Annotated in this window: 51 protein-coding genes, 1 tRNA gene and 3 pseudogenes (2 of these 55 running past the window's edge); 28 read left to right on the plus strand and 27 right to left on the minus strand. The window is 53.8% G+C overall.

The window, feature by feature from the left end; genetic code table 11:
* The 4 genes in view from ACR0DU_RS09960 to ACR0DU_RS09975 are tightly spaced (at most 59 nt apart) and all read right to left on the minus strand, a layout consistent with a single transcriptional unit that may run on beyond the window.
* Nucleotides 1-571, minus strand: the beginning of a protein-coding gene (locus ACR0DU_RS09960) for a bifunctional folylpolyglutamate synthase/dihydrofolate synthase (RefSeq protein WP_480874144.1). 704 nt of this gene lie to the left of the window's left edge; the window shows 571 of its 1,275 coding nt (coding positions 1-571); its start codon is at nt 569-571; its stop codon lies beyond the left edge, outside the window.
* The gene (gene accD / locus ACR0DU_RS09965; RefSeq protein WP_480874146.1) at nt 568-1,500 is read right to left on the minus strand and encodes an acetyl-CoA carboxylase, carboxyltransferase subunit beta; all 933 of its coding nucleotides are present in this window, start codon (nt 1,498-1,500) and stop codon (nt 568-570) included. The genes ACR0DU_RS09960 and accD overlap by 4 nt, the downstream gene beginning before the upstream one ends.
* 59 nt (nt 1,501-1,559) lie before the next feature.
* Nucleotides 1,560-2,459 (minus strand): CPBP family intramembrane glutamic endopeptidase, encoded by a 900-nt coding sequence (locus ACR0DU_RS09970; protein WP_480874149.1) that lies wholly within the window; start codon nt 2,457-2,459, stop codon nt 1,560-1,562.
* Complete coding sequence (locus ACR0DU_RS09975; RefSeq protein ID WP_480874150.1) at nt 2,449-5,544, minus strand: ABC transporter transmembrane domain-containing protein; 3,096 nt, start codon at nt 5,542-5,544, stop codon at nt 2,449-2,451. The genes ACR0DU_RS09970 and ACR0DU_RS09975 overlap by 11 nt, the downstream gene beginning before the upstream one ends.
* Nucleotides 5,545-5,772: 228 nt before the next feature.
* Here ACR0DU_RS09975 and ACR0DU_RS09980 point away from each other — a divergent pair, with 228 nt between their 5' ends.
* The 3 genes from ACR0DU_RS09980 to ACR0DU_RS09990 all read left to right on the plus strand — a co-directional run bounded on the left by ACR0DU_RS09980 (nt 5,773) and on the right by ACR0DU_RS09990 (nt 8,527).
* Entirely contained in the window at nt 5,773-6,534 is a 762-nt protein-coding gene (locus ACR0DU_RS09980; RefSeq protein WP_480455343.1) for a DUF6478 family protein, read from the plus strand.
* A gap of 6 nt (nt 6,535-6,540) precedes the next feature.
* Nucleotides 6,541-6,897: a hypothetical protein gene (locus tag ACR0DU_RS09985; RefSeq protein WP_480614487.1), complete on the plus strand. Its 357-nt coding sequence runs from the start codon at nt 6,541-6,543 to the stop codon at nt 6,895-6,897.
* Between the two features lie 103 nt (nt 6,898-7,000).
* Entirely contained in the window at nt 7,001-8,527 is a 1,527-nt protein-coding gene (locus ACR0DU_RS09990) for an MFS transporter (RefSeq protein WP_480874153.1), read from the plus strand.
* Nucleotides 8,528-8,574: 47 nt separating this feature from the next.
* Here ACR0DU_RS09990 and ACR0DU_RS09995 read toward each other — a convergent pair whose 3' ends face one another.
* The 7 genes from ACR0DU_RS09995 to ACR0DU_RS10025 all read right to left on the minus strand — a co-directional run bounded on the left by ACR0DU_RS09995 (nt 8,575) and on the right by ACR0DU_RS10025 (nt 15,867).
* The gene (locus ACR0DU_RS09995; protein WP_170545931.1) at nt 8,575-9,918 is read right to left on the minus strand and encodes a S41 family peptidase; all 1,344 of its coding nucleotides are present in this window, start codon (nt 9,916-9,918) and stop codon (nt 8,575-8,577) included.
* Nucleotides 9,919-9,924: 6 nt separating this feature from the next.
* Entirely contained in the window at nt 9,925-11,058 is a 1,134-nt protein-coding gene (locus ACR0DU_RS10000) for a murein hydrolase activator EnvC family protein (RefSeq protein WP_480653580.1), read from the minus strand.
* Nucleotides 11,055-12,572: a 2,3-bisphosphoglycerate-independent phosphoglycerate mutase gene (gpmI, locus tag ACR0DU_RS10005; protein WP_480874157.1), complete on the minus strand. Its 1,518-nt coding sequence runs from the start codon at nt 12,570-12,572 to the stop codon at nt 11,055-11,057. Before gpmI ends, ACR0DU_RS10000 begins: the two co-directional genes overlap by 4 nt.
* Nucleotides 12,573-12,656: 84 nt before the next feature.
* Nucleotides 12,657-14,327 (minus strand): sulfatase-like hydrolase/transferase, encoded by a 1,671-nt coding sequence (locus ACR0DU_RS10010; protein WP_480874160.1) that lies wholly within the window; start codon nt 14,325-14,327, stop codon nt 12,657-12,659.
* A gap of 15 nt (nt 14,328-14,342) precedes the next feature.
* Nucleotides 14,343-14,573 (minus strand): (Na+)-NQR maturation NqrM, encoded by a 231-nt coding sequence (gene nqrM, locus ACR0DU_RS10015; protein ID WP_480874161.1) that lies wholly within the window; start codon nt 14,571-14,573, stop codon nt 14,343-14,345.
* Nucleotides 14,574-14,588: 15 nt separating this feature from the next.
* A complete protein-coding gene (locus tag ACR0DU_RS10020; RefSeq protein ID WP_480874163.1) occupies nt 14,589-15,614 on the minus strand; it encodes an FAD:protein FMN transferase in 1,026 nt (341 codons plus the stop codon).
* Nucleotides 15,615-15,681: 67 nt separating this feature from the next.
* Nucleotides 15,682-15,867, minus strand: coding sequence for a hypothetical protein (locus ACR0DU_RS10025; protein ID WP_170545946.1), 186 nt, complete (start codon nt 15,865-15,867; stop codon nt 15,682-15,684).
* Between the two features lie 122 nt (nt 15,868-15,989).
* Between ACR0DU_RS10025 and ACR0DU_RS10030 the strand changes: the two genes are divergently transcribed.
* Nucleotides 15,990-16,514 (plus strand): CBS domain-containing protein, encoded by a 525-nt coding sequence (locus ACR0DU_RS10030; protein ID WP_010441346.1) that lies wholly within the window; start codon nt 15,990-15,992, stop codon nt 16,512-16,514.
* 3 nt (nt 16,515-16,517) lie between these two features.
* Here the strand turns inward: ACR0DU_RS10030 and ACR0DU_RS10035 are convergent, their stop codons facing one another.
* The 7 genes from ACR0DU_RS10035 to ACR0DU_RS10065 all read right to left on the minus strand — a co-directional run bounded on the left by ACR0DU_RS10035 (nt 16,518) and on the right by ACR0DU_RS10065 (nt 23,287).
* Nucleotides 16,518-17,354: a metallophosphoesterase gene (locus ACR0DU_RS10035; protein ID WP_480874168.1), complete on the minus strand. Its 837-nt coding sequence runs from the start codon at nt 17,352-17,354 to the stop codon at nt 16,518-16,520.
* A gap of 72 nt (nt 17,355-17,426) precedes the next feature.
* The gene (gene nqrF / locus ACR0DU_RS10040) at nt 17,427-18,650 is read right to left on the minus strand and encodes an NADH:ubiquinone reductase (Na(+)-transporting) subunit F (RefSeq protein WP_480874171.1); all 1,224 of its coding nucleotides are present in this window, start codon (nt 18,648-18,650) and stop codon (nt 17,427-17,429) included.
* A 10-nt stretch (nt 18,651-18,660) separates the two neighbouring features.
* Nucleotides 18,661-19,269 (minus strand): NADH:ubiquinone reductase (Na(+)-transporting) subunit E, encoded by a 609-nt coding sequence (nqrE, locus tag ACR0DU_RS10045; protein WP_010441340.1) that lies wholly within the window; start codon nt 19,267-19,269, stop codon nt 18,661-18,663.
* Nucleotides 19,269-19,922, minus strand: coding sequence for an NADH:ubiquinone reductase (Na(+)-transporting) subunit D (locus ACR0DU_RS10050; protein ID WP_480874174.1), 654 nt, complete (start codon nt 19,920-19,922; stop codon nt 19,269-19,271). The genes nqrE and ACR0DU_RS10050 overlap by 1 nt, the downstream gene beginning before the upstream one ends.
* Nucleotides 19,922-20,737: a Na(+)-translocating NADH-quinone reductase subunit C gene (locus ACR0DU_RS10055; protein ID WP_170772350.1), complete on the minus strand. Its 816-nt coding sequence runs from the start codon at nt 20,735-20,737 to the stop codon at nt 19,922-19,924. Before ACR0DU_RS10055 ends, ACR0DU_RS10050 begins: the two co-directional genes overlap by 1 nt.
* On the minus strand, nt 20,730-21,938 hold the full coding sequence (locus ACR0DU_RS10060) for an NADH:ubiquinone reductase (Na(+)-transporting) subunit B (protein WP_480874176.1): 1,209 nt from the start codon (nt 21,936-21,938) through the stop codon (nt 20,730-20,732). Before ACR0DU_RS10060 ends, ACR0DU_RS10055 begins: the two co-directional genes overlap by 8 nt.
* A gap of 5 nt (nt 21,939-21,943) precedes the next feature.
* Entirely contained in the window at nt 21,944-23,287 is a 1,344-nt protein-coding gene (locus ACR0DU_RS10065) for a Na(+)-translocating NADH-quinone reductase subunit A (protein ID WP_480874179.1), read from the minus strand.
* A gap of 299 nt (nt 23,288-23,586) precedes the next feature.
* On the opposite strand from ACR0DU_RS10065, the gene ACR0DU_RS10070 reads away from it, so the two are divergent.
* Both ACR0DU_RS10070 and ACR0DU_RS10075 read left to right on the plus strand, forming a co-directional pair.
* Nucleotides 23,587-24,702 carry a THUMP domain-containing class I SAM-dependent RNA methyltransferase gene (locus ACR0DU_RS10070; RefSeq protein ID WP_480874181.1) on the plus strand — a complete coding sequence of 372 codons (1,116 nt, stop codon included), beginning with the start codon at nt 23,587-23,589 and terminating at the stop codon, nt 24,700-24,702.
* Between the two features lie 127 nt (nt 24,703-24,829).
* Nucleotides 24,830-24,906, plus strand: a tRNA-Pro gene (locus ACR0DU_RS10075).
* A 279-nt stretch (nt 24,907-25,185) separates the two neighbouring features.
* Here ACR0DU_RS10075 and ACR0DU_RS10080 read toward each other — a convergent pair.
* Together ACR0DU_RS10080 and ACR0DU_RS10085 are read right to left on the minus strand one after the other, a co-directional pair.
* Complete coding sequence (locus ACR0DU_RS10080; RefSeq protein ID WP_480874184.1) at nt 25,186-25,455, minus strand: helix-turn-helix domain-containing protein; 270 nt, start codon at nt 25,453-25,455, stop codon at nt 25,186-25,188.
* A gap of 138 nt (nt 25,456-25,593) precedes the next feature.
* Nucleotides 25,594-26,049, minus strand: a complete 456-nt coding sequence (locus ACR0DU_RS10085) for an Lrp/AsnC family transcriptional regulator (protein WP_480874185.1) — start codon at nt 26,047-26,049, stop codon at nt 25,594-25,596.
* 115 nt (nt 26,050-26,164) lie between these two features.
* On the opposite strand from ACR0DU_RS10085, the gene ACR0DU_RS10090 reads away from it, so the two are divergent.
* From ACR0DU_RS10090 to ACR0DU_RS10100, 3 genes are all read left to right on the plus strand, one after another.
* The gene (locus tag ACR0DU_RS10090) at nt 26,165-27,364 is read left to right on the plus strand and encodes a methionine gamma-lyase (RefSeq protein ID WP_170446561.1); all 1,200 of its coding nucleotides are present in this window, start codon (nt 26,165-26,167) and stop codon (nt 27,362-27,364) included.
* Between the two features lie 14 nt (nt 27,365-27,378).
* A complete protein-coding gene (locus tag ACR0DU_RS10095; protein WP_480874188.1) occupies nt 27,379-29,751 on the plus strand; it encodes a 1-deoxy-D-xylulose-5-phosphate synthase N-terminal domain-containing protein in 2,373 nt (790 codons plus the stop codon).
* 730 nt (nt 29,752-30,481) lie between these two features.
* Entirely contained in the window at nt 30,482-31,609 is a 1,128-nt protein-coding gene (locus ACR0DU_RS10100; protein ID WP_480874191.1) for an amidohydrolase, read from the plus strand.
* A gap of 133 nt (nt 31,610-31,742) precedes the next feature.
* Here the strand turns inward: ACR0DU_RS10100 and ACR0DU_RS10105 are convergent, their stop codons facing one another.
* Entirely contained in the window at nt 31,743-32,822 is a 1,080-nt protein-coding gene (locus ACR0DU_RS10105; RefSeq protein WP_480874192.1) for a zinc ABC transporter substrate-binding protein, read from the minus strand.
* A gap of 56 nt (nt 32,823-32,878) precedes the next feature.
* Between ACR0DU_RS10105 and ACR0DU_RS10110 the strand changes: the two genes are divergently transcribed.
* From ACR0DU_RS10110 to ACR0DU_RS10140, 7 genes are all read left to right on the plus strand, one after another.
* Complete coding sequence (locus ACR0DU_RS10110) at nt 32,879-33,391, plus strand: Fur family transcriptional regulator (protein WP_319544235.1); 513 nt, start codon at nt 32,879-32,881, stop codon at nt 33,389-33,391.
* A 2-nt stretch (nt 33,392-33,393) separates the two neighbouring features.
* Nucleotides 33,394-34,134 carry a metal ABC transporter ATP-binding protein gene (locus ACR0DU_RS10115; RefSeq protein ID WP_480874194.1) on the plus strand — a complete coding sequence of 247 codons (741 nt, stop codon included), beginning with the start codon at nt 33,394-33,396 and terminating at the stop codon, nt 34,132-34,134.
* Nucleotides 34,134-34,940 (plus strand): iron chelate uptake ABC transporter family permease subunit, encoded by an 807-nt coding sequence (locus ACR0DU_RS10120; RefSeq protein ID WP_170474805.1) that lies wholly within the window; start codon nt 34,134-34,136, stop codon nt 34,938-34,940. Before ACR0DU_RS10115 ends, ACR0DU_RS10120 begins: the two co-directional genes overlap by 1 nt.
* A gap of 207 nt (nt 34,941-35,147) precedes the next feature.
* On the plus strand, nt 35,148-36,398 hold the full coding sequence (locus ACR0DU_RS10125) for a sarcosine oxidase subunit beta family protein (protein ID WP_480874196.1): 1,251 nt from the start codon (nt 35,148-35,150) through the stop codon (nt 36,396-36,398).
* Between the two features lie 11 nt (nt 36,399-36,409).
* Nucleotides 36,410-36,697: a sarcosine oxidase subunit delta gene (locus ACR0DU_RS10130; RefSeq protein ID WP_480874198.1), complete on the plus strand. Its 288-nt coding sequence runs from the start codon at nt 36,410-36,412 to the stop codon at nt 36,695-36,697.
* Nucleotides 36,694-39,639 carry a sarcosine oxidase subunit alpha family protein gene (locus ACR0DU_RS10135; protein ID WP_480874201.1) on the plus strand — a complete coding sequence of 982 codons (2,946 nt, stop codon included), beginning with the start codon at nt 36,694-36,696 and terminating at the stop codon, nt 39,637-39,639. The genes ACR0DU_RS10130 and ACR0DU_RS10135 overlap by 4 nt, the downstream gene beginning before the upstream one ends.
* A complete protein-coding gene (locus ACR0DU_RS10140) occupies nt 39,632-40,192 on the plus strand; it encodes a sarcosine oxidase subunit gamma (RefSeq protein WP_480874204.1) in 561 nt (186 codons plus the stop codon). Before ACR0DU_RS10135 ends, ACR0DU_RS10140 begins: the two co-directional genes overlap by 8 nt.
* Before the next feature lie 8 nt (nt 40,193-40,200).
* Here the strand turns inward: ACR0DU_RS10140 and ACR0DU_RS10145 are convergent, their stop codons facing one another.
* Nucleotides 40,201-41,205, minus strand: a complete 1,005-nt coding sequence (locus ACR0DU_RS10145) for a GlxA family transcriptional regulator (protein WP_480874206.1) — start codon at nt 41,203-41,205, stop codon at nt 40,201-40,203.
* 138 nt (nt 41,206-41,343) lie between these two features.
* Between ACR0DU_RS10145 and ACR0DU_RS10150 the strand changes: the two are divergent.
* A pseudogene (locus tag ACR0DU_RS10150) lies at nt 41,344-41,973 on the plus strand (helix-turn-helix domain-containing protein).
* Nucleotides 41,974-42,143: 170 nt separating this feature from the next.
* On the opposite strand, the gene ACR0DU_RS10155 reads toward ACR0DU_RS10150, so the two are convergent.
* Genes ACR0DU_RS10155 through ACR0DU_RS10165 form a run of 3 tightly spaced genes read right to left on the minus strand, consistent with a single transcriptional unit; the run spans nt 42,144 to nt 44,824 of the window.
* Entirely contained in the window at nt 42,144-42,977 is an 834-nt protein-coding gene (locus ACR0DU_RS10155; protein WP_480874209.1) for an amidohydrolase family protein, read from the minus strand.
* Nucleotides 42,978-42,980: 3 nt separating this feature from the next.
* Nucleotides 42,981-44,006 carry an aldo/keto reductase gene (locus tag ACR0DU_RS10160; protein ID WP_480874212.1) on the minus strand — a complete coding sequence of 342 codons (1,026 nt, stop codon included), beginning with the start codon at nt 44,004-44,006 and terminating at the stop codon, nt 42,981-42,983.
* Nucleotides 44,003-44,824, minus strand: coding sequence for an IclR family transcriptional regulator (locus ACR0DU_RS10165; RefSeq protein ID WP_480874214.1), 822 nt, complete (start codon nt 44,822-44,824; stop codon nt 44,003-44,005). Before ACR0DU_RS10165 ends, ACR0DU_RS10160 begins: the two co-directional genes overlap by 4 nt.
* 11 nt (nt 44,825-44,835) lie before the next feature.
* Between ACR0DU_RS10165 and ACR0DU_RS10170 the strand changes: the two genes are divergently transcribed.
* From ACR0DU_RS10170 to ACR0DU_RS10210, 9 genes are all read left to right on the plus strand, one after another.
* Nucleotides 44,836-46,272: an extracellular solute-binding protein gene (locus ACR0DU_RS10170; protein WP_480874216.1), complete on the plus strand. Its 1,437-nt coding sequence runs from the start codon at nt 44,836-44,838 to the stop codon at nt 46,270-46,272.
* A 69-nt stretch (nt 46,273-46,341) separates the two neighbouring features.
* Nucleotides 46,342-47,232, plus strand: coding sequence for a carbohydrate ABC transporter permease (locus tag ACR0DU_RS10175; RefSeq protein WP_480874218.1), 891 nt, complete (start codon nt 46,342-46,344; stop codon nt 47,230-47,232).
* A 39-nt stretch (nt 47,233-47,271) separates the two neighbouring features.
* The gene (locus tag ACR0DU_RS10180) at nt 47,272-48,099 is read left to right on the plus strand and encodes a carbohydrate ABC transporter permease (protein ID WP_480874221.1); all 828 of its coding nucleotides are present in this window, start codon (nt 47,272-47,274) and stop codon (nt 48,097-48,099) included.
* A 4-nt stretch (nt 48,100-48,103) separates the two neighbouring features.
* Nucleotides 48,104-49,201, plus strand: coding sequence for an ABC transporter ATP-binding protein (locus tag ACR0DU_RS10185; RefSeq protein WP_480874222.1), 1,098 nt, complete (start codon nt 48,104-48,106; stop codon nt 49,199-49,201).
* A 1-nt stretch (nt 49,202) separates the two neighbouring features.
* Nucleotides 49,203-50,315, plus strand: a complete 1,113-nt coding sequence (locus tag ACR0DU_RS10190; RefSeq protein WP_480874224.1) for a mandelate racemase/muconate lactonizing enzyme family protein — start codon at nt 49,203-49,205, stop codon at nt 50,313-50,315.
* A 23-nt stretch (nt 50,316-50,338) separates the two neighbouring features.
* Complete coding sequence (locus tag ACR0DU_RS10195; protein ID WP_010441250.1) at nt 50,339-50,659, plus strand: L-rhamnose mutarotase; 321 nt, start codon at nt 50,339-50,341, stop codon at nt 50,657-50,659.
* The gene (locus tag ACR0DU_RS10200; protein ID WP_480874227.1) at nt 50,660-51,418 is read left to right on the plus strand and encodes an SDR family oxidoreductase; all 759 of its coding nucleotides are present in this window, start codon (nt 50,660-50,662) and stop codon (nt 51,416-51,418) included.
* A 17-nt stretch (nt 51,419-51,435) separates the two neighbouring features.
* Nucleotides 51,436-52,278 carry a fumarylacetoacetate hydrolase family protein gene (locus ACR0DU_RS10205; RefSeq protein WP_010441246.1) on the plus strand — a complete coding sequence of 281 codons (843 nt, stop codon included), beginning with the start codon at nt 51,436-51,438 and terminating at the stop codon, nt 52,276-52,278.
* Between the two features lie 383 nt (nt 52,279-52,661).
* Nucleotides 52,662-54,215: a UxaA family hydrolase gene (locus ACR0DU_RS10210; RefSeq protein ID WP_480874229.1), complete on the plus strand. Its 1,554-nt coding sequence runs from the start codon at nt 52,662-52,664 to the stop codon at nt 54,213-54,215.
* Nucleotides 54,216-54,479: 264 nt separating this feature from the next.
* On the opposite strand, the pseudogene ACR0DU_RS10215 reads toward ACR0DU_RS10210, so the two are convergent.
* Together ACR0DU_RS10215 and ACR0DU_RS10220 are read right to left on the minus strand one after the other, a co-directional pair.
* A pseudogene (locus ACR0DU_RS10215) lies at nt 54,480-54,656 on the minus strand (transposase); the annotation flags it as partial.
* Between the two features lie 89 nt (nt 54,657-54,745).
* Nucleotides 54,746-55,783 carry a glycosyltransferase family 4 protein gene (locus tag ACR0DU_RS10220; protein ID WP_480874231.1) on the minus strand — a complete coding sequence of 346 codons (1,038 nt, stop codon included), beginning with the start codon at nt 55,781-55,783 and terminating at the stop codon, nt 54,746-54,748.
* A 267-nt stretch (nt 55,784-56,050) separates the two neighbouring features.
* Here ACR0DU_RS10220 and ACR0DU_RS10225 point away from each other — a divergent pair.
* Together ACR0DU_RS10225 and ACR0DU_RS10230 are read left to right on the plus strand one after the other, a co-directional pair.
* Nucleotides 56,051-56,500: pseudogene (locus ACR0DU_RS10225) on the plus strand (IS6 family transposase); the annotation flags it as partial.
* Nucleotides 56,501-57,030: 530 nt separating this feature from the next.
* Nucleotides 57,031-57,671, plus strand: the 5' portion of a protein-coding gene (locus ACR0DU_RS10230) for a hypothetical protein (RefSeq protein WP_139056602.1). 493 nt of this gene lie beyond the right edge of the window; the window shows 641 of its 1,134 coding nt (coding positions 1-641); the start codon lies at nt 57,031-57,033; the stop codon falls past the right edge of the window.

Consider the following 57,671-nt stretch of genomic DNA (forward strand, 5'->3'; position numbering starts at 1 on the left):
CCCCTGGCTTGATGATCCCCGCCTTTTCAGCGGCGATCTTGCCAAGTGTATCGCCAAGAAACTGCTCATGGTCGATTGAGACGGGTGTGATTACCGTCAACGCAGGTTGATCAATCACATTCGTGGCGTCCAGTCGCCCGCCCAATCCGACCTCAAGCAAAGTATAGTTGGCCTTTGCACGAGAAAACGCGAGCAGTGCAGCGCAGGTTGTGATTTCAAAATAGGTGATATTTTCACCACCATTGGCGGCATAACACTCATCCAGAACGGCAGTGAGGTCGGCTTCGGAAATCAACTCACCACCCAACCGGATTCGTTCGTGAAACCGGGCCAGATGTGGAGACGTATAGGCATGGACCGCGCGCCCTGCCCCCTCAAGACCTGCCCGGATCATGGCTTGGGTCGAGCCTTTGCCGTTGGTTCCAGCGATATGGATGACAGGCGGCAGTTTTGTTTGCGGATTGTCGAGCGCAGCCAGTAAACGCCAAACCCGGTCCAAGGTCAGATCAATAATCTTGGGGTGCAGCGCCATCATCCGGTCGAGGATTACATCCGAGGATTGGGCGGTCATTTTTTGACCACTTCCTCGGCAGGCGCCTCTGAAGTGGCCTCTTCGGGTTCAGGCGCGGGTAAGTCGCCTTTGATCGCCGGGGGCTGATTCATAAGCATGCGGGTGATCGTGATCAATTCTTCCCGCATCTCGGTACGTTTCGTCACGCGATCAAGCATGCCGTGATCCAACAGATATTCGGCGCGCTGGAATCCTTCAGGCAGTTTTTCGCGGATCGTCTGTTCGATAACGCGTGGTCCGGCGAAACAGATCAATGCATTGGGCTCCGAAATGTGAACGTCACCCAGCATGGCATAAGATGCGGTGACACCGCCTGTGGTTGGGTGGGTCAGGACAACGATATAGGGCAGGTTTGCCTCTTTGAGCATTTCGACTGCCACCGTTGTGCGGGGCATTTGCATAAGGCTCAGAATACCTTCCTGCATCCGCGCACCGCCCGCAGCCGAGAACAGGATCAGCGGGCGTTTCAGTTTAACCGCCTCTTGAGCGGCGGCGATGATGGCGTTGCCGACATACATGCCCATCGATCCGCCCATGAACGAGAAATCCTGCGCGGCAGCTACAATCGGCGTGCGACCTATCTCGCCAAGGGCAACCAACATCGCCTCTTTCTCGCCGGTCTTTTTCTGAGCAGCCTTCATCCGGTCGGGATATTTTTTCTGATCGCGGAACTGCAGCGGATCATCTTTTGGGGCCGGAACCTCAACTTCCGAGAAAATTCCGCCGTCAAACAGATGCGTGAATCGGTCCCGTGGTGTGATCGCCATATGATGGCCGCACTGGGTGCAGACATTCTGGTTCTCCGCCAGCTCGCGATGAAACAGCATAGTTCCACATTCGCCGCACTTGTGCCAAAGGTTTTCAGGCACTTCGCGGCGCGAAAAGATCGAGTTGATCCGGGGGCGTACGTAGTTTGTGATCCAGTTCATGTGGGAACCTTGATATTGCGACGTTGACGTCAAATAAGACGCAATGCCCGGAAATGCAATCAGCGCCTGAGGACCAATCGCGCGGTGAGCCACCCAACGACCATCAGCACAAAGTCTACAAACAACCAGGGTCTGAGCGCATCCGCATCGGACGCCTCGTAAGGCAGGTGAAACAAGGCCAAGCCCCCAAGGTTGTCGGGCAGAGAAATTACCAGAAGTGCGGCAAAGTTGTTAAAAAAATGCAGCGCAATGGCAGGTCCAAGTGTCCCTGCCCGCGCAGTCAGATCAGCGGTCAGCAATCCGAACGTAAGGGCCCAGATGGAAATCAGGATCGCACTATCACCAACGGTGGCAGGACTATAATGACCTGCAGCGAACAAGATCGACGGCAGCCCCATCCAGATAACTGGAGACCGAAACCGCGCAGCGAGACTTTGTTGAAGGTAGCCGCGAAACAGAATTTCTTCGGCGCTCGTCTGAATGAAAACCGCACCCAAGGACAAAGGTAACAGTAGAAGCCATTTGGACCAGCCAAGGTTGACTAACAATGGTTCTCCCAGATCGTAGGGCGGTAACGCCAATATAACGAAACTAAGTATGAGCAACGCGCGTAGGACGCGCCAGAACTGCCGCAGGGCAATCGACTGATTTCCGACGATGGAGGACAGCGAACGGTGCTGAAACAATCTTGCACCCAGCGCGACCCCCAGCGTGGCGAAAATAAAACTGGCTAGCACGATAAGCAGTGCAAATGGGGAAGACCCCGTGAGAAAGGCAGCCGCTGATCCGGGCGGGCCCAGGCTGACGACAGTAGCAAATAAGATTGCGTTGAGCGTCACCACAACCACTGCTACCAGCGCTAAGCCTGCAAAAAGACGCCAGATCTCTGGATGCCTGCTGGCGTCCTCAATCAGGTGTTGATGGCTCTTATAAGCGCCGGGCTGTTCTCTAGTGTTCATCGTTTCGCTCAACATCTGTCACAGGCGGTTCTTCACCAATCAACGTGCTACCGTCACGCAGCCGTTCTGAAACGGTGGTCAGATAGCCGGCCACCGTTTCAAGGAGCCTCACCGCCACACCTGCATCACTTTCGATTACTGCCCGTAATTCTTCGGCACCAATTCGTAGGAAGGAACAATCCGTGAGAGCCACCAGATCCAATTGGCGAGGCTCATTGGTAATGATCGCCAAATCACCGATCAGACGCCCTGGCTCTACCGTCGAGATCGAGCGGTTTTCACCGTGCTCATTGATCCAGTTTACGCTGGCCTTACCAGAGATACACAAATAGGCTGCATCCGGTGCCTGACCACGCGCAAATATGGTTTGACCAGCCGCCGCCTCGTACCATTGGGCCGAAAAGGCCAGAAGGCGTTGGTTGCGCCCGTCCAAGCGTGCAAACAATTCGGTAGAAGAAATGATCTTTAGCTTTCGGCTCAGATCATCCGACGTGTCATCCTCACCAGTTGTGGCAACACGCGACACACCGTCAATTCGACCATCTTTGATTTCCACAAACAAATCATAGGCTTCAGGATGGGCGAAGTGATCCTCCATGAAAATCATAACTGAATCGGGCAACAATTCGCGTAATTTCAGGCGGGTTCTCAAGCGGCTCTCTGAATCATGGCTGGCCAGCGCTTTGTCTAGGATCAATATATCCGGTCGCTTTATTCCCGCTCGTGAAAACGCAGCGCGTTCCTGAAAAACAGTTGGCAGGTTGTTCCCGCCCAGTCCGGACGGCAGGTCATATATGATTGCGGCAGCCCTGCGGCGTAGCCCAGCCTCGTTCAGCACTTCGGCCACAAGATCTTCGATCTCTTCGGCCTGAGCCCCGGCCATGATCGAGACGCGACCATACAGAGCATTCTCCATGGCTGTCAGGCGCGGAACATAGGTGTCCGGCGACACCGGGATAAACATTGACCCCATGGCAGCCCGCAACCGTTCGGCCTGAGTGCGACGGATGGAAAGGATCTTTTCCTTGTATTCCTCTGGGAAGCTGGGGCCGATTTGCTCGGCTGTCAGCATGAACGGCACGGTCAGCAGAAGTGCGCGTTCCTGATCACCGATAGAGTCATCTCCTTTGGTCTTGCGGCGCTCTTCGATATCCAGCAGACGGTGATACATGTCCTTCGTCATGCCGAGCCTTAGAAACAGCGGGTGATCAGCGCCGTCACGCCCGAAAGTCTGGTTCAAAGTTTCCAGTACAGCCTCGGCAATCCCGAGCGCATCACTATCAAGATCATTGGCCCTGAGCAGCGATAGGAACCGGTCATCACCTGCAAGGATGTCAGGCGCTATGTCCTGCGTTGGCGAGGCAAAAAGCAGGTTACCACCCAAAGGAACAGCTGGATTGAACTGGTCCGGATCGAACCGGTAAACATATTTGTCCAACCCTCGCTCCTGCAGTCGGGTCGCAACAGTATCACGCAGATTGACGATTTCCTCTGCCAGCGCCGGGTGCACATTCGGATCGAATTGAGAACGCAACGTTCGGCGAAACATAAATTCATCGATGCCCATAGCTTCGACAAGCTGGAACCACCAGTCGCGAATGTCTTCGATGTCGTCGAGACCCGCTAGACCTGGGTCGATCCATTCATCAGACAAGGAATCCGGGGGGTTCCCTGCCCGAACCGCCTCGATTTGACGGCGCGAGGGCACTCTGAGCGCATCTTGTTCGTGCTGAGGATGCGTGCGCAATGGCATCAAGAGGTTGTCCCCCAGCGTTCCGTCAAACAAATACGGTCGCGAGTAGGCATAGCCGATCCTTGCGGCAATTACCGCTTGATGAAGGTCGCTCAGGTTATGACCGGCCATCAAGACCTCTCCCTGAACCGGAAGCAGCTCGCGCGTCAGTAGCTGCGCAAGCGCACTACGCTCAGAGGCGTGTTTGGACTGAATGGCGATCCGAGCCCCTTTCGGAATTGTCAGATCGATATCTTCGAGGATCGTTTTGCCGTCATCGTCACGAACCGTCACGTTTCGCAACTCGATATCCCCGGTGAGATGCGGGATGGTATCTGGAACGCCATCAAACAACCGCTCAGGTATCATGTTTGAAGGCGCAAAACGCTCGATCACGATCTCCCAGCGCAGCGACATATCCTGCACCTGATTGTAGTAGGTCAACAGGTCTTTCCACGGGCCGCTGAGGTCCTTGTAGGCACCAAGCGCGGCAACCAGCGCGCCCACTGTCACCTCGCCGGTGATCGCCAGATACCCGCCCACCGAGTAAAACAAAAAGGGCGTAATCTGAGTGATCAGGTTGTTGAGGAATTTCATAAAGAACTTCTTGTTGTAGATCTTGAAACGGATCTCGAACAAGGTTCCCAAACGATGGCTGAACTGCGCCAGTCTATAGCGCCAGCCACCGTTGGTGCGCAGGTCGCCAATACCGGCAGCGCTTTCCCCGATTTCAGAGCTTAACCGCCTAACCTCCTGAATGCGGTCTTTGTTCAGCAGGTTGATCTGGCGTTGCAGCTTGGGGATCAGCCAGGCCTGCAGTGGGATCAGTGCTATACTGGCAAGCCCGAACCAGACGCTTTGCATGAACAAAAAGGTGACGATGGTCATCATTTGACCAAACTGAAACACCGGCTGCGCAATTGCATCGCCCATCAGCCCGCCCATTGGCTCGGCCTCGGAAGTAATCATCGACACCAGCTCACCCTGACTGGTGGTCGCAAAATAGGATTTGGGAAAACGCATGGAGCGACTGATCAGAGTAAAGCGAAGACGCCGCAACATCCGTTCGGCCAAAATGCCTTTCATAGTGTTGATGCGCATTTTCATGACACCGCTGGCGATCACCGTCGCCAGGAAGGCAAAACACAGAATCATCAGATACTGCACCTGGCTCACAGTGATACCAAGCACAGTCACAGTGTCCGTTGGTGCACCAATAGCATCGTTGATAATCTGCTTTGGAAGCTCCAAAGAGGCATAGAGAAACGGAAATGACAAAACCGTCAAACACAGCAACACCAGTTGCTGTTTCTTCGAATACTTCCAGATGAATGAAAATAGGGTGGGTTCCATGCCCCTGCCTCGTCGTGACTTTAATTGATCTGGGGCCATTTCGCCAGAACGCCGACGGTAAGCTGCAGCCCAGTCCATTGCAAGAATTGTGAAGTACCGCCGCCGTAAATTCCAGCTGATCTGCGTGTCTTGTTCAGATCTCAGAAAATATCACTCGTTATTAATCAGGACTGGTTTGTCCATTGCACGGCTTTTGACTAAAGAGAGACAGGTTTGGAAGAGAGGACGATGAGGGAATTTCTGGATCGCTATATTCTGCGCAAGACAATCCGGCGGTTTCAGCGGACAGAGCAGTTGGCCGACCAGTTGGCTTTGCCCAAGCTTAGGCGTCAACGCGATGAGGCGCGGCAATTGCGGGGGCAGCTGGAACGGGTCATCCAAATTGCTGATAATCGATTGATCCAGCCGCGGCTTGGCTCTGATCAATTGCCGAAACCACTGGGAACCGACTGGTCATGGCGCCCAGATTTTTGGCGTTTACCTGCATCGCGCAAGGGACTGGCATCCGCACCGCGTAAGGCGAAGATAGATGGGCAAGTAACCTTGTTTCACGACTGCTCTTTGAGCGAGATTGGATTGCAGCAAACCCGCAATCGGCGGGAAAAGGACTTAGCACCATTTAGCCTGGCGATAGAGATCTTTGATTTTCAAGGGTCATTTCTGTCGTTGTCCATCGAGCTTCCACCAGATGCCGCCGTTGGATTGACTCGTCAGCACATGATGCGGGTGGACACTGTGATTGAATCCGAACGCCCGACAACCGTCTTTTCCCGACTCAACATCCAACATGGCCCCAACTCCGAGCAGGTTCTGCGCGAGCTCGATCTTTCGACGCCAGAATGCTCGGTCGATTTCGATCTGGCACATCTAGAATTGCACGAACGTCGGATTGAAAAACTCTGGCTGGACCTGATTATTGATCAACCTGCAATGAATCGTGTGGTTTTACGCGATTTGACATTTTGCCGCCATCACAGGGCAGATCTTTAGAGGCACATGATGACGCAAACAAGCTTAACCCCAATTCGTTTTGAGAACGCTGTATGGGAAGGTCACCTGAGCAGTGAAAGTACTCCTCAGGTTGAAGTGCAGTATCTGGGTGAGCAATTGCCAGATGTCGAACTGATACCCGATGATGAGGGGTGGGTTTTGCGCGTTCCAGTACCGTCTTCCGCCGTTTCCGAAGGTGTGCAGTGTTTCTTAATCCGTGACACGATAACCGGTGAGAAGTTAGGTGAATTTACCGTCATTGCCGGATCTCCCGCTGCTGATGATCTGCGGGCCGAGGTTGCGTTACTTCGCGCTGAACTTGACATGTTAAAGAGCGCGTTTCGCAGATCTCAGGCATCTTAGACCTGGTTTTGTCGCGATCACTAACAGCCATGCGCGGTAAACTTCTTTCATTTCAGCGTTGTCCATGCATCATTGAAGCTTTCCGTCATCAAGTGATGAGGCCATGGATCGCAAGAGCATCATAAAAATCATCGCCCTGATGGTGACGGCATTCGGTATCGGGATCGATTTCACCGGGGCCTTGATGCTGGTGCCCGCAATTGAAAGCAGTTTTGACGCAGACATAACCAGTACCCAATGGGTTCTGAATATCTACGCCCTGTTTTTTGCCATGACGATGGTGGCCGGTGGTCGCTTGGGTGACATGTATGGCCATCGCAGGATGATGATCATTGGCCTTTCGATTTTCTTATTTGCATCGATTTTGTGCTTTGTCTCGCCCGGATTGGACTATTTGATCGGAGCGCGCGCGTTGCAGGGGATAGGGGCAGGATGCGTCTGGCCATGCACTCTAGCATTTGGTGCGACCAAAGTTGCGAAAGAGGAACACCGCGCGCTTGTTATGGGATTAATTCTAGCCGGTGTTACCACAGGCAACGTCTTCGGCCCAATGATCAGCGGCGCAGTGGTCAACCTGGGTGACTGGCGGCTATTTTTCCTGGCAAACGTAGTGTTCTCCTGCGTTTCAATGGCCACAGCCATCCTACTGATGGAGCGTGAAACCGAGCATAAGAAAGGGGAGCATATCGATTTTGCAGGTATGGGCATCCTGTCATTGGCGGTATTGTTACTGCTTTACGGCTTAGACGTAGGGGCCGACTGGGGCTGGACGTCGCTACCTCTCATACTGCTGTTTTTTGTCAGCGCTGTATTGTTTTTCTTGTTTCCGAGGGTCGAAAAGAGGGTCAAGGAGCCATTGCTGCTGCCTCAGTTAATGCAGAATCGAGAGTTTCTGATCACCCTGGGTTTGAACATGTTCAACGTCTCCGCCGCTTTCGTGGGGTTGTTATATTTTCCACAGTATATGCAGAAAGTTCTTGGGTGGTCTGTCTTTCAATCCGCGTTGGGTCTGGCCCCGCTGACGGTCCTGTTGGCCGTTGGCTCGATTGTCTCGGGCACGCTTTACAATGACTTCGGACCCAAACGATTGCTCTTTTGGGGATATGTTTGTTCGACACTCGGCGCAGCAAGCGTGGTCGTAATGCCTGCCAGCGCCGGATATCTTCAGATATTACCGGGAATGGCCCTGATTGGATTGGGTGCAACGCTGACAGTTGGTCCGTCAGGCACAGCAGCTGTATGCGCAGTCAGGCCCGAACGCGCCGGTCTGGTCGGCGGGCTGAGTTTCATGACCCATCTTGTCTACGGCGCAATATCTGTCGCCTGCGCGACTGCGGTCATGTATGTATCCAGTCTGCAAAGCCTGAAAACTGGGCTTGCGGCTGCAGACATTGATATGTCTGACGCCGATCAAAAGGCAATTAATGGTGGGACGCTGACCACAGAATCTGCAAAAATTGTAATGCAGAAACTAGGATCGGGTGAAATCGAAAAAGTTAAGTCTGCAATTACCGCAGCCTTTGACACCGGAATGAACATGGCCTTTGTCTTCGCCACTTTCTCGGTCGCGGTAGGAATTATCCTTGCCCTGATGCTGGACGAGAAAAAACTGCACAAGATCGAAGAATAAAGCTGAATAAATTGGAGGTGGGGCCGCCTATTGCGGCCCCACGACTATTATTGCGAAGGTCCGGTTGGGTTGAATGCCGAAAGACCTTTGAGGATGTCGATTGCATAGGCCAACTGGTAGTCTTCTTCCCGAAGTTCTGCTGTCGCTTCAGCTTTGGCCCGGTCCTCTTCAATCTGGCGAATCTCGTCTTCGCTCAGGCTGTCATTGTTCAGGCTACCACGAAGATCGGCCTCAGACCGGGTGCGGGCGTTTGCATCGTCCTCATCCTCTTCATCGGGTCGGTTACGGGGTTGCTCTACAATGATGTCCGGGCTGACGCCAAGCGCTTGAATCGAACGACCCGAGGGCGTGTAGTAGCGAGATGTAGTTAGACGCATCGCGCCATCGCCGCGAATTGGCATTACCGTTTGGACTGATCCTTTTCCAAAGCTTTTAGTGCCAACCACAATCGCACGGTGGTGATCCTGCAGTGCGCCAGCCACGATTTCCGAAGCCGACGCTGAGCCGCCGTTTATCAGCACAACAATAGGCTTACCACCGGTCAGGTCACCGGGTGTGGCGTTAAACCGTTCACCGTCTTCCGGATTGCGACCACGGGTCGAAACGATCTCACCTTCATTCAAAAACGCATCTGAAACCTTGATAGCCTGCGTCAGCAAACCACCCGGATTATTCCTCAGATCCAAAACGACACCGTTTACATTTTCGATACCACCCGCCTCTTCAATTTGTTCTTCCAACCCTTCCTTGAGGTTTGGGAAGGTCTGATCATTAAAGGTTGTGACGCGCAGCACCACACTGGTGCCTTCAGTGCGCGCGCGGACGGCTGTCAGTTTGATTGTGTCGCGCACGATCGTAACATCAAAGGGTTCCTGCTCACCTTCGCGCACGACTGTGATAACGATCTCCGACCCTACCGGGCCACGCATCAAATCAACCGCTTTATCCAGAGTCAGGCCAAGAATACTTTCGCCATCGACATGGGTAATGAAATCACCTGCTTCGATCCCGGCCGCGTCTGCCGGGGTATCATCCATGGGCGAGACAACTTTGACAAAGCCTTCTTCCTGCGTGACTTCGATCCCAAGACCACCGAATTCGCCTCGCGTTTGCACTCGCATTTGTTCGGCGTCATCAGGCGACAGATAGCTGGAATGCGGATCAAGCGAGGTTAGCATCCCGTCAATCGCCGCTTCGATCAATTCATCGGTTTCGACTTCTTCGACATATTGGGCGCGGATACGTTCGAAAATATCGCCAAACAGATCAAGCTGCTCATATACTCCAGCCTTGTTTTCGGCCTCTTGCGCCAACAAGGGCCCCGCAATCTGTGTGGTTGCGATTAACCCCGCCACGGTGCCGGCCAGACCGGCAATCACAAATTTCTTCATACTCGTTTATCCATCCTTGTCCGTCCGGAACCATAATTCCGGGTCCACTGGGCTGTTATCTTCTCTTACCTCTATATAGAGCGTTTCTGACCGATCAGTTCCAGTGCCATCACCGCTTGTTGACATAATAGCGCCGATTCCCGGGGTTTCACCCGGCATTAAACCCACTGGAGTGCCTTCCGGGATCACCTCTCCCGTATTGCCATACACCTCTTGTAAACCCGAGAACACAAAGAGCAGCCCAGATTGAGGCTCAAGGATCACTAGGTTCCCCAGATCCAGCAATGGTCCTCGGTAGCGGATCGTTGCGGCTGTGGGTGACGTTACCAATGCGCGAGGCCGCGTTCCCAACACAAGACCGGCGCGCGTAACGCCAGCCGCATCTGTTTCCCCCGATCGGTGAAGAATGACCCCTTTGGTGGGTAGGGCGATATGGCCTTTCTGATCCGCGATATCGGCGTTTGTATCTGCGATTTCGCCATCGGAAATCTCAGACAATCCACTGGCAAACCCGTCCAGCGTTTCGGTCGAAGATATCAAAATAGCGGTGCGCACGGGATCTTCGACAAAGCGGCGCGGTAGGTCAGTACGGTCCGCAATAGCCTCGCTCAGTTTCGTACGAGCATCTTGCACCCCCGTCAGACCTTTTGTCAGGGTATTGGCGGCATTCTGCTGGAGCTGGCGCAGCGTTTGGACTTCTTGCAAATCGGCTGCAAGATTCTGGGCTTGAGTGTTCAGGCCAGGCGTAACCTCTGACAGCATCATACCCGTTCTGGCCGCTCCCAATGGGCCGGAGGGGTGCAGCATCAGTACCGGTGGCGCGGTGGTCTCGATAGTCTGCAGAACACCAAGCAGCTGCGCCACCTCCTGTTCCCTCACCTGAAGTTCCGCCGTCAATTGCGCTTCTCGTAGGGCCGCACGACGCAGGCCGTCACGCATCGCGGTCAGACCAGCCTCGTACGCCTGAAGCGTTTCGGTCAGCGCTTTGACCCGATCACGTGCACTGTCAGCCTCGGTCAGAGCTATCGAGGCTTGCTCAAGCATCTCTGCCGCCTCTAGCGCCGCCATAGACGGGTTAGTTTGCGCGATGACAGGCGTCGACCAAATCAACGCTGCTATGAGGACCGGTCTAATCCTCATGTCAGCAGACTTGCTCCAGTCATTTCTGTAGGTTTTGGTAGTTCCATAAGTTCCAGCAGCGTTGGAGCCAGATCGGCCAGTCGCCCATCGCGCAGGCTTGCATTTTCGGGGCCGCCAACCAATACAACTGGAACAGGGTTCAAAGTATGGGCGGTGTGCGGACCGCCGGTTGCCGGATCAACCATCATTTCACAATTGCCATGATCAGCGGTCACGATCATCGCGCCACCCACCTGCTTTAAGGCAGCTACGACTTGGGCCAATCCCTTGTCGACCGCCTCGCAGGCATCAATCGCAGCCTGTAGATCACCGGTATGACCGACCATGTCGGGGTTGGCATAATTTGTGACGATCAGATCATATCCGTCATGTATCGCCTCGACGAATTTACTGGTCACCTCGGCCGAGGACATTTCGGGTTGCAGGTCATATGTCGCCACTTTGGGCGATTTGGGCATGAAACGATCTTCGCCCTCTTCGGGTTGTTCTATGCCACCGTTTAGAAAAAAGGTCACATGGGGGTATTTTTCAGTTTCGGCCAGCCGAAACTGGCGCAAACCCTGTTTCGCAACCCATTCGCCCAGAGTATTCACGATGTCCCGCTTAGGAAATACGGTCGTCATATAGGCATTGTGGCCGTCGGAGTATTCGACCATGCCAAGCAGAGCCGATAACTGCGGGCGCGGGCCAGTGTCAAAATCTGCAAAACCTGGTTCGCCAATTGCGCGCAGTATCTCGCGGGCGCGGTCGGCACGGAAGTTCAGACAGAAAAATCCGTCATCGTCTTGGATGCCCGAGTACCCGGCGAGCACCGTGGGCGCGATGAATTCGTCTGTCTCGGATTGGGTATAAGCGTGATCAACAGCCTCATGTGCCGAAACCACGGTACGCCCCTGCCCTTTGACAATCGCGTCATAAGCCTCAGAAACGCGTTCCCAGCGATTATCACGATCCATGGCATAGTATCGCCCGCAGACCGTGACGATCTTTGCCCCTTCGGGCAAACGATCTTCGAGCTCCGCAATGTAGATAAAGGCTGATTTCGGCGCCACATCGCGCCCGTCTGTGATGGCATGCAACGCAACTGGAACGCCGGCATCGGTAATGGCTTTCGCAGCGGCTACGATGTGATCAAGGTGTCCATGTACACCACCATCCGAGACCAATCCCATAAAATGGGCTGTACCACCTGTCGCTTTCACCTTAGCGATAAAATCTTGCAGTGCTTCATTGTTGGAAAAAGAACCGTCTTCGATCGCCAGATCGATCTGGCCCAGATCCATCGCAACCACACGCCCTGCCCCAATATTGGTATGCCCGACTTCGGAATTTCCCATCTGGCCGCTTGGCAGGCCCACATCCGGCCCGTGCGTAATCAGTTGCGCATGTGGCCCTTCCGCCGTGAGTGCATCAAAGGTCGGCGTGTTTGCCAGATATGGCGCATTGGCTTTGGTGTCATCGGACAGCCCCCAACCATCAAGGATACACAGAACAACGGGTTTGGGGGCGGTCATGAGTGCTCTCCGATTTCGGCGTCGCCATCTTCTACCCCCTGCCCGTGCAAGGTTGAACCGTCTTTTGAAGCTACAACAGCAGAATTAATCTGACGTGTAGTCGCCAAATGGCCGTGCCTTACGGTTGCGATACTTCACAGTCAACTCAAGCGGCATATCATTTTCGTCATAAATACCGATCACGATGCCAGTTCCGCCGCTCGATCCGCGCATGTTTAGTAGTTGCTCTTCGGACCGGGTGGTACGCTGCGAAGGACGGCGGGTCCAAGCAAACAAGTGGTCATACATTTCTGCAATGATGTCCGCGTGCTCGGCGCAATCACCCAGATCGGTCAGCTCATTTGGATCATTCTCAAGGTCGAACAAGAGCGGGCGATAACCACCCTCGCAATGGATCAACTTCCACTTCTCGTTCGCGACCATAAACATGACCGCATCCCGAACCGAGACATTCAGCTTCTGAGCTATTGGTGATGCAGAGTAGTCATATTCGCAGATTGCCACATTGCGTGGCGTGCTATCGGCCTGACCATGCAAAATAGGCAGCAGCGAATGCCCTTCGAGGATGTGGCCTGCGGGCTCCCCGCCAGCAATCTCAAGAAACGTGGGGGCCAGATCGATGGACTCGACCAGTGCGTTACAAGTGGTCCCGCGCGTGGAATCAGCCTCAGATGATGGATCGTAAATGATCAGGGGCATTTTTGTTGAAGCATCGTGGAAAAATGTCTTCTCGCCCATCCAGTGATCGCCCAGAAAATCCCCGTGGTCCGAGGTTAGCACGATCATGGTATCCTGCATCCGCCCGGTTTTCTCCATCCAGTCGAACAGCCGCCCCATCTGGTCATCGGCTTGCTTGATTAGGCCCATATAAGCAGGGACAACGGCCTCGCGTACGTCCTGACGCGAGAAAGTTTGGCCAATTTTCGTGTCCATGAATGCCTTCAGCACCGGATGCGCATTCTGGCGTTCTGACTCAGACCGAACCACCGGCAGAACGTGCTCGGGACCATACATCGATGAGTAGGGTTCCGGCACAATATAAGGCCAATGCGGCTTGATATAGCTGAGATGACAACACCAAGGGCCGTCATGAGAATCCATGAACTCCATCCCGCGGGTGGTCAGATATGGGGTTTCACTGTCTTCCTCGGCAATATTGGCCGCCTCGGACGAGTTTTTCAGAAACCACCCGGACAGAACATTACCATCCGCATCCAATCCCGAATTGGCAAAGTCGTGCCAGGGGTTGTCGCTCTCATACCCTTTGTCCTTCAGGTATTCGTTATACTTCTTGGCCCCATCCGGATCGTAAAAACCATCTGGTCCCTCGGCCCGCAAACCATCGTCACGCTCGAACACGTCAAACCCGCATTCAGCCACGCGCGCACCAATCACACTGTCGGGCTCCAATCCCAGCCGGGCCATGCCTTCGGCATCCGCAGCCATATGGGTCTTGCCGACCAGCCAGCAATCCATCCCCGCCTTTCGTAAGTGATCACCCAAGGTGATCTCTCCGACTTTCAGCGGGATATTATTCCAGGACGCGCCGTGCGAATGCACATAGCGACCGGTATAGGTCGACATGCGCGAACTGCCACAAATGGGGGACTGAATGTAAGCGCGGGTAAACCGCACGCCCCTCGAAGCGAGCCTATCAATGTTTGGCGTATGGAGATGTGGGTGTCCGTAGCAGCTGAGGTAATCCCAGCGCAATTGGTCGAACATGATGAAGAGGACGTTCTTGGCTTTGCTCATGCCAAGAGGACTATCCTAGCCTTCCATCTGTTGCAGCATCTTTTTTGCACGCTTGCACTGCAACTGATCACGCAGGGGGCTATCGGGGTCGATATCCTTTTGACAAACCACACATTTGTCAGCACCGGAAATTGCATTCAAGCCACCGCAACTGCCTTTGATGGTCTTACCCATCAGCATTACGCCCAACGACATCCCGGCCATGATGATCAGTAACAATACGAATGCCAGAATAAAGGTGCTCATAATGGTGCCTACCGATCAGTTGGTTCCCAGCGCATCCTTGAAAGCGCTGCTTTGTACGGTGATATAGGCTTCTTCCCCGCTTGTCACATCGCGCGAAATAAAAAACACGGCAAGTTTATTCTTTTCCGCGATTTCCATTCCTTTTTCCTGACCAAGTGCCAGCATCGCTGTCGCCCAGGCATCTGCCATCATCGCATCATCCGCCAGAACCGTGACGGAAGTGGTGCGATGAGTGATTGGCCGTCCCGTGACCGGGTCGATAATGTGCGAGTAACGCACACCGTCTTGTTCAAAGAAGTTCTTATAATCACCCGAAGTTGCCATCCCCAGATTATCCAGCGGAACGATTAGCTGGATGGCCTGTGTGCCAGCTTCGGGCTTTTCGATACCGATCCGCCAGCTTTCGCCCTTGTCGTTCTCACCCATGGCCACCAGATCACCACCAATCTCGACCATATAGTTCTCGATACCAGCGTCGCGCAGTTGTGCAGCAACCGCATCGATACCATAGCCTTTGGCAATTGCAGACAAATTGATCCCCACGCCTGCGTCTGATTTCGCAAGGGTGCCGGCCGCGCTATCCAATGTCAGTAGGCGGGCCTGACCCACCTGAGCTAACGCTGTGGCAATTTCAGCATCGGCAGGAACCGGGTCTTCGGGCTTACGTGGGCCGAATCCCCACAACTCGATCAGCGGACCAAGGGTGACATCGAACGTACCACCAGACTTCTCATGCACCTCGTTCGCGGCTTCGATCACGAACGCAAACTCATCTGAAACCGGCATTGGTTCTGTGCTGTCTGTGGCGGAGAAGGTCGAAACCTCGGAATTTGGGTCCCAGTTTGACATCTTTGCGTTGACTTGTGCCAGTGTCTTCTGAACTGCCTGACCCAGTGCAGCTTCGTCCAGATCATCGCCGATAGCGGTAATGTTGAACGTGGTACCCATAGTCTCGCCGGACAGGCGCACCACATCAGGTTCCTTGTCAAACAGGCAAGCCGAAACAAACAACAACGAAGCCAAGGCAATCAACGGGCGCATGGGGCGATCTCCTGCGAGTAGTCTTGCCCGGCATATGCCAGCGGCCCTGTTCAGAGTCAAACCGGCGTCAGATCTTGAGCGGCAAAAACGCGAGGGCAAGAAGCCCAATCGTGGCTGGCACACCAAAGATCCATGCGCGTTTTTGCCAGCCTGAGGGTTGTTGTTTCCACACCATGCGGAAATTGTGACCACAGACAACGACAACAAAGAAGATCAACGCAGCAACCGGCGGGGTCAGGTAAAGCTCGCTCAAGAACTTGGAACTCCTTGTAAAGTAGTCCGGTTACATCGGTTTTCGAATTTGCACCTATACAGCGCCTATCCCTGCGGTAAGGTAGAGAATAAGGACACTACCTGTGAAAGAGGAGACCGCCCATGGCCCCAAGCTCTTACCAGCCCCCGACCCGTGGCGACAAGGCCGCGAAGGCTACTCGCAGTCAGTCAGTTGAAACAAACCTGTCGCACACACAGACAACGGTTTCAAAATTGCTGGAAGGCAAAGGGGATGCTGTTTTTTCTGTACGACCCAACGATACGATCCATTCAGTTGTAGATATCTTACGGGAAAAGCGCATTGGTGCGGTTGTGGTCACGGATCAGAATGGTTCGTTGCAAGGGATCCTATCTGAACGTGATATTGTTCGCCGAATGGCGGAAACACCCGGTCAGACATTGCCTCAATCTGTGGCCGACCTGATGACGACTGAGGTCAAAACCTGTAGCCCAGACGACTATCTGAACGATGTGCTGAAAACTATGACCGAGGGTCGCTTTCGGCACATGCCTGTTTTGAGTGACGGCAATTTGCGCGGCGTTATTACTATTGGGGACGTAGTCCATTTCCGATTGAAGGAACTGGAATATGAAGCGCTTAGAATGAAACAGATGATTGTGGGCTAACTCTTAAGCCGATTCCCACTCGATTCCGGTGTGACTGGCCGAGATAAATCGGACAGAACCGGGTGAGATTTCCGCGGCAGTCAGTCGGTCGGTGACAAATGCACCGGTGTCGATAGAAATGACGTCATTCTCAATCATGGGCTCGTCGACGATCGTATGCCCGTGCACTACCCATTGCCCGTCTTTTCGACGTTTCTTACGAAATTGCGGGTGTCCCCAGAGGCAGGTGCTGTCTTGCTGTCCGTCGACCAGCTGCTTCGGGTCAAGCGCAGCGTGAACAACGGTCACATTGCCACTTGTCCAGGTCAGCGGACGATCAAACAGCCAATCCACAAGGGATTGCCCCATCGCGCCCCGAAGCGCTTCAGCGACGGCATCTGGATCGGAGAGTTCAATATCTGTCAGGTCAAATGAGGCCAAGGTCTGGGCACCACCATTGTGCAGCCAAACACGCTCCCATTTTCTTGGAGCATCTAGAAACCCAAGCAACATGTCCTCATGATTGCCCTTAAGGCAGATCGCTTTCTTTTCCGAACGTGTGTCCAGGTGGTGTAATTGACGCAAAACCTGTGCGCTGTGCTCACCTCGATCAACGTAGTCGCCAACAAACACTGTGGGACAATCACCGTCCAATGCAGGCAAAAGCATCTGCAGGAGGTCCAGCCTGCCATGAAGGTCGCCGATGGCATAGAACTTCTCTGTTGGTGCCAGTGAGGATGTGCCTATTACCTGATCAGGTAGCGCTTGGGACGCAAAAAACCTTTTGATCCATCCGGTTAGCATATCGCCTGTTACCTTCTGAGACAAAAACGGCGCAGCATCAGTCGAAAAATAGGGCACCGGGGTGCCTTTTGACTGATCAACTCTGAGAAAAAAAAATCGGCTCCAAAGGATGGAACCGATCAATACTGTTTATCCGCCGAAATCGTCGAGCATGATGTCTTCGCGATCCACGCCCAGATCCAGCAGCATGTTGATGACCGACTGGTTCATGATTGGCGGGCCACACATGTAGTATTCGCAATCCTCAGGCGCCGGGTGGTTCTTGAGGTATTCTTCGAACAGAACGTTATGGATAAAGCCGGTGTAGCCTTTCCAATCATCCTCGGGTTGGGCATCCGACAGAGCGACGTGCCATTCGAAATTGTCGAACTCTTTGGCCAGAGTGTCGAAATCCTCGACAAAGAACATCTCTTTTTTCGAGCGCGCGCCATACCAGAAACTGATCTTGCGGTTGCGGTTCTCAAGACGTTTGAGCTGGTCAAAGATATGACTGCGCATCGGGGCCATACCAGCACCACCACCGATGAAGACCATCTCTTTCTCGGTCTCGCGAGCAAAGAACTCACCAAACGGACCCGAGATTGTGACTTTGTCGCCCGGTTTCAGGTTGAAGATATACGACGACATCTGACCCGGCGGGATACCTTCGGACCCCGGAGGGGGCGACGCCACGCGGACGTTCAGCATGATCATGCCTTTTTCATCCGGGTAGTTGGCCATGGAATAGGCACGTTCAATCGGCTCGGCCACGACGGATTTGTACTGCCACAAATTGAAGCGATCCCAATCTTCCCGATACTCTTCTTCGACGTCGAAATCGGTATAGACCAGCTGGTGCGCAGGCGCTTCGATCTGGATGTAACCACCGGCGCGGAAGTTCACATCCTCGCCTTCAGGCAGGTCCAGTGTCAGGGCCTTGATGAAGGTAGCTACGTTCTCGTTCGAACGAACGGTGCATTCCCATTTCTTGACGCCAAACACCTCTTCCGGGACTTCGATATCCATGTCCTGCTTGACCGCAACCTGACAAGAAAGGCGATCACCGCAAGCCGCCTCACGCTTGGTGATATGGCTTTCCTCGGTGGGCAGGATAGATCCTCCGCCCGAGTGCACTTTGACACGACATTGCGCGCACGTCCCACCACCGCCGCAGGCCGATGGGACAAACAGCTTCTCCGCCGCAAGCGTTTGCAGCAGTTTGCCTCCTGCGGGAACCGAGATTGTTTTCTCGCCATTAATGGTGATGTTGACATCACCGGTCGACACCAGCTTGGACCGGGCCGCCATAATGATGGCCACAAGCGCCAGAACGATCAGGGTAAAAAGGATTACGCCAAGGCTAAAAGTTCCCATTGCGCCCTCCTTACAGTTTCACGCCCGAGAAGGACATGAAGGCCATTGCCATCAGACCTGCGGTGATGAAGGTGATGCCCAGCCCTTGCAGGCCATCTGGAATGTCCGAATATTTCAGCTTTTCCCGAACACCTGCCATTGCGGTAATTGCCAGCGCCCAGCCAAAGCCCGAAGACAGGCCATATGTCGCGGCCTCGGCAAAGTTATAGTCGCGTTCAACCATGAACAGCGAGCCGCCAAGGATGGCACAGTTCACGGTAATCAGGGGCAAGAAGATACCCAACGCGTTGTAGAGTGGCGGGAAGTACTTATCGAGAACCATCTCAAGGATTTGCACCATCGCGGCAATCACACCGATATACGAGATCAGACCAAGGAAAGTCAGGTCCACATCCGGGAAACCCGCCCAGGCCAGCGCACCCGGTTTCAGCAGATAACTGAGCAACAGGTTATTGGTCGGCACAGTGATCGCTTGTACGACCATGACCGAGATACCCAAACCCAGTGCAGTCGAAATCTTCTTGGATACGGCGATGAAGGTACACATCCCCAAAAAGAAGCTGAGCGCGAGGTTTTCGACAAAGATGGCCTTTACGGCCAGAGAAATAAGCCCTTCCATCAGTGCGCCTCTACCTGCTGGATTTTATATTCACGTTCTTCGACCTGGTTCGGCTTCCAGGTGCGGAAAGCCCAGATCAGCAGGCCGATCACGAAGAAGGCCGAAGGCGGCAGCAACAGCAGACCATTCGGTACATACCAGCCGCCATTATTCACCGTTTGCAGGATCGTCACGCCGAACAGGCTGCCCGAGCCAAACAGTTCGCGGATGAAACCAACCAACATCAGGATCAGACCATAGCCGAGGCCGTTACCTACACCGTCGATGAACGAAGCAATCGGAGGGTTCTTCATGGCAAACGCTTCGGCCCGCCCCATAACGATACAGTTTGTGATGATCAGGCCAACAAAAACCGACAGGGTTTTCGATATCTGAAAGGCATAGGCCTTAAGGATCTGATCCACCAAGATCACCAGTGAAGCGATGATCACCATTTGCACGATGATCCGGATCGACCCCGGAATCTGGTTGCGCAACATGGAGATGAACATTGACGCGAACCCGGTCACGAAGGTCACTGCCAGCGCCATAACGAAAGCAACCTGTAGCGATGAGGTCACCGCAAGTGCGGAGCAGATGCCCAACACCTGCAGTGTGATCGGGTTGTTGTCGACGAGCGGATCGACCAACAGCTCTTTCTTGGTCTGGGACATCATAGATCTCCTGCTTGCAGTTTGGCCAGGAACGGGCCGTAGCCCGCATCGCCCATCCAGAATTTTACCAGGTTATCAACACCGACAGAGGTCAGCGTGGCACCAGCCAACGCATCGACATAAAAATCGGCACCAGCTGCGGGCTGAGATTTGGCGACTGTGATTTGCAGATCACCGGCATCGTCCCGCAGTTTCTTACCGTTCCACAGCGCTTTCCAGCGTGGGTTATCCACCTCGGCACCTAGACCCGGGGTTTCACCATGCTGATAGAACTGTAGGCCGTAGATATCGTTGCCGTTATTCTCAAGTGCGATAAAACCGTAGAGCGTCGACCAGAGGCCATAGCCATGCAGCGGCAGGATCACCTTATCCAAAGCGCCTGCATCGTCGCGCAGCAGGTAGATGACGCGATACTTGGCCTTGCGACCGATCCCGGCCGGGTCATCGTCCAATGCAACGCTTAGTTCCGGATCACTGGCAGCAGCGATATCGTCAAACGTGGCAGGATCGAACTGGTCGTCCACAAAGTCACCTGTCGCAAGGTCCAGTACATGCGGTTCAAACGCGGCGAAGGCTTCGGTTACATTTATGCCGGGTTCGTAAACACCCGCGACTTGCAAAACATTGACCTGTTTGTCCTTCAGCTTGTTCGCTTCCTGCACAGGGCGCAAGCTGACCGCAGCGGCTGATACGACCATCGACGCAACCAGGCATACAGCCACAGCGACGAAAATCGTCTTGCCAACAGAATCCGGCGAGGCCGCAAGAAACTTGGCAATCGCGCCTTTTGGTTCTTGGGATTGCGGATCAGACATGGCGACGCGCCCTCCGTTTGATATTTGACTGGACGACGAAATAGTCGATCAGCGGTGCAAAGACGTTTCCGAACAGGATCGCCAGCATCATGCCTTCGGGGAAAGCCGGGTTCACCACACGGATCAACACAACCATGACACCGATCAGCGCCCCGTAGATGTAACGCCCAACATTGGTGTGGCTGGCAGAGACGGGCTCGGTGACCATAAAGGCCAGCCCGAAGGCATACCCGCCAAGTACGATGTGCCAATACCAGGGCATGGCGAACATTGGATTGGTGTCCGACCCAATCACGTTCAGTAGCAGGGTAAAGCCGATGGTTCCGGCCAGACATCCTAAGATCAATCGGTAGTTCGCGATCTTGGTCAGAAGCAGGAAGCCCAAGCCGATCATACAGGCCAGTGTCGATGTCTCACCGAAACTTCCTTGGATGGTGCCGTAGAATGCGCTGGACCAAGTGATGCCTTCGGCGGCCAGAGCCTGAACCCCCTCGGCTGCGGAAACAGCCAGGGCAGTGGCGCCGGAAAACCCGTCAACAGGTGTCCAAACCGAGTCGCCAGACATCTGAGCCGGATACGCGAAGTATAGGAACGCGCGGCCCACAAGCGCGGGGTTGAGGAAGTTCTTGCCGGTCCCGCCAAAAACCTCTTTGCCGATCACAACACCGAATATGATGCCCAGAGCCACCTGCCACAGCGGTGTCGTTGCCGGCATGATAAGCGTGTAAAGCATAGAAGTAACAAGAAAACCCTCGTTAACCTCATGGCCCCGCACTGTCGCGAAGATCACCTCGAAGATACCGCCAGCAACCAACGTCACAATATAGATTGGCAGGAAGTAGAGCAGCCCGTGCGCTACATTGGCAAAGATACTGGATGGGTCCAGCGAGATGCCGAACATCTGCAAAAGGGCGATCCGCCAGCCTGTGGCCGCATCAGGTCCAAGCGCGGCAATTGCCGAGTTCGCCTGATAACCGGTGTTCCACATCCCCCATAGAATGCAGGGGATCGTGGCGATCACGACATAGGTCATGATCCGCTTCATATCCACATAGGACCGCACGTGAGGGGCGACAGAGGTTACGGTTTTCGGAGTGTAGATGAAGCTTTCTACCATCTCGTAGATGGGAAAATACTTCTCGTACTTACCGCCTTTGGTAAAGTTCGGCTCGATCCGATCAAAGAAGCTGCGCAAACCCATTCGGCTCAGCCCTCCTTTTCAATCTTGCTAAGGCAGTCGCGCAGCGCCAGCCCGTATTCATATTTCGCCGGGCAGGCAAAGCCCACAAGGCCCAGATCTTCTTCGTCCAGCTCTAACGCACCAAGCGCTTGGGCGGTATCGGTATCCATCACCAACAGAGCGCGCAGCAGCTGTGTCGGCAGGTAATCCTGTGGCATCAGCTCTTCAAACGTGCCGGTCGGAACCATTGCGCGTCGTCCACCATTCAGATTGCTGGTAAACGCATAAAGCTTTTTGGCAAAAGCAGACCCCAGGACCGGCTGAACGGCAAATTTCGACGGCATGGGGAGAATCCAACCCATAGTGATCTGGTCGGGATCTTCGCGGATGATGGTGATCTGACGTGCAAAACGACCGAGATACGCAGTCGGGCCTTCAGCATGGCGTCCAGACAGGATCGAACCCGATATGATCCGAGCGGCTCCATCGACATTGACCTCATCACGGATCAGATCGTCAGTTGAGGCGCCCATGACCGTACGGATCAAACGTGGTTGCCGCGCACCCGGTCCGGCCAGTGCGATCACAACATTCGGATCAAGGTGACCGGATTGCATTAGGCGTCCGATGGCAATCACATCTTGATAGCCAATTGTCCATACCTGCTTGTCAGCGGCCAAAGGCTCTAGAAAGTGAATATGTGTCCCGGCGAGCCCGGACGGATGCGGGCCCGAGAAAGCTGCTGCCTCAACCTCGGGAAGATCAGCACCTGGGATGGCTTCTCCATCTTTGTAGCAAAGATAGGTTTTTCCTTCAGTCAGATGTGAGATTGCGGTCAAACCTGCCGTAAATGCCTCTGATGCATCGGCGATTACCACGGCAGCATCTGCAGCCAGTGGATCGCTGTCCATCGCGGTGACAAAAATCGCTGCTGGTGTCGTCCCCGGTTCGGGCATCTTTGAATAGGGTCGCGTGCGGAAAGCAGTCCACAACCCGGCCGCACACAGCTTGGCGGTGACACCAGCGCCTGAGACCGCATCACCAACGCCCGAGAAATCAACCCCGGTATCATTGACGTCGGATACTTCGATCACGACGCTTTGAAGAACACGGCGCGCGCCACGGTTAACGGCAACTACTTTCCCGCTCAGCGGTGCGACCATCATCGCCTCTGGCGCGTCCTTGTGACAAAACAGCGGCGTACCGCGCTGAACATCATCACCTTCCTGAACCAACATGCGGGGTTTTAGACCTAGATAATCCCCCCCCAAAATGCCAACGCTGGAAAACTCAGGCCCTGGTTGGATGTTTTGCTCGGGCGCGCCTTCAATCGGCAAATCCAACCCTTTTTTTAGTTTGAAAGTTTGCATGTCGCTACGTTCTTCCAAGCCTCTGTCCTGCGCCTGCTGCTTGCCACCTTACAATGATGGCAACAAATATCACGATTTTTCCGATCAGTCCGGTCGCAAAAGCACCACAAACCGACCAGAATCCGCAAGCGTAATTCCGATCAAAGCTCCTTTACGCGGGGATGAACGCAAACGCAAACCTGTTACCGCTCAATTTCGAACCGGAAATTCACATTCTTATGATTCAGTTTCACATTGAGTGGATTTTTGCCCTCAATTTGTATGTCGCACCTAATGTTCATCCGGTGTAAGCAGCCTGAATGAAAGACGAAGATGATCTCGAGATTTTTTTGATCGCCACGCCCGGCCTCGAAGCGCCTCTGTATGCGGAAGCGATCGAGCGGGGATTTGGTGGTCCGCAAAAGCTTGCAGGTGGTGTTGTTTGCCGTGGGGGCTGGCGTGAAGTCTGGCGTGCGAATCTTGAGCTAAGGGGTGCCAACAAAGTTCTGGTGCGACTGGGCAGTTTTCCCGCGGTCCATTTGGCGCAGTTGGACAAGCGGGCACGCAAGTTCCCTTGGGCCAAGTTCCTGAGATCCGATATTCCGGTAAGGGTCGAGGCAACCTGCCGTAAATCACGCATCTATCATGACAGGGCGGCCCGCCAACGTATTGAACGCGCCATTTCTGAGACACTTGGCGCGCCGGTCTCATCTGATGCCACTGTTCGTGTGCTCCTTCGGATCGAAAAAGATATTTGCACTCTGTCGCTAGACAGCTCCGGTGAGCCATTACACAAACGCGGCCACAAACCCGCCATTGCCAAGGCTCCGATGCGTGAGACCATGGCGGCCATGTTCCTGCGCGAATGTGGTTATGATGGATCTGAGCCGGTCTTGGACCCGATGTGCGGCTCGGGCACGTTTGTTATTGAGGCTGCTGAGATAGCGCTTGGTCTGATGCCGGGAAGATCACGTACGTTCGCTTTCGAGAACTTTGCCAGCTTTGACCACGATGCTTGGCACGAGTTGCGCAAGCGGACTCAAACCCACGAAACCGAGTTGAAATTCTTTGGTTCCGATCGGAATGAGGGCGCGATTGAAGCGTCGCGTTCGAATGCAATGCAGGCCAATGTGGATCAGATAACTCAGTTTCAGCACCGTTCGGTCAGTGACATCAAACCTCCCACCGGGCCGACGGGGCTGATCATCGTGAACCCCCCTTACGGGGCCCGCATCGGTGACGAAAAGCGCTTGCGATCACTATATGGCAGCCTTGGCAAGGTACTCGCCAACCGTTTTCACGGCTGGCGTGTGGGCATCGTCACCACGACACCTGGACTTGCTCGCGCTACGCGCCTGCCTTTGCTCCCGCCCGGTCCGGTCGTCGATCATGGCGGAACCAAAATTCGGCTGTTTCGCACTGAGCCATTGAAGTGAGATGCGGTCCAATTCCCACTTGGACTTGTTGCGACGGTCGCCATTCTGCCCCCGTGGTTTACCCTATACCGAACTCAGAAATCCTCTTGCACATCCAAATCGCGAGGTATAGATCACCCGCCACGGTCGGAGTGTAGCTCAGCCTGGTAGAGCACTGTCTTCGGGAGGCAGGGGTCGTGAGTTCGAATCTCGCCACTCCGACCAAGTTTTAAAGGGAAATTGCAGCTATCTTTGCCTGTCAGATTTCCCCGTATCTGTGAGGCATCACAGTTTCATCGGATATGAGCGGAATTTGGATCAGGCTTTTGCCGTGTGGCTTGACCCTAGACAGAGAGTCTCAGCGGCAAAGGTAGGCGCGCCTGATCGGCCAAAGGCACCTAGTCTTTCAAACGCTCGGAACGACGAAATCGTCGATTTACGGACACCCCCCTATAGTAAGGCTCGCGCGTTTCATTGTTCGTATGATCTGTGTTTGGCTTTCGATCAAAAAAGTAGAAATCCAAAAAACAAGACAGCTAACGATGAATCCATTGGAGTAAAGTAGGCGGCGTCGCATTCCAGAGCTTTCGCCAAAGCCGGGACTCGATCCAGTGCTACCTTGGAACTACCTTGCTTGATCATCGTGATCATGTTCGGGCTGACATATCCCACCTGTGCTGCGATCTCAGCCTGGCTCTTGATGGGTTTCAGTTCGAGCACCCTACGGTCGACATATTTCGCCATCCGGGTGTCTGCATACGGTTTTTTGGTCATCGCTACTTCTCAAAAGTGACGCAGCACGTGCTGCATGTCTTCTCTATAGCGATGCTGACAATGGGAAATTGCGGCGGGAAAAGCTTAAACAGAAAAATGTTTAGCCAGTTGGGAACAACTCATTCTGACGAGACCATTCTATCCGGGCGGAAAAACAGCGGTCTTTTTTACCGTTCCATAGACAAAGCTGGTATCGATCGAGGCTATACCACCGATCGGATGAATTCGGTGACGAATAAATTCCTCGTAGGCTTCGAGATCCGACACCAAAACCCGCAATTGATAGTCCATTGCCCCGGTCAGCACGTGGCATTCAAGAACTTCATCGATCATCCGAACGCGTTTTTCGAAGTTCTGAACGTCGGTTTCATTGTGTCGCTCCAACCTGATACGCACGAAGACGGTAATGGCAATCCCATACGCGGCTGCGTCAACATCGGCGCTGTATCCCTTTATCACTCCGTTGGCTTCTAGGTTTTTGACCCGGCGCAAACACGGTGAGGGAGACAAGTTCACCTTGTCGGCAAGATCCTGGTTCGTCATGCGCCCGTCACGCTGCAGCGCTCGAATAATTTGCCTGTCCTTAGCGTCCACCTTACCCCCATTCCTAGCAGAATCTGCCAACATTTACTCTCATGTTGGCATACTTCGCAATCATTAGCTCAAAGCTAAGGCGTAAACTAGCTTCAACATGATTCAGGAGCTTGTAATGACTCGTTCAACCGGATTTGCCACCCGCGCCATTCATCACGCTTATAACCCTCTGGAAAATGACGGTGCGCTGACACCACCGCTGCATTTGACGTCCACGTTTACCTTTGAAACCGCTGAAGCTGGTGGAGAGATGTTCGCTGGAGAGCGTGAAGGTCATATCTACAGCCGTATTTCAAACCCCACATGCGACCTTCTTGAACAACGTATTGCAGTGCTTGAAGGAGCCGAGGCCGGTCTAGCTCTCTCAAGCGGAATGGGCGCGATTACGGCAGTGCTTTGGACCCTGCTGTCGCCAGGTGACGAAGTCATCGTGGACAAAACGCTCTATGGCTGCACGTTCGCCTTCATGCGTCACGGTTTGGCAAAATGGGGAGTCACGATCACGCACGTCGACATGACAGACCCTGAGAACCTGAAAGCAGCCGTATCCGACAAAACCCGCGTTGTCTATTTCGAAACTCCGGCTAATCCGAACATGCGCTTGGTGGACATCGCCGCCAGCGCCGAAATTGCGCACTCGGTCGGTGCAACGGTCGTCGTCGACAATACGTATGCCAGCCCGTATCTGACCCGCCCGATCGAACACGGAGCAGATATCGTTCTGCACTCCGCCACCAAATACCTGGGTGGGCATGGCGATGTGGTAGCCGGTCTGGTTGTCGGGTCCGCCGAACAGATTGCTGAGATCCGCCTTGTTGGAATGAAGGACATGACCGGCGCGGTAATGGCCCCTTTCAACGCGATGCTGATCCTGCGTGGCCTGAAGACACTGAACCTGCGTCTGGATCGCCACTGTGCGTCCGCCAAGGTCGTCGCGGACTTCCTCGAAGCACATCCGGCTGTCGGCGAAGTTTATTTCCCCGGACTTGAGAGTTTTGCCCAGCATGATGTCGCGCAGCGCCAGATGTCCCAACCCGGCGCCATGATAGCGTTTGAAATCAAGTCCGGCCTGTCCGGTGGGATTGAATTCATGAACCGTCTGAACATGATCCAGCGTGCGGTGTCCTTGGGTGATGCAGAAACCCTGATCCAGCACCCCGCATCCATGACTCATTCGACGTATACTCCAGAAGAGCGAGCCGAGCATGGGATCAGCGATGGCCTGATCCGTCTGTCTGTCGGGCTGGAAGATGTCGAAGATATCCTTGCAGACCTGGAGCAGGCTTTGCCCTACCCTGCTCGCAGCGCGGCCTGAACCCGGAGACCACCATGCACATTGATCCCACCCAACTGAAGATCGTGGAACAGCGTCTGCTGTGGTTGTCGCATTGGATGATCCATCATGCCAACCATGTCCGACCAAAGGTGGATGGGATCAAGATCGGTGGCCATCAGGCTTCGTCTGCTTCGATGGTATCGATCATGACCGCGCTCTATTTCTCGGCTTTACGCCCCGAGGACCGGGTCGCAGTCAAACCCCATGCGTCTCCGGTGTTTCATGCGATGCAGTATCTGATGGGTAATCAAACGCGCGAGAAGATGGAAGGTTTTCGCGGATTTGGGGGGGTGCAAAGTTATCCCAGTCGCACCAAGGATGTTGACGATGTTGATTTCTCGACTGGGTCGGTGGGTTTAGGTGTCGCGATCACTTCGTTTGCCTCGATCATTCAAGATTACATCAAGGCCAAAAGCTGGGGCTCAGACGCCCCAATGGGGCGGATGGTGGCTCTTGTAGGCGACGCAGAACTGGACGAAGGCAATGTTTACGAGGCGTTGCAGGAAGGTTGGAAGAACGACCTGCGAAACACGTGGTGGATCATCGATTACAACCGCCAGTCGCTGGACGGTATCGTCCGGGAAGGACTGTTTGAACGGATCGAGAAAGTCTTCGATGCGTTCAGTTGGGATGTCGTGCGTGTTAAATATGGGGTTCTTCAACGCGCGGCCTTTCAAGAGCCTGGTGGTGACCGCCTGCGTGATTGGATCGACGCTTGCCCCAACCAGGACTACTCCGCTTTGACTTTCATGGGTGGTGCGAACTGGCGACAGCGCCTCATGGACGATCTGGGGGATCAGGGGGATGTGACTGCCTTGATTGAAAGGCGGACGGATGCAGACCTCGCAGCCCTTATGGAAAACTTGGGCGGCAACTGCGTCGAGACCATGGCCCAAACATTCGCCGAAATCGATCATGATCGCCCAACATGTTTCCTGGCCTACACAGTCAAAGGTTGGGGCACCCCCATTGCAGGCCACAAGGACAATCACGGTGGGCTGATGAACAATAGCCAGTTTGCCGCGTGGCAGTCGCATATGGGTGTGCCGAAGGGCGAAGAATGGGAGCCGCTTGCGACAGAGCAGAACCCAGAAAAGCTGAAGGATTTCCTCGCGAATACGCCTTTCTTTGCCAAAGGTCCGCGCCGCTATTTTGATGACAAGCTGGATGTGCCGACAATCGGGATCGACACCAGTCGCGAAATCTCGACCCAGATGGCGTTTGGCAAAATCCTTGACGATCTGTCAAAAGGCGACAGCCCATTGGCCGAACGCATAGTGACAACCTCTCCGGATGTGACAGGCACGACAAGCCTTGGTCCTTGGGTTAACCGGCGCAAACTGTTCGCCCGATCCGAGCAAGCCGACGCCTTCATAGAACACCGGATCCCTTCGACGGCGAAATGGGAATTCACGCCGGAAGGGCAGCATATCGAGCTTGGTATCGCCGAAATGAACCTCATGTTGCTTCTAGGAGCGGCGGGTCTGTCGCATTCCCTGTTCGGTAAGCGGCTGATCCCAATTGGCACCGTCTATGATCCATTTGTCAGCCGCGGCCTCGATGCCCTGAATTACGCCTGTTATCAGGACGCGCGTTTCATGTTGGTTGGCACACCTTCGGGCGTCACACTCGCCCCCGAAGGTGGAGCACACCAATCCGTTGGAACACCGCTCATCGGGATGAGCCAGGACGGGTTGGCCGCTTTTGAACCCGCCTTTGCCGACGAGCTGGCGGTGATTATGGAATGGGCCTTCGACTACCTGCAGCGCGATGGTGAAGGGCAGCCCGACGAGCGCACATGGCTGCGCGATGAAACCGGAGGGTCTGTCTACCTGCGCCTGACCACCAACCCGATTGAACAACCTGGAAAGCGTGTCGACGACGAGTTCCGCCAAGGTGCCATCGACGGGGCCTATTGGCTACGAAAACCGGGGCCCAATTGCGAAGTTGTAATCGCCTATCAAGGAGCAGTCGCACCGGAGGCAATCAAGGCCGCCGGTATGATTGGTGAAGGCCGTCGCGACATAGGTGTATTGGCCGTGACATCCGCAGATCGCCTGAATGCCGGATGGACCGCCGCTCAACGAGCGCGTTCCCGCGGTAACCAAGCGGCACGCTCCCACATTGAAACTCTGATGTCCGACCTCCCGCCACACTGCAAGCTGGTCACCGTCATCGATGGTCATCCCGCGACTCTCTCTTGGCTTGGAGCAGTGCTTGGACATCAGACGATCCCCATGGGCGTCGAGCATTTTGGTCAGACCGGAACAATCGGCGATCTATATCGCCACCACTGTATTGACGCAGACGCTATTCTGGAGAAAGTGAATGGGCTGACCCATGGCAGGGCTCTTCACCGTGCATAAGTGGGCTGGACCTGGGCAATAATGTAGAGAACAAACTAGCACTGAGCATAGACCAAGAAAACTATCGGGCCATGTAGACAGTGCTCTTAGGTTCAATGAACCTGCCGGACCTGAACTTGGCTGGTTTGATTGGCGCTGCCGCCTCAAAAACAGGGCTCCTTTGACTAAAAAACAATAACTTGGCCCTCTGCACCGGTCTTCGGGAGGCAGGGGTCGGAGGTTAGAATCCTCTCACTCCAACCAATATATTAAGGGCATTCTGCCGTTTCAGCTTATGGTCAATTTGCTGGATTCTGTGAGCCCTCACACACTTTCAGCGATGAACTGGTATAAATCCACTGCCCTTTTGGTGATTGGATGCATCCCCGCCGCAAGATTCAAAACGGCAAATCGAAGTGTCAGAAACCCTCCAGACAACCACTGGTTTCTCCGGTTGGAAATTCCGAAATCACCGATTTATGGACGGGCTGTGTATATGTCACCCGCGATGCAGTCGACGTATTCGGTTCAACGGACTTCGCATTCAAAAAATTTTGGAGTGCCAAAAGGTGCTGCACCAGAGAACAGCCCGGGCGATTGGATTGCGATCAGCGATGCGCCGTCTACAGCGGAGGTTGTGTCGGTGCGATACATGGGATAAGCAATCCCGCCATCTGCAATTGCGGGACCTACAGCGTGATTGGCCAAAACAATGTTCAACCGCTGTGAAATCTATCCAAGAAAGGCCTTCATGATGCTTGACCTCACCCGCTTTCGTCGTGACTTGCACACGCACCCAGAGATCGGCTTTGACCTTGTCAGAACGCCCCGCCTGATAGGCGAGCAATTGGAGCAAGCTGGCCTGGAGGTCACGCGTGGTATAGGTAAGTCCGGCCTTGTTGCAACGCTGCGCCGAGGCCCAGAGGGAACCGCGTTTGGATTTCGCGCCGACATGGACGCGCTGCCAATAGACGAGGCCAATACATTTGCCCATCGTTCAGACACCCCAGGCAAGTTCCATGGATGTGGTCATGATGGGCACAGCACAATGCTATTGGGTGCGGCCCTAAAGCTTGCGGATGACCCGACGCTAAAGCGAACCATACATTTCATATTCCAGCCCGACGAAGAGAACGGAAATGGAGCCGCCGCGATGATTGCGGATGGACTTTTCGACAGATTTCCCATGTCCGCGATTTTTGGACTGCATAATATGCCTGGTATGCCGCTTGGTCATTTTGCAACGCAGTCGGGAGCGTTTTGTGCGTTCGAGGACAATTTTGAGATTCAGATTGCTGGCCAAGGCGGTCATGCTTCGATGCCGGACAAAGGAATTGATCCTATCGTGACGGGCTCGGCGATTGTGCTGCAGCTACAATCGATCGTATCTCGGTCGTTACCGGCAAGCGAACATGCGGTCGTTTCTGTCACTGAATTCCTCACAGATGGAGCACGTAATATTCTGCCAAGCAACGTGGTGTTGCGGGGGGATTGCCGTGGCTTTTCCAGCGAGGTGTCTGCCACTATCGAGACCAGAATGCGTGCTATTGTGGAGGGCGTGTGTGCCGCGCAAGGTGCCGCGGCGACGCTAAAATACTCAACATCTTTCAGACCGCTCAAGAACAACCCTGAAGCCACTGCAACCATCGTCAGTGCTGCGCGCGAGATAGGTTCGGTAGATGCGGAATTTGGTCAAGTAGGTTTCTCTGAAGATTTTGCCGAGTTTCTGACACACCGCCCCGGCGCGTTCATCCTGATGGGTAACGGACTGGACGGTCCGGCTGCGATGCCCCTGCACAACGCGTCTTATGACTTTAATGACGATGCACTGGATCACGGTGTCGCGTTCTGGGTCAACCTCGCCCATCAGAGCACGTAATTTGATGGTGTCTTTTTAACAAGCCACCGCCCAGGGCTTGTGTTGTTCGACTTCCTGACAATTAACGTATTTGGTTACGCTTGCGGGTGCACAGCCTGACCGCCTATTGGAAACGGTCGGGCTGTTCATTGGATCACAGGCATTCAGCCAGTGAGTTTGCCAAGTTGCGAATGACTTGCGAATAAAGTTCAACTCCGGGATCAAGGTCAGAGCCCAGCGGGTCAATTACAGCAGTCTTTGCTTCGGTACCGTCCAGAACAGTTGCAACAATTCCTGGGTTGAATTGCGGCTCAGTCAAAACGCACTCAATACCTTCTTCCCGGATACGCCCCTGAATGTCCGAGATACGCGCCGGGCTGGGATCGTTTGCATCACCAAGAGAAATTGCGCCAGAAGCACGGAAATCAAAGGCGTCCTCGAAATACTGATAGGCGTCATGGAATACGATAAAACGACCGCCTTGAACTGGCTTCAGTGTTTCAGCTACCTCATCTGACAATGCTGCCATTTCTTCGCGCGCTGCAGCCGCATTTGCAAAATATGCACCAGCGTTGTCAGGATCAGCGGCAGAAAGCTGGGCCGCAACGACATTCAGCCAGATTTCTGCATTCGCCGGTGAAAGCCAGGCATGAGGATCATGCTCGTCGTGCCCGTGATCGTCATGATCAGCATGATCGTCGTGGTCATGATCATCGTGATCCGCATGATCATTGTGATCTTCGCTATCGTGATCATCGTGGTCATCGTGATCGTCGTGGCCATGATCATCATGTGCGTGCTCTTCTTCATGATCGTGATCATCATGCTTTTCGTCTTCCGCATGATCATCATCATGACCATGGTCATGTGCTTCGAATAGTGCGTTCTTACGGAAATCAAGCAGAACCGTTCCATCCGATTCCAGAAGCGTTGTGACCGTGGCACCGTCGCTGAGTGTCTCGACAGCGCCTTCCAACCAGGGTGTCAGATCCTCGCCAATCCAGAACACCAGATCAGCCTCTTGCAGTGCAGAGGCTTCCGAGGGACGCAGGTTGTATTCGTGCGGCGATGCGCCCGCTGGGATGACCAGATCAGGTGTTCCAACACCTTCCATAACACGGGCTACCAACGAGTGGACGGGTGCAATGTCGACGGCCACCTTTGGGGCATCCGCCATGGCTGTTCCACCCATTAACGCAGCGGTGATCGATTGTAAGAGCAGCTTTCTGGACATCGGACCCTCAGTGTGATTGTATAACATTGCGAGCGACATACATGATATGGAATAACATGACAAGTGAAGCCACTCCCAATCCTGTTTGCGACGACGCACTTGTTGGGTTTCATAAACACGATCACAAAAATTGCGTTGAGACTGCGCTGACCACAGCTGAAGCTCGGTGCAAACAAGAAGGGTTACGGCTAACGCCTGTGCGGCGAAAAGTACTTGAAATGTTGCTCCAGGAGCATCGAGCCTTGGGGGCCTATGCTATTCTTGATGCGCTGCGCGAGGAAGGGTTTGGTTCGCAGCCACCAGTGGCTTACCGTGCGCTTGATTTTCTTGTCCAAAATGGATTTGTTCACAAGATCGAACGTTTGAACGCATTTGTCGCGTGTTCTCATCCCGGAGCAGACCATTCGCCGGCGTTCATGATCTGCCGAAAATGTGACGCTGTGGCCGAAGCGCAGTCTGCACCAGCCAAGGGGATACTTGGCGCAGCTGCACGTGCAACGGGTTTTGAAATAGAGCGAACGGTTGTAGAAGCCGAAGGGCTTTGCCCCAGCTGCACTGAAAAGGCGTAGAAATGACCTTGATCTCTGTTGAGAATCTCAGCGTACGTTACGGCGCGAATACAGTTCTGCGACATGTAGATATGGTTGTCGAGGCCGGAGAGATAGTAACCATCGTCGGTCCCAACGGATCAGGCAAGACCAGCCTGTTGAGGGCCATCATTGGTGCAACAAAACCAGCCGCAGGACAGGTTTCATTGAAACCAGGATTGAAAATTGGATATGTGCCTCAAAAACTGCACATCGATCCGACACTGCCAATCTCGGTCGAGAGGTTCATGCGGCTGACCGATCGCGTTTCCAAAGTAGAATGCGAAAAAGCGCTCGAAACTGCCGGGGTGCCAGATCTGCTGAAACGACAGATGTCGCAATTGTCAGGTGGGCAATTTCAGCGTGTGCTGCTGGCGCGGGCCCTGATAAACCAACCAGATGTATTGCTATTGGACGAGGCAACGCAGGGACTCGACCAACCGGGATCGGCTGCGTTTTATCACCAGATCGAAGAAGTCAGGCGCGAAACCGGATGCGCCATTCTGATGATCAGCCACGAATTGCACGTGGTCATGAGCGCTTCAGATCGCGTGGTCTGCCTGAACGGACACGTGTGTTGCGAAGGCTCCCCCGCTGTGGTGGCCTCGGCCCCGGAATACCGCGCTCTGTTCGGGACCGGAACAGGCGGTGCGTTGGCCTTATATCGGCATGATCATGACCATGATCACGATCACTGTGAAACCTCTCAAGAAGCGGCAGAATAATGCTTGATGATTTTATGACACGCGCAACGCTGGCAGGCGTTGGCGTGGCTTTCGCCGCAGCCCCGCTGGGCTGCTTTGTCGTGTGGCGTCGGATGGCGTATTTCGGAGATGCCACAGCGCATGCCGCAATCTTGGGGATCGCGCTTTCGCTGACATTTCAGTTGTCAGTCTTTACCGGGGCGTTGGCCGTCGCGCTTGCGATGGCGCTTACCGTAACACTGTTGTCCGGGCGCGGGTATGCGATGGATACTCTGCTAGGTGTTATGGCGCATTCCGCCCTCGCATTTGGCCTCGTCGCCGTTTCCTTTCTGTCCGGCGTACGAATTGACCTTATGGCCTACCTCTTCGGCGATATCCTTGCCGTATCGCGTACTGATCTGCTTGTAATCTGGGGCGGCGCCGTCCTTGTCGTAGCGCTGATCGCGTGGCGCTGGTCTCACCTTCTGACGGCCACGTTAAACGAAGAACTGGCATATGCCAGCGGCTTCAACCCCAGACGCGAGCAGTTAATCCTGACATTGGCGCTTGCCGTAACAGTGGCAGTGGCAATCAAGGTGGTGGGTGTTCTTTTAATCGCTGCAATGCTGATCATACCTGCTGCAGCGTCTCGAAGTTTGGCGCGATCACCGGAATCGATGGCATTGATCGCCGCCGCTATCGGCGCATTCTCGGCGGTCACTGGTCTAAGGGCGGCCTATATGTTCGATACACCTGCCGGGCCGTCCATCGTCTGCGTGGCCGCAATTTTATTTGCCTGCCTCAGTGTCGTCGGATTGCAAACACGCGACCGATCCAAGCTCAATTAGGTTCGACGCAAAATCTGCGCAGGCGTTTCATTCCTTTAGTCATGACGGACATGATGTACCCGACACCCGCATTCGGTAGAATTGCCCTACGGTACTGAGAGCTTAGTCACAGCCCGCCATTCAGGTCTGATTCAGGGTTATAGATGTCGGATTTGAGAGTATCCAATTCACCAAAATAAAGCGATTCTTTGGAAAAAGGTCTGATTCATGCGATATTCCGGTTTCACCGTCATCAAAGAAGCGCTTCGCGGTCACAAAGGATGGAAACCGGCGTGGCGTGATCCCGAACCCAAACAGAAATATGACATTGTCATCATCGGCGGCGGAGGTCACGGTCTGTCGACGGCCCATTACCTTGCCAAAGTGTACGGCTTTCGCAATGTTGCTGTGATCGAGAAAGGCTGGATTGGCGGCGGCAATGTCGGGCGCAATACGACCATCATACGTTCAAATTATCTGCTGGATGGTAATGAACCTTTCTACGAATTCTCATTGAAACTGTGGGAAGGTCTTGAACAGGACCTGAATTACAATGCAATGGTCAGTCAGCGCGGGATTATCAACCTGATCCACTCGGACGCACAGCGCGACGCCTTCACGCGACGCGGCAATGCCATGATTCTAAACGGCGCGGATGCCGAACTGCTGGATGCCGAACAGGTACGCAAGGAGTATCCGTTCCTCAATTTTGACAACGCGCGTTTCCCGATCAAAGGCGGTCTGGCTCAGCGACGCGGCGGCACCGTTCGTCACGATGCCGTAGCATGGGGCTATGCGCGCTCGGCGGATAGCCACGGCGTCGATATCATTCAGAATTGCGAAGTCACCGGATTCCACATCGAAAACGGCAGATGCGTGGGCGTTGAAACTTCGAGAGGATTCATTGGGGCCGGTAAGGTTGGCTGTGCCGTTGCTGGGAATTCGGGGCGTCTGATGGGAATGGCGGGTATGCGACTGCCGATTGAAAGCCACGTGCTGCAAGCGTTTGTCTCCGAGGGTTTGAAGCCGCTTCTGCCGGGCGTCATCACTTTTGGTGCGGGACATTTCTATGTCAGCCAATCCGACAAAGGCGGCTTGGTATTTGGAGGCGATATCGACGGCTACAACTCCTACGCTCAGCGCGGAAACCTGCCAGTAGTTGAAGATGTCTGCGAAGGCGGCATGGCGCTGATGCCAATGATCGGCCGCGCGCGACTGCTGCGCATGTGGGGCGGGATCATGGATATGTCCATGGACGGGTCGCCCATTATCGACCGCACACATATCGACGGGCTCTATTTCAATGGCGGCTGGTGCTATGGCGGCTTCAAGGCCACTCCTGCATCGGGCCATTGTTTCGCGCATCTGCTGGCAAAGGACGAGCCGCACCCAACCGCGACCGCCTATCGTTTTGACCGCTTTCGCACCGGTCGGATGATTGATGAAAAAGGTATGGGAAATCAGCCCAATCTGCACTGAGGAAGCCAAAAATGATCATCCAACATCCATTGCTGGGTCCCCGTGACAGTTCAGAGTTCGTGTATCTGGGTGACGCGTCCTTGATAGACCGTCCCGACTGGCAGGCCGAAAACGCAGCTGAGACACTCTATGACTACGCCTATCTGCGCGACAATCCAGCGGGCGAACACCGTGAGCTGTGGTTTCACGAAGGGGGGGATCGATCCTGGCTCGTCGTGACACGCAATACGGTTACGCATGAGATTTCGAAAGTGGAATTGGCCCGTGATGTAGCCCGGATGCGAGGACGTTCCAAATGACCCAAGTCAACCGGCTCAACGGCGGCCAAATCGACCGCACCAGTACTCTGAATTTCAAATTTGACAACCGCAACTTCACGGCGCATCCGGGAGACACTCTGGCATCCGCCCTTCTAGCCAACGGCGTGCGCCTGATTGGGCGATCATTCAAATACCACCGCCCCCGTGGTATTTTGAGCGCCGGGTCTGAAGAGCCCAACGCCTTGGTTGAACTGCGTACGGGCAATCGAAAAGAACCCAACACACGGGCCACGACGATCGAGATGTTTGACGGGCTCGAAGCGCATTCTCAGAACCGATGGCCAAGCCTCAGGTTTGACGCGATGGCGATCAATGATCGGTTTTCAAATTTTTTGACTGCAGGCTTCTACTACAAAACCTTCATGTGGCCCGCCGCATTCTGGGAGAAGCTCTATGAACCTGTTATCCGCCGGGCTGCAGGGCTGGGCACCATGTCGATGCAGGAAGACCCTGATGAATATGACAAGGGATTTAGGCACTGCGACCTTCTAATTATCGGCGCGGGTCCGGCAGGATTGATGGCAGCGCTGACCGCCGGTCGTGCGGGGTCCGACGTGATACTGGCGGATGAGGATTTTGCCCTCGGTGGTCGTTTGAATAGCGAAACTTACTCGCTGAACGACGACATCGCTGCAAACTGGATTACACAGACGGTGGCGGAGTTGTCCGCGATGCCGAATGTCCGCCTGATGCCGCGCACAACCGTTATCGGTGCTTTTGATCATGGAATTTACGGGGCAGTCGAACGGAAAGGCGATCATCTGTCCGCTCCATCCGAGGGCAAACCCCGTCAAATCCTATGGCGCATCTATTCTGGGCGCGCCCTCTTGTGCGCGGGCGCAACCGAGCGCCCGATTGCCTTTGAGAACAATGATCGGCCAGGCATCATGCTAGCCGGAGCGCTGCGCAGTTATGCTAACCGTTTCGCCGCCACCCCCGCGCAACGCGTGGCTATTTTTACCAACAATGACGATGGCCACCGCACCGCAGCCGATCTGCACGCCAAAGGGGTGAAAATCGCGGCCGTTGTTGACATTCGGCCCGAGGCCCCTCTGAACGGTGACTATGAGGTGCTGCGCGGCGCTGAGGTTATCGATACCAAAGGGCGTCTTGGTTTAACTTTCGCCGAAGTCAAATTGGCCGACGGCTCAAACCGCACATTGGATGTTGGTGCGCTTGGTATCTCAGGCGGTTGGAACCCGAATGTGCACCTGACCTGCCACCAACGCGGTCGCCCGGTCTGGAATGAGACCCTGTCTGCCTTTGTCCCCAGCGATACGTTGCCTCCGGGCCTGACAGTCGCCGGAGCCGCAAATGGCATCATGTCCACCCATGGTGCCTTGAAATCCGGTGCCGAAGCCGCCACCCACGCACTTGACTTGAAAAGCGATGCCATCGCGATACCAACGGCCGAAGATGCTCCGGTCACTCAGACGCCATTCTGGTATGTCCAAGGCTGCTCGCGGGCATGGCTGGATCAACAGAACGACGTAACTGTCAAAGACGTAAAGCTCAGCCATCAGGAAGGCTTCCAGTCGGTCGAGCATCTCAAACGTTACACCACGCTGGGCATGGCAACCGATCAGGGTAAGACTTCGAACATGGGCGGCTTGGCAATTATGGCCGAAATCGCCGGGAAATCCATTCCGCAAGTCGGCACCACTATCTACCGCCCACCCTATACGCCAGTGCCAATAGCAACCTTTGCGGGCCGTATGAGGGGTAAGGAATTTCACCCCACCCGTCTGACACCATCACACCACTGGGCCAAAGAGCGCGGTGCAGTGTTTGTTGAAGTCGGCAACTGGTTGCGCGCTCAATGGTTCCCGTTACCGGGAGAAACGCATTGGCGGCAATCCGTTGACCGCGAAGTGCGCCAGACTCGTGCCTCGGTCGGGGTGTGCGATTGCACCACGCTGGGCAAGATTGATGTACAGGGCACCGATGCAGCGGATTTCCTGAACCGGATCTATTGCAATGGTTTTGCCAAGCTAGCCGTCGGCAAAACCCGCTATGGGCTTATGCTGCGTGAAGATGGCATTGCAATGGATGATGGCACCGCAGCACGGCTGGCCGAAGATCATTTTGTGGTTACAACAACGACGGCCAATGCGGTAAAAGTTTACCAGCACATGGAGTTTGTCCGGCAATGCCTATTCCCGGACATGGACGTGCAATTGATCTCGACCACCGAAGCCTGGGCACAATACGCTGTTGCTGGCCCGAATTCACGTAAGTTGCTGCAGAAAATAGTGGATCCGGAATTCGATATCTCGAATGACGGTTTCCCCTTTATGGCCTGCGGCAACATTACCGTTTGCGGTGGATTACGTGCTCGTCTGTTCCGGATATCATTCTCGGGTGAATTGGCATTCGAGATCGCGGTCCCATCCCGCTATGGCGATGCCCTCATGCGACGATTGATGGTCGAAGGCGAAGAATTCAACGTGGTGCCCTATGGCACTGAAGCACTGGGCGTTATGCGGATCGAAAAAGGTCATGCGGCGGGCAACGAACTAAACGGGACCACCACCGCACTGAACCTTGGCATGGGTCGGATGGTATCAAAGAAGAAAGATAGCATTGGCTCAGTTCTGTCAGAGCGTGAAGGGCTGAACGAGGCTGATGCGTTGAACATGGTCGGCGTCAAACCCGTGAACACCGCGGATAAGATCACCGCTGGCGCGCATCTCATGGATGCATCCGGTCCGGTCGATGCAGCGCATGATCAGGGCTATGTCACCTCAGCCGCCTTCTCGCCTTCTCTGAACTGCTATATCGGTCTGGGCTTTCTGAAGAACGGAAGTGACCGTCATGGCGAAAAGATGCGCCTTGTGTCGCCGCTAACCGATCTGACCGTCGAGGTCGAGATTGTTTCGTCCCATTTTGTCGACCCTGAGGGAGAACGGCTCCGTGCATGATCTTATCGCGTTAACCGCACTTGGTGGAGCAAACCCGGAAACCTGCACTATTGGCAGCGTAACCTGCAGTGAAGTCCCCGATGTTGCGCTGGCTTCGGTCGCGGCGCGCCTGGGACGTGAAGGCGAAACTCATTCGGCGTTGGCCGCTTTGATCGGGCAGAAGGCACCTGGTATCTGTCAGTTTTCAGGACAAACCCTCATAGCCTTTTGGGCTGGACCCGAACAATGGATTGTCGAGGCTCCCTTCGAAAGTCATGAGGGTCTTGCGGAATTGGTGAAAGATGGCACCAAAGATGCTGCTTCGGTGTCCGAACAGACGGATGCCTGGGCCCGGTTTGATCTAAAAGGTCCCGATGTTCAGTCGGTGCTGGAATTGTTGTGCAATCTGGACTGCAAAAATTTGGCGACAGGCGGCGCAGCACGAACCTCAATTCACCACCTGGCATGCTTCCTCCTGCGCCGGTCAACCGATTTGTTCAGTATATACGCTCCGCGATCTTCAGCCCAATCTCTGCAACATGCGATTGTCACTGCAATGAAGTCCGCACTGTGACACGCTGTTCAGCTTGAGGGCAGCGGAGCATTATCCTCAACTCGAAAGCGGTTGATCCGACGGCGGTCCTCGCTTGGGCTCAAGCCGAAGGCCGCGCGATAATGAGTCACCAACGGTGCGACAGAACTATATCCGACTGCTGCCGCAATTTCAGAGATTGGGTCTTTTGTATACACCACCATCTGCCGCGCCGCCTTCATACGCATCGCGCGAAAATAATGGCTGGGGCTTTGTCCGGTGGCCTGCTTGAATGCGCGTTCGATCTGACGCGGAGTGACACCCGTCTGACGCGCGACCTCGGTGATCGAAATCGGCTGACCGACGCTGCCCGCGAACAACTCGATCGATTTGGTAACAAGCGGCGGCAATCTGTCACCGGAAACCGATTGACGGACATTCGGAACCTGTTGTTTTACACTCGTTCCACGCATCATCGGGTGCTGGAACCAGCAAGCCACTTCATGCGCGACCTCACTACCCAATCGATCTTGGATCAGATGCAGGGCCAGATCAAAGGCTGCGGCTGCCCCTGCCGCGGTATAACGATTGGCAGCAGATACAATCACCTCGCGCCGAGCCTCGATATCTGGAAACTCGGCCTCAAAAGCAGCCTCATAGCACCAATGTACGGAAACCGGACACCCGGTCATGACCCCTGAGCGGACCAAAGGGAAAACGCCACCACTGATACCCCCAAGAACTGCTCCATGTCGCGCGAGCGCGCGCAATGCACCATTGCCCTGCTTTGGATCTCGGAACCCGGCTACGGGACTGCTGAGCATGAAGAGGATATCGATGGATTGACAATCAGATAGAGGCCGGTCGGCCTCGAACCCGACATTGGCGCTGGACCTGACTTTCTGCCCTGCCTCAGAAACCAGATGCCAGCAAAAAGCCTCCTGTCCCGCTATCTCGTTTGCTGCCCGCAGGGGTTCAATCACCGAGGTCAAACACGCCATCGGAAACCCATCAAACAGCAAAATGCCCAACTCGATTGTTTTTTCAGCCAGCATGATATTTTCGCTATCAGGAAATATTGTTGATATGTTAGCCCGTATGGAAGTTGCGATGCACGGTACATGTTTGCAGAAACAGGCAACTCAAGTATAGCAATATGCTGAATGTCCAGAACAGAAAATCGCGACACCGAAATGCCTACCAATCTGACGCAAAATCCGCATTCCTTTCGGGCAGGCGAACGAGAGAAGGTGTTAGAAGTTGCGATCGGGCGCGAAGTTCGGGCCTTTCGCAAACAGCAAAACATCACTGTTGCCTACTTGGCCCAATTAACCGGTTTGTCGATCGGCATGTTGTCGAAAATCGAAAACGGCAACACCTCTCCTTCATTGACGACCCTGCAGTTGCTGGCAAATGCGTTGTCAGTGCCGCTGACAAGTTTTTTCCGACAGTTCGAAGAACGCCGAGAAGCCGTCCACACAAAAGCCGATGAAGGGGTGGAGCTTGAACGCGAAGGGACACGCGCCAATCACCAATATAACTGACTGGGACACTTGGGTGCGAACGGATCGGGCGTAATCGTGGAGCCGTATTTGATCACGCTCACTGCCAAATCCGACATTTTTCCGACATTTCAACACGGCGGGATCGAAACAATTTACATGCTTGAGGGCGAAGTAGATTATCGCCATGGGGATCAGATCTATCCGCTGAAAGCTGGCGACACCCTGTTTTTCGACGCCGACGCTCCACACGGACCAGAAAGATTGGTGAATCTGCCAGCACGTTATATTTCGATCATCAGTTACCCTCAAACAAACTGAACAATGGCATTTTTTGAAAATATCGATGCGTCCTGAGGGCGGTTTCGCTATGCCGCAAGAATTGGATCTCCAATCCGACAAGCAAAAGTGTTGATCCGGTTACAAGAGCTACGCTGCCTCTGACGATGTAAGAAACTTCGTTATGCACCCGTCAATTTCCAGACGACCTATCAAGTGTCCATCAACCGATATGCCTCCTTGGCATTTCCGCCCATGATCGCGCTTTTTTCCTCGGCATTGAGCTCTGATAGCAAAGCATCTGTTGCCTCGAGCCAACGCGCGTAGGTACTGACCAAAGTACAAACTGGCCAATCGCTACCCCATATCAATCGACTTGGGCCAAATGTGTCCAACAAATGAGAAACATAAGGGCGTAAATCATCCACGGACCAATCAGGTTTTGCTTCGGTCACAAGGCCTGACAGCTTGCAATAGGCATCCGTGTCCACAGCCAACGCAGCCATGTCTTCCGCCCAGCCTGATACTATACCATCCCGTATGAAAGGCTTTGAGCTGTGATCAATAACCACCCGCATCTTTGGGTGGCGTGAAAGAAGCTCTCGCAAAGGCTTCAGCTGACCAGGAAGTGTCAATGCGTCAAATGTAAGGTCATTATCTGTTACTGCCTCATAAGCGGGGGCCAGCGCTTCACCAAGCATCCATTCGGGGTCTGGAATATCCTGGATCATTGGTCGGACGCCTACAAATTTCGGGCTCTGTGCCAGATGCCCCAAAGTCGCCGCCATTTCCGAGCCTTCAAAATCGACCCAACCGACGACTCCTTTGATAAAGTCTATCTGCTCTGCAAGACCCAACAGGAACTCTGTTTCGGCGACTGTGGGAGCTGCTTGCACCAAAATCGTGCCCCCGATTTCTGCAGACTCCAACAAGGGCTCCAGATTTGGTGGAAGAAAGTCACGATAAATGTCACCTAGTTCAGGTGTAAGCCATCCGTAATCTGTGCGCTGTGTCGTCCAGAAATGTTGATGGGCGTCAATTCGCATGAATTATTGATCCCTATATGGATTTGTTTCAGGGATTGGTGCCGCTTCGTGCAATAGACCTTTGGCACGCAATTCATGCCAAAAGGCACCCGGAATGTCTTCGTCGGCCCACCTCATGGTGTCCTCCAGTTCACTCGTGTCCCGCAGACCGGGGATGACAGAAACGACCGCTGGATGGGCCAAGGGAAACTGTAATGCCGCAGCAGAAAGCGTGACATTATGGTCCCGTGCGCTATCGCGCAATCGCGCGATCTTGGAGGCGACATCCGCCGGAATTGCTTCATAATTCCATGTATCGCCACCCACGAGAGCGCCGGAATTGTAAGGCCCACCTACAATGATTGACGTTTCGGTGGCCATACACTCGGGCAGAAGTTTATCCAGTGCCATTTGCTCCAAAAGCGTATAGCGCCCCGCAAGGAGGAATATATCCCAATCTCCTACCGCAAAGGCCTCGCGGCATATCGCGATTTCGTTGACCCCAAGTCCAATGGCCTTGATCGCTCCACTACTGCGAAGTTCGTCCAGTGCACGGTAGCCCCCATCACATAAATTTTTGAAGTGCTTAGTATTTTCTTCGACCCCATGCGTGAATTCGCCGATATCATGCACAAAAAGAATATCAATCCGATCCAGCCCCAACCTTTGCAAACTGTCTTCAAATGATCGCATGATCGCGTCATAGCCATAGTCAAACCTTGGAGTGAACGGCAGCGGGTCAGGCCAACCCAACCCGGCAGGGTCGTCATGCATCCCGAATTCAAGAAGCCGCCCCACCTTAGTTGACAGGATATAATCCCGCCCACGCAACGCATCCCCTATCGCGCGCTCGGACCGACCGAAACCGTAGAATGGAGCGGTATCATAGTACCGATATCCACGTCCCCAGGTTTTGGCCAGCATGTCTGTTGCGGCGTTGTTGTCATTTGCACGCAACAAACCGCCCAGTGGCGCGCCGCCAAATCCCAGCACAGGCAGATTCAAGCGTCCATTCAACAAACTGCGTGTCGGAAACCGCGAATTGCTCATAAACCGTGATCATCCTGTATCGCATTGCCGAGGAAGTAATTTGTCAGTTGTTCTGCTATTTCGGCAAAAACCTGTTCGGTTTCATCTATCGTCGCCGTTCTCAGATTGTCGACACGCTCGAGGTAAGGACAGCTCAACGCCGCTACGATTTCACCTGAAGGGTTAAAAATCGGAAAACTCAGGTTCGTTACTCCGATCGTAGTATCTGACACACCCCGATAGAATCCCGATTGCCGAATTACTCTCAATTCTTCAAAAAACTTTTCTCTGTCCAATGGCGGCTCACCCAATGCGAGCCGATGCTGTTCCAATAATTCTTCAATCTCATCCTCCGGTCGAAACGCTGCCAGAACCCTGCCCGTGCCAGTGTTCCACAACCCAATAACCGAACCGGTTCGAATGGCCAGTCCCCAGTGCCCCGGCGCTTCGACCGACGAAACGATGACAATATTGCCTCCACTTTCCATGCCAATCTGGCAGGATTGCCAGACCCGCTTAGTAACGCGCCGCAGCAGGGGTGTCGCAACCTCTAACAAGCGAGCAATCGGGGAATATCGTTGGGCCGTAGCAAATAGTTTCAGGCTAAGGCTGTATCCATCACCGGATTGAGTCTTTGACACATACCCATGCTGCACAAGTGTGGCGAGCATTCGAAAGATTTCATTCTTTGAACGCCCTAAGGCGCGCGCGATTTCCGTCTGGGTCAAAGGTTCCTGGCTGGTCGAAAGAAGCTCCAATATCTCCAGACCCTTTTCCAGGGCAGGCGCACGATATTTGGCTTCGGCCTGGGCAGGCGCGGAATTCGATTGTTCTTTCATGCATTCAGTCTTTGCTGATCACTCTCCAAAAAACAAGTGTTGATTTTTATTTGAAACCAAGTTTTATATTTAAGCGCTATTGGAGTTTCTATCGGAGCTCTGGTGTTGCAAAAATGGGAGGAGAAACAGTGAAGTCCGTACTTTTCAACAGCTTGGTTGCCTGTACCGCGCTCGTCGCCGTGTCAGAATCAGCTGCGGCGCAAGATTATGGAAGCTTTCCAGGCGTAACGATCGACGCCAAACTCATCGGCGGCCAACAGTACGAGGCGCTATATGGGCGCATCGCGGACTGGGAGGCTTTGACCGGAGCGAAGGTCAATATCCTTTCAAAAAAGAGCCACTTTGAAATCGACCGCGAAATCAAATCTGACATGGCGGCCGGCACGACCGATTGGTGCGTCGGCTCAAACCACAGCTCATTTGCCCCGCAATATGAGGGGCTCTATACCGATTTGAATGCCTTGGTTTCACCGGATATTGTAGCCGAGTTCGTTCCCGGAAACATCGGTGCCGCAACAGTTGGCGGTGAGTTGCTGATGCTGCCACGCGCCCAGTTCGACGTGTCGGTGCTCTATTATCTCAAATCGAACTACACCGATCCGGAAAAGGCGGCTGAATTCAAGGCTGAATACGGTTATGACTTGGCGGTGCCGGAAACATGGGAGCAGGTCAAAGATCAGGCGATCTTCTTTGCTGACCCACCTAACTTCTACGGCACCCAGTACGCTGGCAAGGATGAAGGCGTCGTCGGACGTTTCTATGAAATGCTGATTGCCGAGGGCGGTCAATACTTGAGCGATGACTATTCACCTGCGTTCAACTCCGAGGAAGGCGTTCGCGCGTTGCAATGGTTTGTTGATCTGTATCAGGCCAATGCCGTACCAGCGGGCACCACATCCTATGTCTGGGACGATCTCGGGCAGGGATTTGCTTCCGGCACGATCGCTCTAAATCTGGATTGGCCAGGCTGGGCAGGATTCTTCAATGACCCTGAATCATCGAAAGCTGCGGGCAATGTAGGCGTTGCGGTGCAACCCATGGGTTCTGCAAAACGCACGGGCTGGGCGGGCCTGCACGGTTTCTCGGTAACGAACGACTGCGCGAACAAGGAGGCAGCGGCTTCATTTGTGATGTATCTTACAAGTGAAGAAAGCCAACTGGCCGAGTCCTCAGGTGGCTCACTTCCAACGCGCACGGCAGTCTGGAATGCAAATCTGGAAACAGCAGCCAACGGTGACGATGCCTTCCGCGCCGAAGCACTTGCGGCCTTTGCTGAAGGGGCCAAGCATTCATTCGCCGTTCCCCCGATCCCGGAATGGGGGGAAACTACGAATATCGTGTTCCCTGAACTGCAAGCAGCTATTGTAGGTGACAAAACTGCTCAGCAAGCGTTGGATGACGCAGCTGCAGAGGTTGACGAACTGATGCAGGATGCGGGCTACTACTGAGCCTCCCAGTAACAATCAGGCGGGGCGTAATCCCCGCCTGACCTGAATTCCGACAGATTGAGGGTCGAAATGCGCCGCCGCATTCCCGAGTGGTTTGTTCTGCTAATGCCTGCGTTCATTGTTATCGCGGCAGTTGTGCTCATCCCACTTATCTTTTCGCTATACTCCAGCTTCACGCCCTACAAATTGACACGGCCATCAACGCTTTGGACGTGGATCGGCGAAAGAAATTATGAACGTATCCTAACAGATTGGAAATTCTGGGCCGCCTTCGGGCGTACAATCCTTTTTCTGACCATTGCATTGAACCTCGAGCTCATCTTCGGCTTGGGCATTGCGCTGATGGTTAACAAGGTAACCTGGGGTCAGAGAACGCTGAGAACGGTTCTGATGTTCCCGATGATGTTCTCGCCCATTCTTGTGGGCTTTCAGTTCAAGTTCATCTTCAACGACAATGTCGGCCTGGTTAACAATGTCCTGCAGTCCCTTGGATCCGACGCTGCATTGCCGTGGCTGGTTGACGGAAAACTGGCAATGTTCTCGATCCTTTTTGCCGAGATCTGGATGAGCACATCCGTCTTTGCAATACTCATCCTCGCTGGGTTGTTCGCAATGCCGCGAGATCCGCTGGAAGCGGCTAAGGTTGACGGTTGTACGCCATGGCAGAGCTTCCGACACATTACCCTGCCGTTCCTGATGCCATTTATCTATATCGCGATGACAATCCGATCTTTGGATGTGGCGCGGGCCTATGACATCGTGCAGATCATGACCGGAGGTGGCCCCGCGCGCCGGACTGAGCTTCTTTGGACATTAATGAGCCGCACGGGCTATGTGGATGCGAAGATGGGTCTGGCCAATGCTATGGGCTATGTCTCGATCCTGCTTTCGATCGCCTTCACGATCTATTTCTTCCGCAAACTCAGCGCGGCGCGTGCTGAACTGGGAATGGGGTCGTAATCGATGGATCGCAACCAAGCTCATCGAAACCGCCGACGCATGCTAAAGGGCCTGCATTTCGTCGGCCTCTTTCTCGTGATGTCCATAATCTGCATTCCCGGGCTCTGGATCATCCTGAATAGCTTCCGGCCGACGGTCGAAATCATGGCGAAACCACCGGTGTGGAACCCGCGCTTCACGCTTGACCACTATCGCGCAATGTTCGGAGGTGCAGGTCAGGGCGGGGTCCCTGTCTTCTCGTATCTTTGGAACTCGATCGTGATCTCGGTGACTTCGACGGGAATTGCAGTTCTTATAGGAATGTCTGGCGGTTATGCATTTGCGCGTTACAAATTCTCCGGAAAGTCAGGTTATTTCGTTGGCCTCATGCTGTTTCGAGCAGTTCCCGGAGTGGCCCTTTCCCTGCCCTTGTTCATCGTATTTGCCAAGGTTGGAATCATCGACACCCATTTCGGGCTGATCCTCGTATATGTCGCAATGAACGTGCCTTTTACCATTTGGTTGACCGATGGGTTCTTCCGGCAAATCCCCAAAGAGCTGCACGAGGCGGCCGAGATCGATGGGTGCACCCGTTGGCAGGCCTTCTGGAAAGTCGAGTTTCCAGTGGCCCGCTCGGGTGTTGCATCGGCGGCGATCTTTGCCTTCCTGACCTCGTGGAACGAGTTTGCGCTAGCGTCGCAACTGACTCGGTCAGTGGGCTCAAAGACCATGCCGGTCGGCTTGCTGGATTTCACTGCCGAATTCACCATCAACTGGGGCGGCATGTGTGCCTTGGCGGTTCTTATGATCCTACCCGCGCTGATCCTCACCTTTATCGTCCAGAAACACCTGATTGCCGGCCTGACCTTCGGCGGCGTCAAAGGATAATAGAATGACAGAAGTTACCCTTTCCAATGTGATCAAACGCTATGGGGAGCATCAGGCGGTTCACGGCATTGATCTTGAAATTCGTGACGGTGAATTTGTGGTGTTGGTCGGGCCATCGGGTTGTGGCAAATCCACGACGTTGCGGATGATCGCCGGGCTTGAAGATATTTCAGGCGGGGAGGTTACGATCGGCGGGCGGGTCGTGAACGATCTGCCCCCACGCGAGCGTAACATCTCGATGGTGTTTCAGAATTATGCCCTTTATCCACATATGAGCGTCCGCGAGAACCTGGGTTTTTCGCTGCATATCGCAAAACGTCCCGAAAGCGAGATTACATCAGCGGTCAACGAAGCGGCTGCAATTCTTGGCCTAGAAGAGTTGATGGACCGCAAACCAGCCGCTCTGTCCGGTGGTCAACGCCAGCGTGTCGCCATGGGTCGTGCCATCGTTCGGCATCCGGACGTATTTTTGTTCGACGAGCCTCTCTCCAATCTCGATGCAAAGCTGCGCACGCAAATGCGCGTGGAAATCAAAAAACTGCATCAGAAAGTCGGGAATACGATCATCTACGTGACCCATGATCAGGTCGAAGCCATGACGCTTGCTGATCGGATCGTTCTGATGCGTGATGGCCATATCGTACAGGTTGGCACGCCGTTAGAGTTGTTTAACGCGCCCGTGAACACCTTTGTTGCGACATTCATCGGGTCACCACCGATGAATTTGCTGGATGGGGTGGTAACAGAAAACAGAACTGTTCGGCTTATCGATGGTCAGGAACTCCCGATACCTTCGTCGCCGCGGGAAAGTGTGCAGCCGGGCCAGAAGGTCAAATATGGTTTCAGGGCAGATAATCTGAGCCCTGTGGGTCACGGCGTATCTGACGAGGGCGAGACTGCGGACATCGCCCTCAGGATAGATCTTTCAGAACCGCTTGGAACGGAGACTTTGTTATTTGCGACGCTCGCGAGCACTGAAATCCAATGTAAGATGCTGAACCCGCGCCCCGTTTCGTCAGGCGAAACAATGACCTGCCGATTAGCGCTTGAAAAAGCACACATCTTCGACGCTCAAACCACCCAAGTGATCCGGAGCAACTGAAATGGCGAAAATCACCCATGTAGAGATCAAGATGATCGATCTGGTGCCAAAGGTTAAACGGGTCGATGCAATCCAGTCCTTTGTAAGTCAAGAGACTCCAATCATTATTCTACGTGACAGCGACGGTGCACGGGGTGTCGGTTACACCTATACAATCGGAACTGGTGGTCCCTCGGTTGTTGCCCTACTGAAAGAGACGCTTGCGCCTGCCTTGATCGGAAAAGATCCCGAGCGTTTTGAACAGATCTGGCGTGAGCTTCTATACCTCACTCATGCAACAGCGGTCGGCGCAATTACATCGCTAGCACTGGCTGCGATCGATACGGCACTTTGGGACTTGAACTGCTGCAAGAAGGGCCTGCCCTTGTGGAAGGCCGCCGGTGGGGCGAAAGACAAAATGCGCCTCTACACGACAGAAGGTGGTTGGCTACATTATTCAACATCAGAACTTGTTGAAAACGCGCTCGCGGCAAAGGAGGAAGGTTTCAAAGGTTCCAAAATCAAAGTCGGCTCGGAACTAATTGCGCAGGATCGAGCCAGATTGGGGGCTGTGCGTGAGGCCGTGGGCAATAACTTCGAAATTATGACCGACGGGAACCAGAGCTTTAGCCTGTCGGAATCAATCCGCTGTGCACGCATGCTGGAAGAACTGAACATTGCGTGGTTTGAAGAACCCATCAAAGCGGATGATGTCTCGGCGCATGTTGAACTTGCCCGACATACCAGCGTTCCTGTTGCCGTTGGTGAAAGCATGTACTCGATCAGCCAATTCAAGGACTACATGCAAACGGGTGCAGCTTCGATCATTCAGGTGGATGTCGCCCGGATCGGGGGCATCACCCCGTGGCTGAAAACAGCACACATGGCCGAAGCTTTCAACATCGCCGTTTGCCCCCATTTTCTGATGGAACTTCATCTTCCTTTGGTATGTGCTGTGTCAAATGCCACGTGGCTTGAGCATATCCCCCAATTGGACAGTGTGACCAAATCTGGCATGCAAATGATAGACGGGCACGGCATTCCATCCGAGGCTCCCGGGTTGGGAATCGATTGGGATTGGGATGCCATCAGGGCCATGGAACTGGTCTCGCACAACGTCAAAGATGCAGCGTGAGAGGAGTTCGACACGTGCACCGGATGGGAATGATGATCGGGATCAAACCTGAGATGATAGATGAGTACAAACGCCTACACGCCAACGCTTGGCCTGAGGTTCTGAAGCAGATCCAGCACAGCAATATCCGCAATTACACCATATTCCTGCGAGAACCGGAAAACGTTCTTTTTGGATACTGGGAGTATCACGGTACGGACTTTGCTGCAGATATGGCCGAGATGGCCAAGGACCCCAAAACTCAGGAATGGTGGACCCAAACCGATCCCTGTCAGTCACCGCTTACCTCGCGAAAAGAAGGTGAGCAATGGGCAATGATGGAAGAAGTATTTCATACGGATTGAATGATGAAAAATTACAGACCAACGAACCGTTTGGAAGGAAAGCGCATCCTGATCACCGCGGCCGGCCAGGGTATCGGCCGCGCATCAGCCGAACTGTTTGCCTCCGAAGGCGCAAACGTTATCGCGAGTGACATCAATGACGCGACGCTGGCCGAATTGAGTGGAATAAAAGGAATTGTTCCACTCAAACTTGATGTCACCGATGGCGCGGTAGTTACGGCTGCTGTAGCTGATATGCCCGCTCTTGACGTTCTGTTTAACTGCGCCGGTTACGTTGCAAGCGGTTCCGTTCTTGACTGTACCGAAGAGGATTGGGACTTCAGCTTCGACCTGAATGTCAAAGCCATGTACAGTTTGATCCGGCTGGTGCTGCCCGGCATGATTGAAAATGGTGGCGGGTCGATAATCAATATGTCTTCGGTTGCATCTTCGTTGAAAGGCGTACCGAACCGCTTTGCCTATTGTGCATCGAAAGCTGCCGTGATCGGCATCACTAAATCAGTCGCTGCCGATTTTGTTACAAAAGGGATCCGCTGTAACGCCATTTGCCCTGGCACGGTTGACAGCCCCAGCCTGCACGATCGGTTGCGAGCGACTGGGGACTACGAACAAGCAATGACAGATTTCATAGCACGACAACCGATGGGCCGGATCGGATCCGCCGGCGAGATAGCCGAGCTCGCACTGTATCTTGCTAGCGACGCCAGCAAATACACATCCGGTCAGCCATTTGCCATAGATGGCGGCTGGACCATCTGATCGAAGAGGATAGCGATATGAGACTATTACGTTTTGGCCCCGCAGGCGCCGAAAAACCTGGCTTGCTAGACGACAACGGTGCCATTCGTGACCTGTCCCATTGGATCAGCGATATTTCTGGCGATGCGTTAAATGATGAAGGCTTGAACAAAATTCGCGCCCTTGACCATGAGACACTTCCGCTGGTGGACGGTGATCCAAGACTGGGCCCTTGCGTTGGAAATGTCGGGAAATTCATCTGCATTGGCCTGAACTACGCAGATCACGCCGCCGAAAGCGGCATGTCTTTGCCCGACGAACCCGTCGTGTTCTTCAAAGCGACCTCGGCTATTGTCGGACCCGATGACAATATCGAAATCCCGCGCAGTTCGATCAAAACCGATTGGGAGGTCGAATTGGGCGTCGTTATCGGGAAACAAGCCAAATATGTTTCTGAAGAAGAAGCACTGGAATACGTAGCAGGATACTGCGTCGTGAATGACCTGTCGGAACGCGACTTTCAGTTGCATCGGTCAGGTCAATGGGTCAAAGGCAAATCGGCAGATACTTTTGGCCCGATCGGACCTTGGCTGGTAACCAAAGACGAAATCGCCAACCCGCAAGATTTGCCGATGTATCTCGAAGTCAACGGCCATCGTTTTCAAGACGGCTCCACTAATACAATGCATTTTGGGGTTGCGACCATTGTTTCGCATCTTTCGCAGTTCATGTCGTTGCAACCCGGTGATGTGATTTCAACCGGTACACCTCCGGGTGTGGGCATGGGGCAAAAACCCGAAACGTATCTCAAGCCGGGTGACAGTATTGAACTGGGAATTCAGGGCCTTGGTGTCCAGCGGCAACAGGTCATTTCTGGGTAGCCGTTAGGCGAAACAACATGGCACAAACTGACTTGTATACAGCCCGAGGTGATTTAGTAGGCCACTTGTGGGCTCCTGAGAATGGACCACAAATTGTTGTTCTGAGGGACGGCGAGGATTACGATATCACGTCCCGCGACATTTCAACGATACAGTGTCTGTTCGAACTACCAGTTCCCGCTGTGTACGTCGCCACGATCTCAGGTAATGCGAGTGCAAACCTTGCCAATCTTGGGGCTGTGGGTCTGTCTGCCAACAGTCGCCTAACCAAAAGTCATTTTCCTGCCCTCATTGATCTGCATTCGATCAAAGCCGCAGCCGATACTTTTGCCAGATCCAAGCCGGGATGCAATTTTCCTAAGGACGTAATTGAGTGAACTGCAATGCAGAATAACGAACCTGACGCAGCTGGCCATAGGCCGCACCGAAACGTTTTGCGCTTGAATGAGCGGGACAATGTGGTCATTGCCCTGCGCGACATTGCTGCTGGTGAAGCCGTACCGGAAATCTCTGAACCGCTGCCAAGCGCTGTTCCCAAAGGTCACAAGATCGCCACCCGATCAATCGCAGTTGGCGAATACGTCTATCGCTATGGTCAAATCATTGGTCAGGCGACAAAGGACATCGCGATTGGGGAACATGTTCATGTGCAGAACCTTGGAATGGGCGCACATAAACAAGACTATGCGTTTGCGTCAGAAACCAAGCCGCTGCTCGCCTTAGCCGATGCACGACAATTTATGGGGTATCACCGGTCTGACGGAACGGTTGGCACGCGCAATTATGTAGGCTTGATTACAACGGTCAATTGCTCGGGATCAGTCGCGAGATTCATCGCAGAGGCCGCCGAAAGAAACGGGATGCTGGACGCCTACCCAAACGTCGATGGGGTCGTGCCCATCGTGCATGGCACCGGATGTGGGATGTCTGCAACCAATGAGGGCTATCAAGCACTGTTTCGAACATTGTCCGGCTATGCTCAACATCCGAACTTTGCCGGTATCCTGCTGATCGGGCTTGGCTGCGAAGTCATGCAGCTTTCGGAACTGGTTGGGGGAAAATCGATCCGCGCTGATGGAGCTTTGCGCTACATGACTATCCAGAACGAGGGTGGCACGCGCAAAACTATGAGGCGCGGATTGAAAGAACTGCAGGGAATATTGGAACTCGCCAATCGTGTGACACGTGCGCCCGCCCCGGTGTCACATATCACGGTCGGGCTTCAATGTGGCGGGTCAGATGGATATTCTGGGATTACGGCAAATCCAGCCCTGGGACATGCGTCGGATCTGCTGGTTCAACACGGCGGCACAACGATTCTATCCGAGACATCCGAAATATACGGGGCTGAGCATTTGCTGACACGTCGCGCCGAAACGGTTGATATCGGAGAGAAACTGATCAAGCGGATCAAATGGTGGGAGGACTACACGGCGCGGAATGGCGGCGAGATGGACAACAATCCCAGTCCCGGCAATAAACGGGGTGGTCTGACAACAATTCTGGAGAAATCTTTGGGCGCAACGGCCAAGAGCGGCACCGCTCCATTGCGCGACGTCTATGAATTTGGCGAGAAAATCGACAAAAAAGGATTTGTATTCATGGACAGCCCAGGTTTCGATCCTTGCTCGGTCACCGGGCAAGTGGCTTCGGGAGCGAACATAGTTGTATTCACGACCGGCCGGGGATCTGTTTCGGGTTACAAACCAACCCCTTGCATCAAACTTGCGACAAACTCGGAAATGTTCGCCCGTATGTCAGAGGATATGGACCTGAACTGCGGCGACATTGTCAGCCATGATGTCTCAATCACCCAGAAAGGCGAAGAGATACTCGATATGATTATCCGCGTCGCGAGCGGGGAAAAAACCAAAAGCGAAGAACTGGGTTTTGGTGGAGCAGAGTTTGTACCATGGCAGATCGGTGCAGTGATGTAATCAGAGCAACCAGAGCTGTATACCAAATGAATGAGAGCCAAGGGCGTTGGCTCACGTTCAACGGCCCAATTCTACACGGTGATCATGCATCAAATCCCACCCGGTCAAGACGGTGTAGATCAAAGGCTTTGTTTAATTAGTTAGACGTACAGGCGTCTGTGGCGGGCTTCTGGACAATTCTATTTTGCATGGAATGCGGGCAAGTTCCGCGCCGTTGCCTGCCTGCACCTGACGGAAAAGGATGCCTGATCCGAATGAATCCTGCGTTTTGTGCGGACCGTAGGCTTCGGGCGCATCTCGCCACTTTAATCCATTGCGGTTGATGAAGATAATCCCGCCTAGTATCCTTCTATCATCGCCCCATGGCCCGCCGTGCGACTTCGGGTAAAAAGCGGAAAACTTGGCCATCTGCTCATCGGTCAGTTCGAAAAGGTCGTTTATATCACCACTCCATTTCCGATCCGTGAATCATGCAGCGCGTTGAAAATCAATGCATGCGGACCCTAATAGCTTCGGCATAAATCAGGTGGTCAGGAAGCTATTAGTAGTGAGCGATACACTTGAACTATAGCCCTCGCTTCGCTCTCAATTCTAAAATTCTGTTGGACATGGCATCTGGCAGCACGGCCTTTGACCGTTAGTCTGTCGCGGTCTGAAAGCATTTCTCTAAGCGCGTCAGCCAAAGCCTCGGCATTGTCCTTCTCCACCAGCCGTCCTGTCTCACCATCTTCAATTTGGGCATTAAAGGCGCCTACCCCGTCGCAAGCAATGACGGGAACACCTGAAGCCATTGCTTCCAAAGGAGTCAGTCCAAATCCTTCGTGCCGAGCAGGCGCAACAAACAAGTCCAGTGCACGGTATAATTCGACGAGTTCGCTCCATGGGCGTTCACCTAAGAAGTGCACACGCTCCGCCAAGCCGGCTGATTGCAATTTTGTCTCTTGCTGTTGTTTAAACTCGATAAACTCTTTTGTTGTGCGACCTGTGAATACAATTTCGACATTTGGAAACGCAGGCAGCACTTCAATGGCCGCGTCCACCAATAGGTCGACACCTTTTTGGGGGCGAATACGTCCGAAGCAACCAACCAATGTACAGTGAGGAAGTCCAAGTTTGTTTCTTAGAGCTCTTTTATCATCCTCAGGATGGAACAAGTTGGTGTTTACACCATGCATAATGACTGTTGCGGGATGATCCAGGAATGATGCAGCCTGAGGAGTTGTTGCGATCAGTGCATCCATTTTTGATATCAGCCATTTGGTGTAAGCAGAATGATTTCGTTGGGCTGCTGACGTAAAGAGCAGTTTGAAGTTTCGCCGGAAGATTGTTGTTAACACCAAGCCCATCAGCATTTCGGCATTCCGACGCGCGTGCCAGACCCGCTTAACATCGCGAGACAAAAACAATGTTTTCCAGAGCCTTATATGTGGGATGTCCCTCGGAAGACCCGGTCCGGTCGCACAAATGCCGATCATCTCTTTTTGAATTGGCAGTAAGCGGACAATGGTTGTTGTCACCCCCGAAAGACTTCGCTTCAGATTGGGCGCAATGACCTCAAGATTATGCACTCTACGCTCCTGCCTGAATCTGCTTCAGAGATGGTTGCAATATTTTGGGCAATAAAGCGATTCATTAGGTCGATGACAAGAGCGAGCGAGCGGCGCCCCGTATCTATTTGACACAGCCGTAAAAAGCCCCGCAGGACGAAATATTTTTTATTGGCAGCTATCGTCAATTTTTTGGGTTCTGTCGCAAAATTCGCCCCTACCTGTCAGATCGAACACAGTTCTGGTTACGCACGCTGACATGACCGGAGCAGACCGTGACTATCTTTTTTCAAAGGCGCACATTTTCCGAAAGACGTGATCTTGCACGCGGTTTTCTACTACCTGCGCTACGGTGTTTCATACAGGGATCTGGAAGAAATCCTGGCGGAACGCGGCGTCGACCATGATCACACAACGTTGAACCGCTGTGTCGGTCGGTATGCAGGCCTCATTGCTGAAACAGCGCGGTATGAAAAGCGTCCCGCAGACCGTTCGTGGCGCATGGATGTAACATTTTTAAAAGTGAGGGGCGGGCGGGTTTCTCTTTACCGAGCAATCGAAAAACACGGTAAGATTCTGGATTTCATATTGTCCGAGCGCCGGAACAACGCCGCGGCGACGAAGTTTTTCGCCCGCACGCTCGCGGTGAACAGGTTACCACGCAAGATCACGATCGACAAAAGTGGCGCCAAAACAAATGGCATCAAGGCGATCAACAAGATGCTCAAGAGCTTTGGTTGGGGTTTGCTCCGGCTGGGGTCAGACCCCCACTTGCGAAGGATCGGTGCCAGAACCCTCACCGAAGTGTTCAACGCAATTGGGGAAATTTGCGATTTGTACGATCCAACTGAGTGCTGGACCTACTTCAAGGCTGCCGGCTATACCTCAGGTTTATCCCGAAACGCTTTAGTACCGACAGCGCGGCACGCCGTCTGCACGTCGTCGCCATCCGCAAGCTTCAACTCAATCGCACGCAGCAGCTTCAAGATGTCTTCGTCTGAGTGTCGCTTTCTCGCCATCTCAACTCCTCCATTCTCAGCAAAATTAATGGCCCAGGTTTAGGGGGCTAGGATAAACTGCATCGTTGCAATTTTGACCGCGGGGCAGCTGGTCATTCGTTTGCTTATCCAATCAGTGTCATTTGGAAAGTGCCAGCAACACATTGCGAGCTCGTCCAGCTTGAGAACACCTCAGGTGTCTTAAGGTCAAAGAAGTGTTAAACACTAGCTGAAGTATTGTGATTATTAATGTTGAAAGATGAACGTCTGATGCTGACGGAAATTAAGCGCTGGAACGCATTGCTGGTTGCCTTTTTATTTCTTGTATCGACACTGCTCTTGTTACGCCGTCTTGTTTACTTGTCCCAAGCTGGCGGTGGTGAATTTCAGCATGCTGACTGGTTGGTGAACTACTCCAGCGGAATAGTTCGTAGGGGCATATCGGGCGAACTCTTCCTGTTTATTTCCGAACTGTCACATGTAAATCCACTGATTCTGGTCAGCACAGTTCAGGCTGTTTTGACGGTGTTGATAATTGCGGTCCTTTTTGCAAAAGGTCTGTCACTGAGAATGCCCGATGTGGTCGTAATCTTGTTGGTTAGCCCGGCACTTGTGCTGTTCTGGGTCAACGATTCCACCGCAGCTTACCGAAAAGAACTATTGGGGTTGGCTGCGTTCCTGCCTTTGCTGTTTCCCCGAAGCAGCGGTTCGGTGGGTGTGGCGACTGTCGTGACCCTCTATGGCCTGTCGGTTTTCTTTCACGAAGCCAATTTGTTTTTAGTTCCAGGGCTAAGCGCGGCGCTTTATTTCCGTCTTGGAAAACAAAAGTCGATAGGGCCGATTGCGATCTTGTGGCTGATCTCGCTGGCGGCAGCTGTTTTTTCGGTGATCTACGTCAGTGTCCCGGATAC

The organism is Ruegeria sp. G2 (assembly GCF_056533505.1).

Excerpts from the sequence above, each read along its gene's own strand:
- ACR0DU_RS09975 (WP_480874150.1), bottom strand. The coding sequence starts at position 5,544 with ATGGAACCCACCCTATTTTCATTCATCTGGAAGTATTCGAAGAAACAG.
- ACR0DU_RS10095 (WP_480874188.1), top strand. The coding sequence starts at position 27,379 with ATGCACATTGATCCCACCCAACTGAAGATCGTGGAACAGCGTCTGCTG.
- ACR0DU_RS10185 (WP_480874222.1), top strand. The coding sequence starts at position 48,104 with ATGACAGAAGTTACCCTTTCCAATGTGATCAAACGCTATGGGGAGCAT.
- ACR0DU_RS10205 (WP_010441246.1), top strand. The coding sequence starts at position 51,436 with ATGAGACTATTACGTTTTGGCCCCGCAGGCGCCGAAAAACCTGGCTTG.
- ACR0DU_RS10130 (WP_480874198.1), top strand. The coding sequence starts at position 36,410 with ATGATCATCCAACATCCATTGCTGGGTCCCCGTGACAGTTCAGAGTTC.
- ACR0DU_RS10210 (WP_480874229.1), top strand. The coding sequence starts at position 52,662 with ATGCAGAATAACGAACCTGACGCAGCTGGCCATAGGCCGCACCGAAAC.
- ACR0DU_RS10020 (WP_480874163.1), bottom strand. The coding sequence starts at position 15,614 with ATGCGCCCGTTGATTGCCTTGGCTTCGTTGTTGTTTGTTTCGGCTTGC.
- ACR0DU_RS10190 (WP_480874224.1), top strand. The coding sequence starts at position 49,203 with ATGGCGAAAATCACCCATGTAGAGATCAAGATGATCGATCTGGTGCCA.
- ACR0DU_RS10115 (WP_480874194.1), top strand. The coding sequence starts at position 33,394 with ATGACCTTGATCTCTGTTGAGAATCTCAGCGTACGTTACGGCGCGAAT.
- ACR0DU_RS10160 (WP_480874212.1), bottom strand. The coding sequence starts at position 44,006 with ATGAGCAATTCGCGGTTTCCGACACGCAGTTTGTTGAATGGACGCTTG.
- ACR0DU_RS10155 (WP_480874209.1), bottom strand. The coding sequence starts at position 42,977 with ATGCGAATTGACGCCCATCAACATTTCTGGACGACACAGCGCACAGAT.
- ACR0DU_RS09980 (WP_480455343.1), top strand. The coding sequence starts at position 5,773 with ATGAGGGAATTTCTGGATCGCTATATTCTGCGCAAGACAATCCGGCGG.
- ACR0DU_RS10000 (WP_480653580.1), bottom strand. The coding sequence starts at position 11,058 with ATGAGGATTAGACCGGTCCTCATAGCAGCGTTGATTTGGTCGACGCCT.
- ACR0DU_RS10060 (WP_480874176.1), bottom strand. The coding sequence starts at position 21,938 with ATGGGTTTGCGCAGCTTCTTTGATCGGATCGAGCCGAACTTTACCAAA.
- ACR0DU_RS09995 (WP_170545931.1), bottom strand. The coding sequence starts at position 9,918 with ATGAAGAAATTTGTGATTGCCGGTCTGGCCGGCACCGTGGCGGGGTTA.
- ACR0DU_RS10175 (WP_480874218.1), top strand. The coding sequence starts at position 46,342 with ATGCGCCGCCGCATTCCCGAGTGGTTTGTTCTGCTAATGCCTGCGTTC.
- ACR0DU_RS10070 (WP_480874181.1), top strand. The coding sequence starts at position 23,587 with ATGAAAGACGAAGATGATCTCGAGATTTTTTTGATCGCCACGCCCGGC.
- ACR0DU_RS10030 (WP_010441346.1), top strand. The coding sequence starts at position 15,990 with ATGGCCCCAAGCTCTTACCAGCCCCCGACCCGTGGCGACAAGGCCGCG.
- accD (WP_480874146.1), bottom strand. The coding sequence starts at position 1,500 with ATGAACTGGATCACAAACTACGTACGCCCCCGGATCAACTCGATCTTT.
- gpmI (WP_480874157.1), bottom strand. The coding sequence starts at position 12,572 with ATGACCGCCCCCAAACCCGTTGTTCTGTGTATCCTTGATGGTTGGGGG.
- ACR0DU_RS10180 (WP_480874221.1), top strand. The coding sequence starts at position 47,272 with ATGCTAAAGGGCCTGCATTTCGTCGGCCTCTTTCTCGTGATGTCCATA.
- ACR0DU_RS10050 (WP_480874174.1), bottom strand. The coding sequence starts at position 19,922 with ATGTCCCAGACCAAGAAAGAGCTGTTGGTCGATCCGCTCGTCGACAAC.
- ACR0DU_RS10065 (WP_480874179.1), bottom strand. The coding sequence starts at position 23,287 with ATGCAAACTTTCAAACTAAAAAAAGGGTTGGATTTGCCGATTGAAGGC.
- ACR0DU_RS10195 (WP_010441250.1), top strand. The coding sequence starts at position 50,339 with ATGGGAATGATGATCGGGATCAAACCTGAGATGATAGATGAGTACAAA.
- nqrF (WP_480874171.1), bottom strand. The coding sequence starts at position 18,650 with ATGGGAACTTTTAGCCTTGGCGTAATCCTTTTTACCCTGATCGTTCTG.
- ACR0DU_RS10165 (WP_480874214.1), bottom strand. The coding sequence starts at position 44,824 with ATGAAAGAACAATCGAATTCCGCGCCTGCCCAGGCCGAAGCCAAATAT.
- ACR0DU_RS10090 (WP_170446561.1), top strand. The coding sequence starts at position 26,165 with ATGACTCGTTCAACCGGATTTGCCACCCGCGCCATTCATCACGCTTAT.
- ACR0DU_RS10055 (WP_170772350.1), bottom strand. The coding sequence starts at position 20,737 with ATGTCTGATCCGCAATCCCAAGAACCAAAAGGCGCGATTGCCAAGTTT.
- nqrM (WP_480874161.1), bottom strand. The coding sequence starts at position 14,573 with ATGAGCACCTTTATTCTGGCATTCGTATTGTTACTGATCATCATGGCC.
- ACR0DU_RS09990 (WP_480874153.1), top strand. The coding sequence starts at position 7,001 with ATGGATCGCAAGAGCATCATAAAAATCATCGCCCTGATGGTGACGGCA.
- ACR0DU_RS10200 (WP_480874227.1), top strand. The coding sequence starts at position 50,660 with ATGATGAAAAATTACAGACCAACGAACCGTTTGGAAGGAAAGCGCATC.
- nqrE (WP_010441340.1), bottom strand. The coding sequence starts at position 19,269 with ATGGAAGGGCTTATTTCTCTGGCCGTAAAGGCCATCTTTGTCGAAAAC.
- ACR0DU_RS10125 (WP_480874196.1), top strand. The coding sequence starts at position 35,148 with ATGCGATATTCCGGTTTCACCGTCATCAAAGAAGCGCTTCGCGGTCAC.
- ACR0DU_RS10145 (WP_480874206.1), bottom strand. The coding sequence starts at position 41,205 with ATGCTGGCTGAAAAAACAATCGAGTTGGGCATTTTGCTGTTTGATGGG.
- ACR0DU_RS10120 (WP_170474805.1), top strand. The coding sequence starts at position 34,134 with ATGCTTGATGATTTTATGACACGCGCAACGCTGGCAGGCGTTGGCGTG.
- ACR0DU_RS09985 (WP_480614487.1), top strand. The coding sequence starts at position 6,541 with ATGATGACGCAAACAAGCTTAACCCCAATTCGTTTTGAGAACGCTGTA.
- ACR0DU_RS10100 (WP_480874191.1), top strand. The coding sequence starts at position 30,482 with ATGATGCTTGACCTCACCCGCTTTCGTCGTGACTTGCACACGCACCCA.
- ACR0DU_RS10080 (WP_480874184.1), bottom strand. The coding sequence starts at position 25,455 with ATGACCAAAAAACCGTATGCAGACACCCGGATGGCGAAATATGTCGAC.
- ACR0DU_RS09970 (WP_480874149.1), bottom strand. The coding sequence starts at position 2,459 with ATGAACACTAGAGAACAGCCCGGCGCTTATAAGAGCCATCAACACCTG.
- ACR0DU_RS10105 (WP_480874192.1), bottom strand. The coding sequence starts at position 32,822 with ATGTCCAGAAAGCTGCTCTTACAATCGATCACCGCTGCGTTAATGGGT.
- ACR0DU_RS10010 (WP_480874160.1), bottom strand. The coding sequence starts at position 14,327 with ATGAGCAAAGCCAAGAACGTCCTCTTCATCATGTTCGACCAATTGCGC.
- ACR0DU_RS10135 (WP_480874201.1), top strand. The coding sequence starts at position 36,694 with ATGACCCAAGTCAACCGGCTCAACGGCGGCCAAATCGACCGCACCAGT.
- ACR0DU_RS10110 (WP_319544235.1), top strand. The coding sequence starts at position 32,879 with ATGACAAGTGAAGCCACTCCCAATCCTGTTTGCGACGACGCACTTGTT.